56 protein-coding genes (2 of these 56 running past the window's edge) are annotated in these 54,858 nt (G+C 71.8%); 38 read left to right on the forward strand and 18 right to left on the reverse strand.

From position 1 onward, the window contains the following. From ACGFZQ_RS37340 to sigJ (ACGFZQ_RS37395), 12 genes are all read left to right on the forward strand, one after another. A protein-coding gene (locus tag ACGFZQ_RS37340; RefSeq protein ID WP_393844122.1) for a sugar ABC transporter ATP-binding protein crosses the window boundary here: on the forward strand, nucleotides 1-1,452 show its 3' portion. Its footprint begins 66 nt before the window's first position; the window shows 1,452 of its 1,518 coding nt (coding positions 67-1,518); its start codon lies off the left edge, out of view; it ends in the stop codon at nucleotides 1,450-1,452. A 28-nt stretch (nucleotides 1,453-1,480) separates the two neighbouring features. Then, complete coding sequence (locus tag ACGFZQ_RS37345; protein ID WP_393844123.1) at nucleotides 1,481-2,554, forward strand: ABC transporter permease; 1,074 nt, start codon at nucleotides 1,481-1,483, stop codon at nucleotides 2,552-2,554. Then, the gene (locus ACGFZQ_RS37350; RefSeq protein ID WP_393844124.1) at nucleotides 2,547-3,524 is read left to right on the forward strand and encodes an ABC transporter permease; all 978 of its coding nucleotides are present in this window, start codon (nucleotides 2,547-2,549) and stop codon (nucleotides 3,522-3,524) included. The genes ACGFZQ_RS37345 and ACGFZQ_RS37350 overlap by 8 nt, the downstream gene beginning before the upstream one ends. 114 nt (nucleotides 3,525-3,638) lie before the next feature. Next, the gene (gene rhaS / locus ACGFZQ_RS37355) at nucleotides 3,639-4,721 is read left to right on the forward strand and encodes a rhamnose ABC transporter substrate-binding protein (protein ID WP_393844125.1); all 1,083 of its coding nucleotides are present in this window, start codon (nucleotides 3,639-3,641) and stop codon (nucleotides 4,719-4,721) included. A gap of 17 nt (nucleotides 4,722-4,738) precedes the next feature. Further along, a complete protein-coding gene (locus ACGFZQ_RS37360; protein ID WP_393844126.1) occupies nucleotides 4,739-5,059 on the forward strand; it encodes an L-rhamnose mutarotase in 321 nt (106 codons plus the stop codon). Nucleotides 5,060-5,088: 29 nt separating this feature from the next. Continuing rightward, entirely contained in the window at nucleotides 5,089-6,501 is a 1,413-nt protein-coding gene (locus ACGFZQ_RS37365) for a BNR repeat-containing protein (protein WP_393844127.1), read from the forward strand. Nucleotides 6,502-6,602: 101 nt separating this feature from the next. Continuing rightward, a complete protein-coding gene (locus ACGFZQ_RS37370) occupies nucleotides 6,603-7,628 on the forward strand; it encodes a LacI family DNA-binding transcriptional regulator (RefSeq protein ID WP_393844128.1) in 1,026 nt (341 codons plus the stop codon). Nucleotides 7,629-7,725: 97 nt separating this feature from the next. Beyond that, a complete protein-coding gene (locus ACGFZQ_RS37375; RefSeq protein ID WP_393844129.1) occupies nucleotides 7,726-9,027 on the forward strand; it encodes an alpha/beta fold hydrolase in 1,302 nt (433 codons plus the stop codon). Between the two features lie 112 nt (nucleotides 9,028-9,139). Next, nucleotides 9,140-10,033, forward strand: a complete 894-nt coding sequence (gene sigJ / locus ACGFZQ_RS37380; protein ID WP_393844130.1) for an RNA polymerase sigma factor SigJ — start codon at nucleotides 9,140-9,142, stop codon at nucleotides 10,031-10,033. 88 nt (nucleotides 10,034-10,121) lie between these two features. Continuing rightward, nucleotides 10,122-10,820 (forward strand): NAD(P)-dependent oxidoreductase, encoded by a 699-nt coding sequence (locus ACGFZQ_RS37385; RefSeq protein ID WP_393844131.1) that lies wholly within the window; start codon nucleotides 10,122-10,124, stop codon nucleotides 10,818-10,820. 38 nt (nucleotides 10,821-10,858) lie between these two features. Further along, entirely contained in the window at nucleotides 10,859-11,323 is a 465-nt protein-coding gene (locus ACGFZQ_RS37390; protein WP_393844132.1) for a cupin domain-containing protein, read from the forward strand. Nucleotides 11,324-11,363: 40 nt separating this feature from the next. Continuing rightward, nucleotides 11,364-12,374, forward strand: coding sequence for an RNA polymerase sigma factor SigJ (sigJ, locus tag ACGFZQ_RS37395; protein ID WP_393844133.1), 1,011 nt, complete (start codon nucleotides 11,364-11,366; stop codon nucleotides 12,372-12,374). Here sigJ (ACGFZQ_RS37395) and ACGFZQ_RS37400 read toward each other — a convergent pair. Beyond that, nucleotides 12,368-13,450 carry an aldo/keto reductase gene (locus tag ACGFZQ_RS37400; RefSeq protein ID WP_393844134.1) on the reverse strand — a complete coding sequence of 361 codons (1,083 nt, stop codon included), beginning with the start codon at nucleotides 13,448-13,450 and terminating at the stop codon, nucleotides 12,368-12,370. The genes sigJ (ACGFZQ_RS37395) and ACGFZQ_RS37400 overlap by 7 nt on opposite strands. A gap of 210 nt (nucleotides 13,451-13,660) precedes the next feature. Between ACGFZQ_RS37400 and ACGFZQ_RS37405 the strand changes: the two genes are divergently transcribed. Further along, on the forward strand, nucleotides 13,661-14,494 hold the full coding sequence (locus tag ACGFZQ_RS37405; RefSeq protein ID WP_393844135.1) for a pentapeptide repeat-containing protein: 834 nt from the start codon (nucleotides 13,661-13,663) through the stop codon (nucleotides 14,492-14,494). On the opposite strand, the gene ACGFZQ_RS37410 is transcribed toward ACGFZQ_RS37405, so the two are convergent. Further along, nucleotides 14,453-15,994: a cytochrome P450 gene (locus tag ACGFZQ_RS37410; protein WP_393844136.1), complete on the reverse strand. Its 1,542-nt coding sequence runs from the start codon at nucleotides 15,992-15,994 to the stop codon at nucleotides 14,453-14,455. The genes ACGFZQ_RS37405 and ACGFZQ_RS37410 overlap by 42 nt on opposite strands. Before the next feature lie 108 nt (nucleotides 15,995-16,102). Here ACGFZQ_RS37410 and ACGFZQ_RS37415 point away from each other — a divergent pair, with 108 nt between their 5' ends. After that, nucleotides 16,103-16,708 carry a TetR/AcrR family transcriptional regulator gene (locus tag ACGFZQ_RS37415; RefSeq protein ID WP_382532624.1) on the forward strand — a complete coding sequence of 202 codons (606 nt, stop codon included), beginning with the start codon at nucleotides 16,103-16,105 and terminating at the stop codon, nucleotides 16,706-16,708. Between the two features lie 147 nt (nucleotides 16,709-16,855). Continuing rightward, entirely contained in the window at nucleotides 16,856-17,587 is a 732-nt protein-coding gene (locus ACGFZQ_RS37420; protein WP_393844137.1) for a DUF2470 domain-containing protein, read from the forward strand. Here ACGFZQ_RS37420 and ACGFZQ_RS37425 read toward each other — a convergent pair. The 3 genes from ACGFZQ_RS37425 to ACGFZQ_RS37435 form a co-directional block, all read right to left on the reverse strand. Beyond that, complete coding sequence (locus ACGFZQ_RS37425; RefSeq protein ID WP_393844138.1) at nucleotides 17,555-18,754, reverse strand: lactonase family protein; 1,200 nt, start codon at nucleotides 18,752-18,754, stop codon at nucleotides 17,555-17,557. The two genes, ACGFZQ_RS37420 and ACGFZQ_RS37425, sit on opposite strands and share 33 nt — an antisense overlap. 107 nt (nucleotides 18,755-18,861) lie before the next feature. After that, a complete protein-coding gene (locus ACGFZQ_RS37430) occupies nucleotides 18,862-19,896 on the reverse strand; it encodes a hypothetical protein (RefSeq protein WP_393844139.1) in 1,035 nt (344 codons plus the stop codon). Beyond that, the gene (locus ACGFZQ_RS37435; RefSeq protein WP_393844140.1) at nucleotides 19,893-21,173 is read right to left on the reverse strand and encodes an aromatic acid exporter family protein; all 1,281 of its coding nucleotides are present in this window, start codon (nucleotides 21,171-21,173) and stop codon (nucleotides 19,893-19,895) included. The genes ACGFZQ_RS37430 and ACGFZQ_RS37435 overlap by 4 nt, the downstream gene beginning before the upstream one ends. 198 nt (nucleotides 21,174-21,371) lie before the next feature. Between ACGFZQ_RS37435 and ACGFZQ_RS37440 the strand changes: the two genes are divergently transcribed. Beyond that, on the forward strand, nucleotides 21,372-21,770 hold the full coding sequence (locus tag ACGFZQ_RS37440) for a DUF3592 domain-containing protein (protein ID WP_393844141.1): 399 nt from the start codon (nucleotides 21,372-21,374) through the stop codon (nucleotides 21,768-21,770). Here ACGFZQ_RS37440 and ACGFZQ_RS37445 read toward each other — a convergent pair. After that, nucleotides 21,751-22,443, reverse strand: a complete 693-nt coding sequence (locus ACGFZQ_RS37445) for a PAS domain S-box protein (protein ID WP_393844257.1) — start codon at nucleotides 22,441-22,443, stop codon at nucleotides 21,751-21,753. The genes ACGFZQ_RS37440 and ACGFZQ_RS37445 overlap by 20 nt on opposite strands. A 189-nt stretch (nucleotides 22,444-22,632) precedes the next feature. On the opposite strand from ACGFZQ_RS37445, the gene ACGFZQ_RS37450 reads away from it, so the two are divergent. The 3 genes from ACGFZQ_RS37450 (at nucleotide 22,633) to ACGFZQ_RS37460 (ending at nucleotide 27,540) form a co-directional block, all read left to right on the forward strand. Next, nucleotides 22,633-25,785, forward strand: a complete 3,153-nt coding sequence (locus ACGFZQ_RS37450; protein WP_393844142.1) for a bifunctional cytochrome P450/NADPH--P450 reductase — start codon at nucleotides 22,633-22,635, stop codon at nucleotides 25,783-25,785. Nucleotides 25,786-25,947: 162 nt separating this feature from the next. Beyond that, complete coding sequence (locus tag ACGFZQ_RS37455) at nucleotides 25,948-27,237, forward strand: ROK family protein (protein WP_393844143.1); 1,290 nt, start codon at nucleotides 25,948-25,950, stop codon at nucleotides 27,235-27,237. A gap of 78 nt (nucleotides 27,238-27,315) precedes the next feature. Then, nucleotides 27,316-27,540: a hypothetical protein gene (locus ACGFZQ_RS37460; protein ID WP_393844144.1), complete on the forward strand. Its 225-nt coding sequence runs from the start codon at nucleotides 27,316-27,318 to the stop codon at nucleotides 27,538-27,540. Between the two features lie 12 nt (nucleotides 27,541-27,552). Here ACGFZQ_RS37460 and ACGFZQ_RS37465 read toward each other — a convergent pair whose 3' ends face one another. Next, a complete protein-coding gene (locus ACGFZQ_RS37465; RefSeq protein WP_393844145.1) occupies nucleotides 27,553-28,515 on the reverse strand; it encodes an SDR family NAD(P)-dependent oxidoreductase in 963 nt (320 codons plus the stop codon). A 929-nt stretch (nucleotides 28,516-29,444) separates the two neighbouring features. Here ACGFZQ_RS37465 and ACGFZQ_RS37470 point away from each other — a divergent pair. Next, nucleotides 29,445-29,693 carry a hypothetical protein gene (locus ACGFZQ_RS37470; RefSeq protein WP_351703860.1) on the forward strand — a complete coding sequence of 83 codons (249 nt, stop codon included), beginning with the start codon at nucleotides 29,445-29,447 and terminating at the stop codon, nucleotides 29,691-29,693. Between the two features lie 15 nt (nucleotides 29,694-29,708). Here ACGFZQ_RS37470 and ACGFZQ_RS37475 read toward each other — a convergent pair whose 3' ends face one another. Beyond that, entirely contained in the window at nucleotides 29,709-30,950 is a 1,242-nt protein-coding gene (locus ACGFZQ_RS37475; RefSeq protein ID WP_393844146.1) for a ricin-type beta-trefoil lectin domain protein, read from the reverse strand. A 182-nt stretch (nucleotides 30,951-31,132) separates the two neighbouring features. Continuing rightward, nucleotides 31,133-31,894 carry a VanZ family protein gene (locus ACGFZQ_RS37480; protein ID WP_393844147.1) on the reverse strand — a complete coding sequence of 254 codons (762 nt, stop codon included), beginning with the start codon at nucleotides 31,892-31,894 and terminating at the stop codon, nucleotides 31,133-31,135. Nucleotides 31,895-32,126: 232 nt separating this feature from the next. On the opposite strand from ACGFZQ_RS37480, the gene ACGFZQ_RS37485 reads away from it, so the two are divergent. The 6 genes from ACGFZQ_RS37485 to ACGFZQ_RS37510 are packed head-to-tail and all read left to right on the forward strand — an operon-like array spanning nucleotide 32,127 to nucleotide 35,851. After that, nucleotides 32,127-32,309: a hypothetical protein gene (locus ACGFZQ_RS37485; RefSeq protein WP_351747725.1), complete on the forward strand. Its 183-nt coding sequence runs from the start codon at nucleotides 32,127-32,129 to the stop codon at nucleotides 32,307-32,309. After that, nucleotides 32,306-32,758, forward strand: coding sequence for a monovalent cation/H+ antiporter complex subunit F (locus ACGFZQ_RS37490; RefSeq protein ID WP_351747723.1), 453 nt, complete (start codon nucleotides 32,306-32,308; stop codon nucleotides 32,756-32,758). The genes ACGFZQ_RS37485 and ACGFZQ_RS37490 overlap by 4 nt, the downstream gene beginning before the upstream one ends. Then, entirely contained in the window at nucleotides 32,751-33,005 is a 255-nt protein-coding gene (locus tag ACGFZQ_RS37495) for a Na(+)/H(+) antiporter subunit B (RefSeq protein ID WP_393844148.1), read from the forward strand. The genes ACGFZQ_RS37490 and ACGFZQ_RS37495 overlap by 8 nt, the downstream gene beginning before the upstream one ends. Next, entirely contained in the window at nucleotides 33,002-33,742 is a 741-nt protein-coding gene (locus ACGFZQ_RS37500) for an MnhB domain-containing protein (protein WP_393844149.1), read from the forward strand. Before ACGFZQ_RS37495 ends, ACGFZQ_RS37500 begins: the two co-directional genes overlap by 4 nt. A gap of 7 nt (nucleotides 33,743-33,749) precedes the next feature. Beyond that, a complete protein-coding gene (locus ACGFZQ_RS37505) occupies nucleotides 33,750-34,100 on the forward strand; it encodes a sodium:proton antiporter (protein ID WP_351747717.1) in 351 nt (116 codons plus the stop codon). After that, nucleotides 34,100-35,851 carry a complex I subunit 5 family protein gene (locus tag ACGFZQ_RS37510; protein WP_393844150.1) on the forward strand — a complete coding sequence of 584 codons (1,752 nt, stop codon included), beginning with the start codon at nucleotides 34,100-34,102 and terminating at the stop codon, nucleotides 35,849-35,851. The genes ACGFZQ_RS37505 and ACGFZQ_RS37510 overlap by 1 nt, the downstream gene beginning before the upstream one ends. Nucleotides 35,852-35,865: 14 nt before the next feature. On the opposite strand, the gene ACGFZQ_RS37515 is transcribed toward ACGFZQ_RS37510, so the two are convergent. Next, on the reverse strand, nucleotides 35,866-36,498 hold the full coding sequence (locus tag ACGFZQ_RS37515; protein ID WP_351745035.1) for a DUF4230 domain-containing protein: 633 nt from the start codon (nucleotides 36,496-36,498) through the stop codon (nucleotides 35,866-35,868). A 214-nt stretch (nucleotides 36,499-36,712) separates the two neighbouring features. On the opposite strand from ACGFZQ_RS37515, the gene ACGFZQ_RS37520 reads away from it, so the two are divergent. Continuing rightward, complete coding sequence (locus tag ACGFZQ_RS37520) at nucleotides 36,713-37,903, forward strand: cytochrome P450 (protein WP_393844151.1); 1,191 nt, start codon at nucleotides 36,713-36,715, stop codon at nucleotides 37,901-37,903. Between the two features lie 33 nt (nucleotides 37,904-37,936). On the opposite strand, the gene ACGFZQ_RS37525 is transcribed toward ACGFZQ_RS37520, so the two are convergent. Then, on the reverse strand, nucleotides 37,937-38,212 hold the full coding sequence (locus tag ACGFZQ_RS37525) for a response regulator transcription factor (RefSeq protein WP_393844152.1): 276 nt from the start codon (nucleotides 38,210-38,212) through the stop codon (nucleotides 37,937-37,939). Between the two features lie 90 nt (nucleotides 38,213-38,302). Here ACGFZQ_RS37525 and ACGFZQ_RS37530 point away from each other — a divergent pair, with 90 nt between their 5' ends. Next, nucleotides 38,303-39,133, forward strand: coding sequence for an alpha/beta fold hydrolase (locus tag ACGFZQ_RS37530; RefSeq protein ID WP_393844153.1), 831 nt, complete (start codon nucleotides 38,303-38,305; stop codon nucleotides 39,131-39,133). On the opposite strand, the gene ACGFZQ_RS37535 is transcribed toward ACGFZQ_RS37530, so the two are convergent. Next, a complete protein-coding gene (locus ACGFZQ_RS37535; protein WP_393844154.1) occupies nucleotides 39,130-39,945 on the reverse strand; it encodes a helix-turn-helix transcriptional regulator in 816 nt (271 codons plus the stop codon). The genes ACGFZQ_RS37530 and ACGFZQ_RS37535 overlap by 4 nt on opposite strands. A gap of 74 nt (nucleotides 39,946-40,019) precedes the next feature. Between ACGFZQ_RS37535 and ACGFZQ_RS37540 the strand changes: the two genes are divergently transcribed. The 3 genes from ACGFZQ_RS37540 to tuf all read left to right on the forward strand — a co-directional run bounded on the left by ACGFZQ_RS37540 (nucleotide 40,020) and on the right by tuf (nucleotide 43,011). Continuing rightward, entirely contained in the window at nucleotides 40,020-40,736 is a 717-nt protein-coding gene (locus ACGFZQ_RS37540) for an SDR family oxidoreductase (RefSeq protein ID WP_393844155.1), read from the forward strand. Between the two features lie 59 nt (nucleotides 40,737-40,795). Next, the gene (locus ACGFZQ_RS37545; protein WP_393844156.1) at nucleotides 40,796-41,752 is read left to right on the forward strand and encodes a ribose-phosphate diphosphokinase; all 957 of its coding nucleotides are present in this window, start codon (nucleotides 40,796-40,798) and stop codon (nucleotides 41,750-41,752) included. Between the two features lie 65 nt (nucleotides 41,753-41,817). Next, entirely contained in the window at nucleotides 41,818-43,011 is a 1,194-nt protein-coding gene (tuf, locus tag ACGFZQ_RS37550) for an elongation factor Tu (protein WP_393844157.1), read from the forward strand. A 27-nt stretch (nucleotides 43,012-43,038) separates the two neighbouring features. On the opposite strand, the gene ACGFZQ_RS37555 is transcribed toward tuf, so the two are convergent. Continuing rightward, nucleotides 43,039-43,431: an anti-sigma factor antagonist gene (locus ACGFZQ_RS37555; protein ID WP_393844158.1), complete on the reverse strand. Its 393-nt coding sequence runs from the start codon at nucleotides 43,429-43,431 to the stop codon at nucleotides 43,039-43,041. Between the two features lie 175 nt (nucleotides 43,432-43,606). Continuing rightward, nucleotides 43,607-44,035 (reverse strand): MarR family winged helix-turn-helix transcriptional regulator, encoded by a 429-nt coding sequence (locus tag ACGFZQ_RS37560; RefSeq protein WP_393844159.1) that lies wholly within the window; start codon nucleotides 44,033-44,035, stop codon nucleotides 43,607-43,609. Nucleotides 44,036-44,179: 144 nt separating this feature from the next. On the opposite strand from ACGFZQ_RS37560, the gene ACGFZQ_RS37565 reads away from it, so the two are divergent. Beyond that, on the forward strand, nucleotides 44,180-45,637 hold the full coding sequence (locus ACGFZQ_RS37565; RefSeq protein ID WP_393844160.1) for an aldehyde dehydrogenase family protein: 1,458 nt from the start codon (nucleotides 44,180-44,182) through the stop codon (nucleotides 45,635-45,637). Nucleotides 45,638-45,663: 26 nt separating this feature from the next. Beyond that, nucleotides 45,664-46,770, forward strand: coding sequence for an NAD(P)-dependent alcohol dehydrogenase (locus ACGFZQ_RS37570; RefSeq protein WP_393844161.1), 1,107 nt, complete (start codon nucleotides 45,664-45,666; stop codon nucleotides 46,768-46,770). A 28-nt stretch (nucleotides 46,771-46,798) separates the two neighbouring features. Here ACGFZQ_RS37570 and ACGFZQ_RS37575 read toward each other — a convergent pair whose 3' ends face one another. The 3 genes from ACGFZQ_RS37575 to ACGFZQ_RS37585 all read right to left on the reverse strand — a co-directional run bounded on the left by ACGFZQ_RS37575 (nucleotide 46,799) and on the right by ACGFZQ_RS37585 (nucleotide 48,794). Then, nucleotides 46,799-47,749 carry an NADP-dependent oxidoreductase gene (locus ACGFZQ_RS37575; RefSeq protein ID WP_393844162.1) on the reverse strand — a complete coding sequence of 317 codons (951 nt, stop codon included), beginning with the start codon at nucleotides 47,747-47,749 and terminating at the stop codon, nucleotides 46,799-46,801. Between the two features lie 110 nt (nucleotides 47,750-47,859). After that, entirely contained in the window at nucleotides 47,860-48,423 is a 564-nt protein-coding gene (locus tag ACGFZQ_RS37580; protein WP_393844163.1) for a TetR/AcrR family transcriptional regulator, read from the reverse strand. Nucleotides 48,424-48,431: 8 nt separating this feature from the next. After that, nucleotides 48,432-48,794: a DUF1304 domain-containing protein gene (locus ACGFZQ_RS37585; protein WP_393844164.1), complete on the reverse strand. Its 363-nt coding sequence runs from the start codon at nucleotides 48,792-48,794 to the stop codon at nucleotides 48,432-48,434. Between the two features lie 347 nt (nucleotides 48,795-49,141). On the opposite strand from ACGFZQ_RS37585, the gene ACGFZQ_RS37590 reads away from it, so the two are divergent. From ACGFZQ_RS37590 to ACGFZQ_RS37610, 5 genes are read left to right on the forward strand one after another with little or no spacing between them, the layout of a single operon-like run. Next, on the forward strand, nucleotides 49,142-50,962 hold the full coding sequence (locus ACGFZQ_RS37590; protein WP_393844165.1) for an ATP-binding protein: 1,821 nt from the start codon (nucleotides 49,142-49,144) through the stop codon (nucleotides 50,960-50,962). 5 nt (nucleotides 50,963-50,967) lie between these two features. Continuing rightward, nucleotides 50,968-51,378 carry a roadblock/LC7 domain-containing protein gene (locus ACGFZQ_RS37595; protein ID WP_046733906.1) on the forward strand — a complete coding sequence of 137 codons (411 nt, stop codon included), beginning with the start codon at nucleotides 50,968-50,970 and terminating at the stop codon, nucleotides 51,376-51,378. Then, nucleotides 51,375-51,746, forward strand: a complete 372-nt coding sequence (locus ACGFZQ_RS37600; RefSeq protein WP_393844166.1) for a DUF742 domain-containing protein — start codon at nucleotides 51,375-51,377, stop codon at nucleotides 51,744-51,746. Before ACGFZQ_RS37595 ends, ACGFZQ_RS37600 begins: the two co-directional genes overlap by 4 nt. Then, nucleotides 51,727-52,332, forward strand: a complete 606-nt coding sequence (locus ACGFZQ_RS37605; RefSeq protein WP_351697096.1) for an ATP/GTP-binding protein — start codon at nucleotides 51,727-51,729, stop codon at nucleotides 52,330-52,332. Before ACGFZQ_RS37600 ends, ACGFZQ_RS37605 begins: the two co-directional genes overlap by 20 nt. After that, entirely contained in the window at nucleotides 52,329-53,576 is a 1,248-nt protein-coding gene (locus tag ACGFZQ_RS37610) for a cytochrome P450 (RefSeq protein WP_393844167.1), read from the forward strand. Before ACGFZQ_RS37605 ends, ACGFZQ_RS37610 begins: the two co-directional genes overlap by 4 nt. 70 nt (nucleotides 53,577-53,646) lie before the next feature. Here ACGFZQ_RS37610 and ACGFZQ_RS37615 read toward each other — a convergent pair whose 3' ends face one another. Next, on the reverse strand, nucleotides 53,647-54,858 hold the 3' portion of the coding sequence (locus tag ACGFZQ_RS37615) for a hypothetical protein (RefSeq protein WP_393844168.1). It continues 519 nt past the right edge of the window; the window shows 1,212 of its 1,731 coding nt (coding positions 520-1,731); its start codon lies beyond the right edge, outside the window; the stop codon is at nucleotides 53,647-53,649.

The raw sequence follows: 54,858 nt of genomic DNA on the forward strand, positions 1-54,858 counted from the left end.
GGTGCCGTCCGCGCCCTGCGGGACGTCTCCCTGGTGCTGTTCCCCGGCGAGGTGCACGCCCTCGCCGGGGAGAACGGCGCGGGCAAGTCGACGCTGATCAAGACCCTCGCCGGGGTGCACCGACCGGACGCCGGTCAGGTGCTGCTCGACGGCGAGCCCGTCGTCTTCCACGGCCCCGGCGACGCCCGCGACGCCGGAATCGCCGTGATCTACCAGGAACCCACGCTCTTCCCCGACCTGTCGATCGCCGAGAACATCTTCATGGGCCGTCAGCCCCGGCGGGCGCTGGGCCGGATCGACCACAAGGCCACCCGCGCGGCCACGGCCGCCCTGATGAAACGGCTCGGCGTCGCCCTCGACCCCGACCGACCGGCCCGCGGCCTGTCCATCGCGGACCAGCAGATCGTGGAGATCGCCAAGGCGCTCTCCTTCGATGCCCGGGTCCTGATCATGGACGAGCCGACGGCGGCCCTGACCGGCAGTGAGGTCGCCCGCCTCTTCGGTGTCGTCCGCACCCTGCGCGACCAGGGCGCCGCCGTGCTGTTCATCTCGCACCGCCTGGAGGAGATCTTCCGGATCTGCCGCCGGGTCACCACCCTCCGGGACGGAGCCTGGATCGCCAGCGAGCCCGTCGACGGCATGACCGAGGACGACCTGGTCCGCCGGATGGTCGGCCGCGACCTGGACGAGCTGTACCCCAAACAGGACCTGCCGACGGGTGAAGTCGCCCTCTCCGTAAGGCGGTTGACCCGGGAGGGCGTCTTCACCGACGTCTCCTTCGAGGTGCGCTCCGGCGAGATCGTCGGCCTCGCCGGACTGGTCGGCGCCGGCCGGACCGAGGTCGCGCGGGCCGTGTTCGGCGTCGACCGCTGGGACGCGGGGGAGGTGGAGGTGCGGGGTCGCAAGCTCACCAACGGCGCGCCCTCCACGGCGATGGCTGCCGGACTCGCCCTCGTCCCCGAGGACCGGCGCGCCCAGGGCCTGGTGATGGACATGTCCATCGAGCGCAACATCGGCCTGACCGGACTGTGGACGACCGTCAGGGCCGGCCTGATGGACCGGGGCGCCGAGCGCAGCCGCTCCCTCGACTGGGCGGTGAAGCTCCAGGTGAAGTACGCCCGGATCGCCGACGCGGTCTCGACCCTGTCCGGCGGTAACCAGCAGAAGGTGGTCCTCGCCAAATGGCTGGCGACCGGACCGAAGGTGCTGATCGTCGACGAGCCGACCCGGGGCATCGACGTCGGCACCAAGGCGGAAGTCCACCGCCTCCTCGGCGAGTTGGCCGCCGACGGGGTCGCCGTCCTGATGATCTCCTCCGACCTGCCCGAGATCCTCGGCATGGCCGACCGCGTGCTGGTGATGCACGAGGGCCGGATCACCGCCGAGATCCCGCGCTCCGACGCGACCGAGGAAACCGTGATGGCCGCAGCGACCGGGAGGGCCGCCGCATGACGACCACCGCCGTGGGGAGGGCCGCCGCATGACGGTGACCACCTCCGAACAGACCTCCGTCGCCGAGGCGCCCGAGTCCAGCGGGACCCGGCTCGTCGACCGGGTCTTCAAGATGCGCGAACTCGCCATCCTGGTCGTCTTCCTGGTGATGATCGCCGTCACCCAGGCAGGCAACAGCGAGTTCCTCTCCGAGCAGGGCATAAAGGACCTGCTGCTCAACGCCACCATCCTGGTGCTGGTCGCCACCGGCCAGTCCCTGGTGGTGATCACGAGGAACGTCGACCTGTCCGTCGGCTCCACGCTCGGCATCACCGCCTTCGCCGCCGGCGACTATCTGCACGGCGGTGGCAGCACGGTCGTCGCCATCGTGCTGGCCGTGCTGCTCGGCATCGGCTGCGGACTGCTCAACGGCCTTCTCGTCAGCCTCGGCCAGGTGCCCGCGCTGGTCGTCACCCTCGGCACGCTGTACATCATCCGGGGCGTCGACTCCATCTGGGTCGGCTCCCGGCAGATCACGGCCGCCGATCTCCCCGGCGGGTTCAACGACTTCGGCTCGGGCGGGCTGTCGGCCCTCCCCTGGCTCGCGCTCATCGCCCTCGCGGTCCTGGTCGCCACCGCCTACTACCTCAGACACTTCGGCAGCGGACGGGAGTTGTACGCCCTCGGGTCCAACCCGGAGGCCGCCCGGCTGGCCGGTATCCCGGTGCGCAAGCGGATCCTCACCGCGTACACCTTCTGCGGCGGACTCGCCGGGCTGGCCGGGGCCATGTACCTGGCACGCTTCGGCAACGTCGACTCCGGCACCGGCAACGGCTTCGAACTCACCGTCGTGAGCGCCGTGGTGGTGGGCGGGGTGGTCTTCACGGGCGGCTCCGGGAGCGTGTACGGCGCCGCGCTCGGCGCGCTGCTGCTGACCTCCGTGAACAGCGTGCTGCCGGCCCTCGGGGTCAGCTCGGTGTGGGTCCTCGCCATCAACGGCTTCCTGTTGCTGCTCGCCATCGCCGTCGACCGGGTCGTGGCGCTGCGGGTGGCGGCCGCGCTGAAGAAGAAGTCGGCCCTCAAGAGGACCGCGACCAGCAAGGAGAGCACCAGCCATGCCTGAGTCCTTGACGCGTGCGATTCGCTGGGACACCGTCGTCGGCGCCCTGCTGGTCGTGCTGCTGCTGTTCTCCTTCGGCTTCGTGGACGGCTTCGGCAACTCGCTCAACCTGTCGTTCCTGATCGGCAACACCCTTCCGATCGCCCTGGTCGCGCTGCCGATGACCCTGCTGGTCGTCGCCGGGGAGATCGACCTGTCGGTCGCCTCGACCGCCGGGCTCTCGGGCGCGGTCATGGGCAGGCTCTGGAACGAGGGCATGGCGATCGAGACGATCATCCCGCTGTGCCTGCTGCTGGGGGTCGTCTGCGGGCTGGTCAACGGGTTGTTGGTGACCCGGCTGGGCCTGCCGTCGCTGGCCGTCACCATCGGCACGCTCGCGGCCTACCGGGGCATCGCGCAGATCGTGCTCGGCTCGGACGCGGTCACCGACTTCCCCACGCAGTACCTCGACTTCGCGGCCGGGCGGCTCGGCAGCACGTTCCTGCCGCGGGCCTTCCTGCCGTTCCTGGTGCTGCTCCTGATCGCGGTGGTGGTGCTGCACGCCACGCCGTTCGGGCGGTCGCTGTTCGCGGTCGGGGCGAGCGAGGAGGCGGCGCGGTTCGCCGGGATCCGGGTGAAGCGGAACAAACTGATCCTGTTCGTCGCCACCGGGTTGATGGCGTCCCTGACCGGGATCTTCTGGGCGTTGCACTACGCGAGCGCGCGGTACGACAACGCGACGGGGCTCGAACTGAGCGTCGTTGCCGCGGTGTTGCTCGGCGGTATCGACTTCGACGGGGGCCGGGGCACGCTGGGCGGTGCGATCGCCGGGGTGTTCCTGCTCGGGGCGTTGCAGAACGTGATGAGCCTGCTGAATGTGTCCGCGCAGTCTCAGATTGTTGTGACCGGTGTGCTGCTGGTCGTCTCGGTGCTTGGGCCTCGGGTTGCCCGGCAGATCTCGTTGGCTCGGCACAGAGCGGCGAAGACCGTCTGATCACTGCGGGCCGTGTGTGGCTGGTCGCGCCCACGCGGCGAAGCCGCAAATGAAATACAGTCCCGCGCCCCCAGGAGGGGGCGCCTCACGAACCCTCCGTCCAAAGGAACCCTCATGCGTAAGTCATCCCTTCGGCGTGCCTGCGTCGCGCTCGCCGCTGTCTCCTGCCTCGCTCTCGCCGCCACCGCCTGTGGTGGCACCACCAAGGACAACTCCGGCAGTGACAATTCGGCGGCGGCCACCTCCACCGCCAAGGCCGACCCGAACGCCGCTCTCAAGAAGGGCCTCACCGTCGGCTTCCTGCCCAAGCAGGTCAACAACCCCTACTTCACCTCCGCCGACAAGGGCGGCGAGAAGGCGCTCACCGAGCTGGGCTCCAAGTACAAGGAGGTCGGGCCCTCCAGCGCCACCGACACCTCCGGGCAGGTCTCCTACGTCAACACCCTCACCCAGCAGCAGGTGAACGCCATGGCCGTGTCCGCCCAGGACCCCGGCGCCCTGTGCACCGCACTCAAGCAGGCCATGAGCAACGGGATCAAGGTCGTCACCTACGACTCCGACACCAACGCCGGCTGCCGCAACGCCTTCGTCTCGCAGGCCAGCGCCGAGGACCTCGGCCGTACCGAGGTGCAGCTGCTCGCCGAGCAGATCGGGTACAAGGGCGAGATCGCGATCCTGTCCGCCGCGCAGACCGCGACCAACCAGAACACCTGGATCGGGTTCATGAAGGAGGAGCTGAAGGACCCGAAGTACAAGAACGTCAAGCTGGTCAAGGTCGCCTACGGCAACGACGACGCCCAGCAGTCCTTCCAGCAGACCCAGGGCCTGCTCCAGCAGTACCCGAATCTCAAGGGGATCATCTCCCCGACCACCGTCGGCATCAAGGCGGCCGCCCAGTACCTGTCCGGCTCCAAGTACAAGGGCAAGGTCAAGCTGACCGGCCTCGGCACGCCCAACGACATGCGTCAGTACGTCAAGAACGGCACCGTCGACGCCTTCGAGCTGTGGGACCCGGCCAGGCTCGGCGACCTCGCCGCCCGCACCGCCGTCGCGCTGGCCTCCGGGCAGATCACCGGCAAGGAGGGCGAGACCTTCAAGGCCGGCTCCACCACGTACACCATCGGCAAGGACGGCGTGATCAACCTCGGCAAGCCGACCGTGTTCGACGCGAAGAACGTCGACCAGTTCAACTTCTAGGACCTCAGGGGGCGTTGATGCAGCGGGTCTGTTTCCTCCTCAAGGTCCGGCAGGACCGCATCGCCGAGTACCGCGAACGCCATGCCGTCGTGTGGCCGGAGATGCGCGCGGCGCTCTCCGCCACCGGCTGGCACAACTACTCGCTCTTCCTGCGCGACGACGGCCTGCTGGTCGGCTATCTGGAGACCGAGGACTTCGAGGCCGCCCGGGCCGGCATGGCGGCCACCGAGGTCAACGCCCGCTGGCAGGCCGAGATGGGGCCGTTCTTCGAGTCGCCGGCCGGCACCCGGCCCGACGAGGCGATGAAGCCGCTCACCGAAGTGTTCCACCTCGCCTGACGACCCGTCCCCTCGACCAGGAGCCGCTCATGAGACGCCGTACCGTGCTCACCACCGCCATACTGGCCGGCGTGGCAACGCCGGGCATCGCACGGGCCGCCGACCCCGGCCCGTCCGTCACCAAGAAGAGCACCAGCCGACTCGACGCCCAGGCCGTCTACTTCGTCTCCTACGACGGCCTGGTCAACAACAACTCCTTCCAGAAGAGCGGCCTGTTCACCTACAAGTGCTACCAGTACGCCGGCTGGTACACCTCGACCGGCGCCGCGGTGATCGGGCGGCGGGTGCTGGGCGGGTCGTCATGGGCGACCGTGACCCTCGACCATCAGCTCAAGGCCGCCGACTCCCACAACGTCATCTCCCTGGGCGTCTCCAAGGCCGACGGCCGCCTCCACATCAACATGGACTCCCACAGCGACGGCTTCTTCTACGTCAGGTCGGTGGCCGGGCTGCTGGACAACCTCGGTTCCACGGCGTGGACCTCGGCCGTCTTCGGCACCGTACAGACATCGCTGGACGGGGTGACGCCGACCTCGCAGTTCACCTACCCGCAGTTCATCTCCACGCCCGAGGGGAGGCTTCAGCTGAGCTATCGGGTGGGGATCTCCGGGAACGGCCGCAACGCGCTGGCCGAATACGACGGTTCGCGCTGGACCGTGCTGGGGGAGTGGACCGGGGCCGGCGGGACATATACGAGCGAGCACGGCTCGTCGACCGCCCGGAACATGTATCTGCACGGCATCGACTACGACGTGAAGGGGCGGCTGCACGCCTTCTTCACCTGGAGGGAGCAGAGCAGCGCCGTGATGTGCAACAGCGGCGGCATCACCAACCACGACACCGGCTACGTCTACTCCACCGACCGCGGCCGCACCTGGCGCAACGACGGCGGCGCCCTGGTCGCCACCACCGGCACCTCGGACACGGTCACCGTCACCGACCCGGGCCTCGTCGTCGACCCGCTCGACCCGGACCACTCCCTGATGAACCAGGAGAGCCAGTGGACCGACTCCGCCGGCCTCCCGCACGCGATCATCAGCTACGTGCCCGGCCGCTTCGGCCAGTGCACCACGAACTACGTCGGCGACCGCACGGCGAACGGGCGCGCCTTCCACGTCCGCAAGAACTCCGCCGGCACCTGGCAGAAGACCGAGATCCCGGTCGCCCTGAACTCCAGCCAGCGCACCAAGCTGGTCCTGGACAGGTACGACAACGCCTACGCGGTGTTCCCCTACGGCCGGATCGCCGGTGCGTCCAAGGCCTCCGGGTACACCGACTGGGCCCTGCTCCACGACGGCAGCGGGCTGAACGCCTTCGGCGAGGTCGTGATCGACGAGTTGCGGGTCGGGGCGGACAACGTGCTGTCGTTCATGTACCAGGAGAAGTCGAGCGGTACGAACCCCTCGGCACTCCATGTCGTCGACTTCGCCCTGCCCGCCTGACCCGGGCCGGTGTCCGAGGCATGTCGTAATGTGAAGCCCTTCCGGATGTGCCCTTCCGTGCTGTGAAGGTGCCGTCCACGGTTCCCTGGAGGTCTCGCCCGATGGCCCAGTCGGTGGGTATCAAGGACGTCGCCCGCGCCGCCGGAGTCTCGGTGGGCACGGTCTCCAACGTCATCAACCGCCCGGACACCGTCGCCGGCGAGACCCGGGCGCGGGTGCAGTCGGCGATCGACCGGCTCGGTTACGTCCGCAGCGAGTCCGCGCGGCAGCTGCGCGCGGGCCGCAGCCGGATCATGGGCCTGCTCGTCCTCGACATGGGCAACCCCTTCTTCGTGGACGTGGCCCGGGGCGCCGAGCGGGCGGCGCGGCAGGCCGGGGTCGGTGTGATGGTCTGCAACAGTGCCCAGAACGCCGGTGAGGAGGCCGACTACCTCGCGCTCTTCGCCGAACAGCGGGTGCGCGGCGTCCTGCTCACCCCGGCGGACGCCACCGGCCGCAACATCGAGACCTTCCGCCGGCACGGCATCCCCTTCGTGCTGGTCGACCGGGTCGCGGAGGGCACCACCGAGTGCTCCGTCAGCGTCGACGACGTGGCGGGCGGGGCCCTCGCGGTCCGCCATCTCGTCGACGCCGGGCACCGGTCCATCGCCTACGTCAGCGGACCGCCCGGGCTCAACCAGGTCCGCGACCGGCGCACCGGCGCCCTGAACGCCCTCGCCGAGGCGGGCCTCGGACCCGACGCGCTGCGCGAGCTGCCCACGGAGCGTCTCGACGTCGCCGCCGGACGGGACGCCGGGGCCCGGCTGCTCGGCCTCGCCGACCGGCCCACCGCCGTGTTCTGCGCCAACGACCTGCTCGCCCTCGGTGTCCTCCAGGCCATGTACGCGGCCGGGGTGGTCGTCCCGGACGACCTGGCGATCGTCGGCTACGACGACATCGAGTTCGCCGCCGCGGCCGCCGTACCGCTGACCTCCGTCCGCCAGCCGGCCGTCACCATGGGGGCCATGGCGGCGGACCTGCTCCTGGACGAGACCGAGGACCGCGAGGGGCAGCCGGCGCACGAGCACCGCCGGGTGGTGCTCCAGCCGGAACTGGTGGTGCGCCGCTCCAGCCTCGCCGCCCGCTGATCGGTTATTCAGTAACGATTTCATGATCCCGGGGGCGAACGGGCCCCGGACGTGTGCTGAACTGGGTCGCGACCGTCCGTCCGTCCCGGGAGAAACGTTGAGCCTCAGCTACCGCCAGCCCGGCGTCGTCCTCACCGACCGCCACTTCACCGTCCCGCTGGACCACGCGGCCCCGGACGGCGAGACCGTCGAGCTGTACGCCCGGGAGGCGGTCGCGAGCGACAAGGCGGACGAGGAACTGCCCTGGCTGCTCTATCTGCAGGGCGGCCCGGGATTCGGGGCGAATCGTTTCGTCGGACGGCAGGCCTGGCTCGACCGGGCCCTGCGGGAGTACCGCGTGCTGCTTCTCGACCAGCGCGGCACCGGCCGCTCCACCCCGGTCAACCGGCAGACGCTGCCGCTGCGCGGCGGCCCGGCCGCCCAGGCCGACCACCTGGCCCGCTTCCGCGCCGACTCGATCGTCCGGGACTGCGAGGTGATCCGCCCGCAGCTCACCGGCGGCGCCCCCTGGACCACCCTCGGCCAGAGCTACGGCGGCTTCTGCACGGTGACGTACCTGTCGTTCTTCCCGGAAGGCCTAAAGACCTCCCTCATCACCGGCGGCCTGCCGTCCCTGGACGCGCACGCCGACGACGTCTACCGGGCCGCCTACCCGCGCATCGAACGCAAGGTCACCGCCCACTACGACCGCTACCCGATGGATGTCGAGCGGGTCCGGCGGATCGCCGAGCACCTCCTCGACCACCAGGTGGTCCTGCCGAACGGCTACCGGCTCACCGTCGAGGCCTTCCAGTCCCTCGGCCTGATGCTGGGCATGAGCGACGGCAGCCACCGCCTCCACTTCCTCCTGGAGGACGCCTTCGTCCGCACCCCGGCCGGCTCCGAACTCTCCGACGCCTTCCAGGAACAGGTCCAGGCCCTCCTGTCGTACGCGGGCAACCCGCTGTACGCCCTCGTCCACGAGCCGACCTACGGCCAGGACACCCGCCCCACCGCCTGGGCGGCCGAGCGGGTGCGCGCCGAGTTCCCGCAGTTCGACGCGGCCAAGGCGCTCGCCGACGACGCCCCGGTGCTGTTCACCGGCGAGACGGTCCACCCCTGGGTGTTCGAGACAGACCCGTCCCTGCGCCCGCTGCGCGAGACCGCCGAACTGCTCGCCGCCCGCACCGACTGGCAGCCGCTGTACGACCCGGCCCGGCTCGCCGCCAACGAGGTCCCGGTCGCCGCCGCCGTCTACCACGACGACATGTACGTCGACGCCGGGCACTCGCTGCGGACCGCCCGGGCCGTGCGGGGGCTGCGCACCTGGGTCACCGACGAGTTCGAGCACGACGGACTGCGCACCGGCGCCCCGCGGGTCCTGGACCGGCTCCTCGCACTCGCCCGCGACGAGGTCTGACACCCAGCGACGGAGACAGCGGACAGGAGGTGTCCGCACCTCCTGGTAAGACAGTGCGCGGGGAGGACGCCCGGCCGCGGCCGGGCGCCCCGGCCGACGAACGGGGAGAAGGATGAACGACACGGAACTGCTGGCCCGCCGCTTCGAGGAGCACCGCGACCGGCTGCGCGCGGTGGCCTACCGGATGCTCGGCTCGCTCGCCGAGGCCGAGGACGCGGTCCAGGAGGCCTGGCTCAAGCTCGGACGCACCGACGCGGACGAGATCCGCAACCTCGGCGGCTGGCTGACCACGGTGGTCGGCCGGGTCTGCCTGGACATGCTGCGCTCCCGTACGGCCCGGCGCGAGCAGTCGATGGACGAGACGTTCGTCCCGGACCCGGTGGTCAGGCCGTTGTCGGAGGTGGACCCCGAGAAGGAGGCGGTGGAGGCCGACTCCGTGGGGATCGCCCTGCTGATCGTCCTGGAGACGCTGGAGCCCGCCGAGCGGCTGACGTTCGTGCTGCACGACATGTTCGCGGTGCCCTTCGACGACATTGCGCCGATCGTGGAACGCGGTGCGGCGGCGACCCGTCAGCTGGCCAGCCGGGCCCGCCGCCGAGTGCAGGGGGCCACCCCGTCGGCCGACCCCGACCTCGGCCGGCAGCGCCGGGCACTGGAAGCCTTCCTCGCCGCCTCCCGGGGCGGTGACTTCGAGGCGCTGGTCGCGGTGCTCCACCCCGATGTGGTGCTGCGCGTGGACTCGGGCGCGCTGGTGCGGGGCGCGGCTGCCTCCAAGGTGCTGCGCGGGGCCCGGTCGGTGGCCGAAGGGGCCTTCACCTTCCGGCAGTTCTCGGTCTGGTCGCGGCTCGTGCTCGTCAACGGCACGGTCGGCGTGGTCACCATGCCCGAGGGACGCCCGTTGTCGGTCTCGGCGGTCACCGTCGTGGACGGCCGTATCACCGAGATGTACATCCTCGCCGACCCCGACCGGCTCGAACGCCTGGACCTGCCCGCCCTGGAGATGTGATCCACGTCGCACCCGGCGGCGGGATGTCACACTCGTCGCCGCCGGGCCCCTCCCAGATGGCAGAAGACCGCAGGAGAGGGGAAGACACGTGAATCTCGTCGTATTCGGGGCGAACGGACCGACCGGGCGGCAGGTCACCGCGCAGGCGATCGCCGAAGGCCACACGGTCACCGCCGTCACCCGCCACCCCGAGGAGTTCCCGCTCAAGGACCCGCTGCTGCGGGTGGCCGGCGCGGATGTGCTCGACCCCGGCGCGGTGGAACGCGCCGTGGCCGGGCAGGACGCGGTGATCTCGACGCTCGGGGTGCCCTACAGCCGGAAGCCGGTCACCCTGTATTCCGAGGGCATCACCCGCATCGCACAGGCCATGACGAAGCACGACGTCCGGCGCCTGGTCTGTGTGAGTTCGACCGTGCTCTTCGGCGTGGCGGCACCCGGTGAGACCTTCCTCTTCCGGAAGGTGCTCGAACCCACCATCGCGCGCACGGTCGGGCGCACCGTGTACGAGGACATGCGGCGCATGGAGGAGATCGTGCGGGACGGCGATCACCGGTGGACCGTCGTCCGGCCCGCCGGTCTCTTCGACACGGACGCGGTCAGCCCCTACCGGGTCGCCACTTCGCGCCTGCCCGGCCGGTTCACCGCGCGCGCGGATCTGGGAAACGCGCTGCTGCGTGAGGCGGTCGACGACCGTCATGTGCACGCCTTCGTCGACGTCCGTACCTCGGAAGGTGTTCCGGGCATCCTCGACGTCATCCGCAAAGAGGCGCTCGGGGGCAAGAAGTGAATCCGGATCCGACCGAGCCGCGCGAGGGGGCCACGCCCATGTCCCAGGACCGTTTCGTCCTGCTGGAGCCTGGTGCCGTCCGGCCGGGGCGGATCCCGCTGCCGCCCGCGTTCGCCGTCAAGGCGACGACCGACGACACCGAGGGGCGTTTCTCCGTGCTGGAGGTGACCCTCGTCCAGGACATCCCGCGCCATGTCCACCGGCACGCGGACGAATGCGTGTACGTGCTGGACGGCGTCCTGGAGATCGAGTTCGACGACCGCCGGCACCGGGCGCCCAGGGGAACCTTCGCGCTGCTCCCGCGTGGTGTCCCGCACGCCCTCCGCGGCGCCTCCGACCCGCCGCCCCGGGTCCTGCAGATCTCCTCGCCCGGCGGCTGGGAGAGGTATCTGGAGGACCTGATCGAGGCGGGGCCCGCCGTCTTCACCGAGGGGCGGCTGGACCCCGTCAAGGTCAACCCCATCGTGGCCAAGTACCACATCGGCTACGAGGAACAGAGCTGAACCCGACGGACCGGAGGCCGGAAAGACAGGAGGGCGATCCATGACAGCCGAATCCGGCGAGAGCCCGGCGACGGGCGGACCGGGACCGACCCAGGACGTGCCGCCGAGCGCGGGAGACCGGCGGGAGGTCGCTGCGGACGCCCCGACACGGGTCTTCGTCGACCACCGCGAGCTGCTGTTCTCCGTCGTCTACAACATGCTCGGCAGTGTCGCCGACACCGAGGACGTACTCCAGGAGACCTGGCTGTCCTGGTCCGGCAAGAACGGCCGGACGCCGCTGGGGGAGATCGGCAATCCGCGCGCCTATCTGGTCCGCATCGCGGCGAACCACGCGCTCGCCCGGCGGGCGGCCATCGCCTCCCGACGGGAGACGTACGTCGGTCCCTGGCTGCCCGAGCCCCTGGTCACCGACGCCACCGCCGCCCTCGCCCCGGACAGCGCCGACCACACGGTCCGCTCCGACACGGTGTCCATGGCGTTGCTGGTGGTCCTGGAGACCCTCACCCCGCTGGAACGGGCGGTGTTCGTCCTCCACGAGGTGTTCGGCTATCCCCACACCGAGATCGCCGGCATGCTCGACCGCACCCCCGCCTCGGTACGCCAGCTCGCCCACCGGGCCCGCGCCCATGTCCACGCCCGCCGCCCCCGCTACCGCGCCCACCCCCGCGTCCGGCGGGAGGCGACCGAGCGGTTCGTCGCGGCCGCCCTCGGCGGCGACATCCACGCACTCATGGAGATCCTCGCCCCGGACGTGACGGTCTGGATCGACGGCGGAGGCGTACGGCAGGCGGCCGGACTGCGGCCGGTCCACGGCCGGGAGAAGGCCGCCCGCATGCTGGCCGGCTACGCCACCCGGCGCGCCGGGGACCTGGACGTGCACTACCGTCGGGTCAACGGCGACGACGCGGCGGTGCTGTTCACGGGTGACTCCCCGTACGCCGTGATGGTCATGGATCTCACCCCGGACGGCGACCAGGTCTCCGGTGTCTACGTCGTCACCAACCCGGCCAAGCTCACCCACGTACGAGCGGACGAGGACCCGGATCAGTAGCGCGCGGTGCTCTCCAGCAAGGGCGGATAGACCGGACTCGGCACCCCGTCGACCGTGGCGCCCGCGTACTTGAGCATCGCGCCGACCTGGCGGTTGAGGTCGTAGGGGAAGCCGAGGGCGGGGGCCGAGGCCTCGTCCAGGCGTGCCGTCTGCTCCGGCGTCAGGTGTACGTCGAGGGCGGCGACGTTCGCCTCCAGGTGGCCGAGCGTGCGCGGGCCGATCAGCGTGGAGGTGACACCGGGGCGGTTCTGGACCCAGGACAGGGCCACGGCGGCGGGGCTCGCCCCGACCTCCTCGGCGACGGCGGCGAGGGCCTCGATCACGGTGAACTGGGCCTCGCCGGGCTGCCCGACGACCGCGGCCCGCCTGGCGTCGGCGGGTGCGGCCTGCCCCCTGCGGTACTTGCCGGACAGATAGCCGTTCTTGAGCGGGCTCCAGGGCAGCAGACCCATCCCCGCGTCCTGGGCGAGCGGGATCAGCTCGCCCTCGATGGTGCGCTCCAGCAGCGAGTACTCCATCTGGAGCGCGGTGACCGGCGTCCAGCCGCGCAGCAGCGCCGTGGTGTGGGCCTTGGCCGTGAACCACGCCGGGGTGTCGGAGAAGCCGACGTACCGGATCTTGCCGGCCGTCACCAGGTCGTCGAGGGTGCGCAGGGTCTCCTCGACCGGGGTGGCCCAGTCGTGGTTGTGCAGCCAGTACAGGTCGATGTAGTCGGTGCGCAGCCGGCGCAGCGAGTCCTCCAGCTGGCCGATGACCGCCTTGCGACCCGCGCCGCCGCCGTTGGGATCGCCGAGGTGGAGGTTGCCGAAGAACTTGGTGGCGAGGACCAGGCGGTGGCGCCGGCCGGGGCGGGCGGCGAGGAAGTCGCCGAGGATCGCCTCCGAGTGGCCGTTGGTGTAGAAGTTGGCGGTGTCGACGAAGTTGCCGCCGAGGTCGAGATAGGTCCCGAGGATCTTCTCCGACTCCTCGACCGAGCAGCCGAAGCCGCCGTCCTCGCCGAAGTTCATCGCGCCGAGGCAGAAGGGGCTCACCTTGAGCCCGGAACGGCCGAGACCGACGTACGAGTCGAGTGCCATGAAATGCTCCGTGGAAGCTGGGTGGGGATTCCGACTCTTCGAGCAAACCAGCCTGAGCTGCGGGAACGTTAGAGCGATCGCACCGATGGCTTGCACGATCCTGTCGGGTTTCGGGGTCGGACACGGTCCGGCCGCGCGGGGCCGGCGAGGGTGTCCGCCAGCGCCCGGAGCGCGTCCGAGCCGTGGTCCCCAGGTCAGTACGCTGGGCGGATGTCAGAACAGATATCCGAACGGTCCCGGCTGCGCGGGGACTGCGCCCGCTGCTTCGGCCTGTGCTGTGTCGCTCTGCCGTTCACCGCCTCGGCCGACTTCGCGGTCAGCAAGCCCGCAGGGAAGCCCTGCCGGAACCTCGGCGGCGACCACCGCTGCGGCATCCACACCGAGCTGCGGCAGCGGGGGTTCACCGGCTGCACGGTCTACGACTGCTTCGGCGCCGGTCAGCGGGTCTCACAGGGCACCTTCGGCGGGCAGGACTGGCGGACCGGGACAGCGGAGGACGCCCGCCGGATGTTCGACGTGTTCCCGGTCGTACGGCAGCTGCACGAGCTGCTCTGGTATCTCACCGAGGCGCTGGGCCTGCCCGCCGCCCGCCCGGTCCACGGCGAGTTGAGGCAGCTGCTGGACGCCACCGAGCAACTCGCCCTCGGCACGCCCGGGGAACTCGCCGCCCTGGACGTGGCCGCCCACCGGCAGCAGGTCAACGTGCTGCTGCTGCGCACCAGCGAGCTGGCTCGCGCGGGTGTGCGGGGCCGGGCGAAGGACCGGCGGGGCGCGGACCTGATGGGCGCCCGGCTCAGGGGCGCCGGCCTGCGCGGCGCGAGTCTGCGCGGGGCCTACCTGATCGCCGCCGACCTCACCGGCGCCGACCTGCGGGACACCGACCTGATCGGCGCCGACCTGCGCGACGCCGATCTCACCGGCGCGGACCTCACGGGCGCGTTCTTCCTGACCCAGCCGCAGGTCGACGCGGCCCGGGGGAGTGCCGGTACCCGGCTGCCGGCGTCAGCCACCCGCCCCGTGCACTGGACAGCCGCCGCCCTGTGAGGCGGGCGCGTCGTCCGGCACGGTCACCGGCGCCGGGGCGGGACGGCGCCGCTCCAGCCGCAGCCGCAGCCCGTCCGGCATCAGCGTCAGCCGTTCGGTCACCCCCAGCCGGTAGCCGGGGTCGGCCGTCAGGTCGTAGCGGCGCAGCAGCAGACCGAGGACCAGGGTCGCCTCGTGCAGGGCGAACTGGCGGCCGATGCAGGCCCGGGCACCCGTGCCGAACGGCTTGAAGGTGTGCGGGGCCCGGCCGCGTGCCGCCTTCGCCTCGAAGCGGTCCGGGTCGAAGCTCTCGGCGTCCGGGCCCCACACCTCGGGGTCCCGGTGCAGCATCGGGGTCAGCACCAGGGCCCAGGCGCCCCGGCGCACCGGATGGTCCCCGGCGAGCACGGTGTCCTTGCGGGCCTCGCGGGCGAAGGCGGGGGCCGTGGGCCACAGCCGCAGCGACTCGTCGAGGACCCGGCGGACGTAACGGAGCTTGGCGACCTGGTCGTAGTCCGGTGCGGGCGTGTCGCCCCAGACGCGGTCGACCTCGGCGGCGGCCCGGGCGGCGATCTCCGGGTGCAGGGCGAGGTAGTGCAGGGCGAAGGAGAGCGCGCCCGAGGTGGTCTCGTGGCCGGCCACCAGGAAGGTGATCACCTGCCGCCGTACGTTCTCGGCGGAAAGCCGCTCCCCGGTCTCCGGGTGGGCCGACTCCAGCATCCGGTCAAGCAGGTCGCCGTCCCCGCGGCCGGTCCTGCGGCGCTCGGCGACCAGGTCGTCGACCGTGCGGTTGAGGTGGTCGATGTCGGCCGCGTTGCGCCGTGCGGCCTGCCGCAGCAGCAGCGGGGCCAGCGGCGAGGGCACGCTGTTGAGGCGCTGGGCGTAGGTGAGGGTGCCGATCATCGCGGTCACGAAGGGGTGCGGCCGGTCCCGCTCGAACGAGCCGAAGTCGTGCCCGAACCCGGTGCGGGCGATCGTCTCCAGGGTCAGCTTGGTCATGTCCCCGGGCACGTCGACCCAGCGGCCGGCCGCCAGCTCCCGGTCCCAGTGGCCGGTCAGCCGGGCGGCCACCGACAGCATCATCGCGTGGTAGCCCTCCATGGCCTCCCGGCTGAACCCCGGGGCCAGGACGTCGTGCGCCAGCTGCCAGTTCGGCTCGTGGTTGTACGCCGTGAACAGGCCGTCGCCGGCGATCGGGCGCAGATTGGCCACCCCCAGGCCCACGTGCTTGGCGAACCGCGACTCGTCGGCCATGTCGGCGGCCAGTTCGGCGCCCCACACGAACACGAACTCGTTGCCGAACGCCCGGCGCCGGAAGATCGGGCCCAGCTGCCCGGCGAAGCGCATCGAGTCCTGGAGCGGCTTGCGCCGGTCGACCCCGAGGACGTCGCCGAGGAAGGGCAGCCGGCGCGGGGGGTGCGGTATTCGGTGCAGCTCGGGCCAGCCCTGCTCGGCGCCCCGGAACCCCTTGGGCAGCGGGCCGTCCGCCCCCGTCGCCGTCTGCGTGGCCGTCTCCGCCATGGCGCGATCTCCCTCGATGCTGCGGCAGGTTGAGCTAGTTGTACGTGGGTTCAATAGGCGGTTTCAGTCTCATCCTGTTGTTGAACCCACGTCAAGTAAAGTGCGGGCATGGTCGCGAACCAGGGTGAGCGCAGCCGCCGCAGACTCAGCACCGCGGAACGACGTGAGCAGCTCCTCTCGGTCGGCGCCAGGCTCTTCTCCGAGAGCCCGTACGACGACGTGTGGATCGAGCAGGTCGCCGAGATCGCGGGCGTCTCCCGGGGCCTGCTGTACCACTATTTTCCGACCAAACGTGATTTCTTCGCTGCCGTGGTGGAGCGGGAGAGTGAGCGGATGCTGCGGATGACGGCGGCCGAGCCCGGCGTGCCGGCCCGGGAGCAGCTCACCGCGGGCCTCGACGTCTACCTCGACTACGTCCACACCCACGCACACGGCTTCCGCGCCTTCCATCGCGCCGAGGCCTCCGGCGACCAGGCCGTGCGCCGTGTCTACCGGCAGGCCCAGGCCGCCCAGGAGCGCCAGATCCTGGCCGCCCTCGCCGCCGACCCCGAGTTCGGTCCCGCCCTGGAACTGCGCCCCGACACCCGGCTGGCGGTGCGCGGCTGGCTCGCCTTCACCACGCACGTCTGCCTGGAGTGGCTGCGCACCGAGGAGTTGACCCGGGAGCAGGTGCGGGACCTGTGTGCGCGGGCGCTGCTGGGCGTCATCTCCTGAGCGTCACGGCCCTTTGCGCGACCTGTTCCTCACGCTGTCCTTCACCTTGTTCTTCGCCTTGTTCTTCACCCGTGCCACGCACTCTGTGCTTGGCGTACCCCCCGATCTTCGATAAGTTAGGCGAGGCTTACCTAAGGAGGTTTCGGGATGGGTGACGAACAGGCAGCCTGGGCGGCCGGCCCCGGCGCGGCCGAACAGGCCCGGTCACTGCTGGCCACGGCATGGTCGTGCAGGGTGACCGCGGACGGCGGACCCGAGGAGTTCGTCGGCGCGCACGCCGTCGCCGACGACGGCCGGGTGCTGCTGCACGTGCCGGAGGGCAGCGCCCTGCTCGCGGCCGCGATCTGCGCCCCGCGCGGCGAGCCGTCCGCGGTACTGGAGTTCGCCGACGTCGCGCCGGTCCCGGTGCGCAACCGGATCCGGGCCCGGCTGTGGATGGCCGGCTGGTTCGTGCCCTCCGACGAACACCTCGTCTTCCAGCCCACCCGTGTGGTGCTGCGCCGGCCCTCCGGCGCGGTCGTCGTCGACCTCGACGAGTTCGCCGCCGCGCACCCCGACCCGCTGGCCGGCGCCGAGGCCCACCTGCTCACCCACCTCGCCGACGCCCACCCGGACGCCGTCGAACGGCTCACCAGGCTCGTAGAGCCCGAGAGCCTGCACGCCGCGACCCGTGTCCAGCCCCTCGCCGTGGACCGGCACGGACTGACCCTGCGCATCGAACGCACCCGCGCCCACGGCGACGTACGACTGGCCTTCCACGCGCCCGCCGACGACGTCTCCCAGCTCACCGAGCGCATGCACGTCCTGCTGACCCAGGCCAGTGCCGCCGCCTCCTGCCCGCGGACGCTACAGCGGCAGCGCGCAGACGGCGACGGGTGACGCGAACGGCTTGCCCGCGGGCCGGAGTTCCCCGCTTCGCGCGTCGACGGTGAAGACACTCACGGTGCCGGACCGCTGGTCGGCCGCGAACAGTAGCCGGCCGTCCGGCGAGAACGCGATCTGCCGGGGGAAGTCCCCCTCCACCGGCACCGTGTCCAGCAGCCGAAGCCGGGCCCCGTCGGCCTCGACCGCGTACCGCGCGAGCGTGTTGCCGCCCCGGTTGGCCAGGTAGGCGTAGCCGCCGTCGGCGGTGACCAGGATCTGGGCCGGGTAGTTGGTGGTGCCCGCCTTGCTGCCGGTGGATTGCGGTGCGCCGATCGAGAGCCGGCCGGCGGCCGGGTCGTAACCGCACACCGCGATCGTGTCGTCCACCTCGTTGGCCAGGTACGCGTACCGCCCGCCCGGATGGAAGGTCAGATGGCGCGGGCCGGCCCCTGGCCGGGTGTGCGCCTGGGCGGCCTCGGTGAGCCTGCCCTTCGCGAGGTCCAGGCGGTAGCTGTAGACCGTGTCGGTGCCCAGGTCGACGGCGAGGACATGGCCGCCGTCCGGGCTGGTGATGAACTGGTGGGCGTGCGGGCCCTGTTGACCGGGGCCGGGCGCCGGGCTGGAGTGCGTGACCAGGTCCGTGCGCTCGCCGAGGGCGCCCGTGGCGTCGATCGGATGGACGGCGACGCTGCCCGAGGTGTAGTTGGCGCTCAGCAGCCAGCGGCCGCTCGGGTGCACCGAGAGATGGCAGGGCCCCGCCCCGCCCGTGCTCCGGCTGCCGAGGATCTTCCGGTCCGCCAGGCGGACGGCGGTCACCCCGCCGTCCGCGCGCTCGTTCACCGCGTACAGCGTGTGGCCGTCCGGATGGGCGGCCAGATACGACGGGTCGGGGACGCCGGCGATCGTGCCGGTGCCGGTGATCCGGCCGGTGTCGGGGGCGTAGGTGGCGAGGCCGATGCCGGTGCCACCGCCGTCGACGGAGGTGTAGGTGCCGAGGTAGAGCGGGCGCGGACCGGCGGGCGACTTCGTCGGGGACTGGGCCGCCGGGCGCGGTGCCGGGCGGCTCTCCTCGGGCGGTGCCGCCGGTGCCGGGACCGCCACCACCGCCGCCGCGCCCGCCAGCGCACCGACGAACCGGCGCCTGCTCCAGCCGCCGCGCGTCGCTTCCGTACCACTGCCCATGCCCGCACCTCAGGTCGTCGGTCGCCTCGGTCGTCACAGCAACCTTGGCGCGGGCCTCCGGACAAAGGCAAGACGGGCAACGGTCGTTGCAGATGTCGCAACGGCTGTCACCAGTCGCCGTCCTCCACCGGCGTGCCCGGTGTGTCCTTCAGGGGGATCACCTGCCCCTGGGAGGGCTGCTGCCAGGGCTCCAGGTCGTCGCCGAGCCAGTCGCCGACCGGCTTGACCGCCGCCAGGGCGTCCGTGGGGGCGAGATCCTCGGCGTCCTGGTCGTAGTAGTCGTACCAGGGCAGCCCGGCGCGGGTGTACGCCGCCCGGTCCACCGGCGACGGCGGGGGCGCCTCGCCCGTGATGCGGCGCCACTCCGGGGGCGTGACCAGGTGCACGAAGACCCGCCCGGCAGGGCTGTCGGCCCAGTCCCGCGGTGGCCGGTCGTCCTGGTAGACCTCCTGGTGCATCGAGCCGCCGACCCCGAGGCCCATCCCGGCCGAGCGGGAGCGCGGGGCGGCCGCGGGCGCGGCGGGTGCCGAGGCCATCATGGGCAGTGCCGCGCCGTAGCCGCCGAGCGGCCCCGGCGCGGGCGTCCGCTCCCGCCGCAGCCGCTCCTCGTGCCGCCACCGGGCGAGCGGCTCCTCCTTGAGCGCGAAGGACTGGAGCTGCACCCCGCCCCACACCTCCTCGCCGGTGACCTGCCCCTCCACCGTGGCGCCGAGACCGAGCGGCACCGCCACGAACTGGCGGACGGTGCCCTTCCCGGAATTGATGCCGTCCAGCCAGGGCTGGCGGGGCAGTACCAGGTAGTTCTGCGGATCCCGGGACAGCCGGTCGCGCCACGGCTCGCCGGAGACCGCGCACACCTTGCCGACGCCGACCTGGAGGGCGGCCGGCTCCACCGTGCCCGCGAAGCTCAGCCACATCGCCTCGCGCAGATACACCGGCAGCATCACCCCGCCACGCGCCCGCCAGCCGGCCGGAACCGTGTCCGGAAAGTCGCTCACCCGCCGGACCGGGAACTCGCCGAGCCCCGGCGGCAGCGGATGCGTCCCCGTCTCCGGCAGCCGCAGCGTACGCACGAAGCGCACCGCCACCCCGCCCGGCAGCCGCAGCGTGTTCCCGTCGATCCGTACCGCCGTGTCCGTCACCGGTGTGCCCCCTTCTCCGTCCTGGACTGAGAACGACCCGCACCATCCGTCCGGTTCCGCTGCAGCCGCTCCGGTACGCCGATCCGCTCCCGCAGCCAGGTCAGCCGGGGGCGCCGGGCGCGCTGCTCGCGGGAGACGCGGTCCAGCTCCTCCAGCAGCCGGCGGGTGCGGTGCTCGGTGTCCAGCTCGTCGAGGAGCCGGTTGACCTCGGTCAGGACGGCACCCAGCAGCTGCCAGTTCCGGTCGTCGTGGCGGATCTCGTCCCGGAGCAGCTCGGCGAGCTTGTCGCGGGTGCCGGTCGCGGTGTGCAGCTCGGCGGAGAGCCGGGCCTCGGCCGACTCGGCGCTCTCGCTGATGCTGGTCGTCACCAGCACCGCGAAGCTCACCACGGCGTCGGCGATCTGGGACAGCAGCTGCTCCACGGCCGCCCCCGCGTCCGAGGCGAACAGCGCCTCGGGCTCGCGGGCCTTGGCCAGGTCGGTGAAGGTGCGGGCCAGCACGCGCAGCACGACCGTGCAGATCTCCAGGGTGTCCAGACCGGTGCGCAGCACCACCCGGTGCAGCAGGCCCTCCTTCACCCGCGGATTGAGCCGCAGGCTGTCCTCGGCCTGCCGCAGCGCCGCGTCCACCTCGACGATGGCGTGGTCGAGCCGGCGGGCCTCGTGCAGTCGCTCGGCCGCCTGCCGCCAGGGCGTCAGCCCCGACGCCTCCTCACCCATGCGGAGCATCAACTGCCGCAGCCGGCGGGCCAGGCCCTCGATCGACTCCCCGGCCTCGTCCACCCAGACCGGGGGAGGCAGCAGCAGGTTGCAGGCCATCCCGACGACCGCGCCGATCAGCGTCTCCACGATCCGCGCCCACGCCGTACTGCTGATGGTGGTGACCCCGAGCACCAGCATGGCGCTGATCGCCACCTCGGGGATGTACTCGTCGACCCGGACCAGGTGCCCCACCGCCAGCGAGGCCACGATCAGCAGCGCCAGGCTCCACCAGGTCAGGCCCACCAGCTGGCTGAAGGCGATGGCGACCAGCACGCCGGCCACCACCGCGTTGACCCGGCGGAAACCGTTGGTGAGGGTCGCGTACAGGGTCACCTGCACGACCAGGAGCGCGGTCAGCGGAGCGGTGAGCGGTGCCGGTTCCGGGCTCAGCCGGAGCGCGACGACGTAGGCGATCGTGGCCGCGGCGGCCGACCGCAGCGTCTGGACGACCACCGGGTCCCGATGGCGTCGCAGCAGCCGCGGCAGACCCCTGGCCCACTCCCGTACGTCTTGCATCCCTTGGCCTGTTCCCGCTCGCGGGTCACGTCGAACGTGTTTTCCGCGGATCACTCGCGCACGGGTGGCTGGATGACCAGGGTGGACTACGGAGGGTTTCCGGACGCCGTGCCCCGGCACCCGCAACCGAACACCAGGCCGACGCGTCTCCTGTTCCCGAGGTGTCGAACGGACTGGTGGGACGGAAGGGTTGGGACGTTGAACTTCGGCGCGGTGCTGTGCACGATGGTGGGCCTCGGGCTCCTCGGGTTCGCGGTGCGGGAGAGCGCGGTGGTAGGGCGCTTGTGCCGGCACGGGGTACGCACCTGGGGAGTCGTCGTGGACAACGTGCGCACCAACGACCGCGAGGGGCCGAAGTGGATCCCCGTCATCGCCTTCACGGACCGCTCCGGCCACCGGGTGGAGTTCTCGCCACGCCTCCAGGGCTCCGGCATGGGCCTGGCGACGGGACGCGAGGTGGAGGTGGTCTACCTGGCGGCGAACCCAGGGACCGCCCGCGTCCGCATGTGGCGCCACGTCGTGGGCCCACTGGTGTTCCTGATCTTCGGCGGGGCCGTCTTCCTGGGCGTGGGGGTGTTCATCGCCCTGACGAGCTGACGCCGCGCGCCCGCTTCGGCGCCCCGGAAGGCGCGGGTACGGCCTGCTCCGCCGGCTCGGGTGGCCAGGCGCCGGGGGTCAGTACGCCCAAGGCGTAGGCGCGGGCGACCAGTTCGGTGCGGTTGGCCGCGGACCAGCGGGCCGACAGGCGGCGCAGGTGGTAGGTGACGCCGTCCTTGGTGAGGCCCAGCTCGCGGGCGGCCTGGGCAGTGCCGGCGCCCCTGGCCAGCAGGGCGAGCACCCGCCCCTCGACCGGGGTGACCTTGGCCGGCTCCGCCGCGGGCGTCCCGCGCTCGCCGTCCACCCGCAACATCACCAGCAGCGACGGCGTCTCGCCCACGGCCTCGCTGACCGGGTCCGCCGTCAGCTCCCCGTACCGCTCGGCCCCGCCGGGCGCCCGCCACCGTACCGACACCTGGTAGCGCGAGCGGTGCCGCAGCCGCAGCGCCTCGGCGATCCGCTCCACCTGCGCCTCCTCCTGCGGGCGGAACAGCTCCAGCACCTCGCGGCCGCGCAGCCGTCCCGGGGTCGTACCGCACTCGGCGGCCATCGCCGGATTGGCCACCAGTACCAGCCCGTACACATCGCACACCGCGACCGGCACCGCCACCCGGTCGAAGAGCGTCAGCGCACGGTTGCGCCACACCACACCGTCGAGCCGGCCCGCCTCCATGCCCACCTCCGCTCCTCCGTCCTCCATCCAAGGCGACCACGCAGGTCAGAGGCAACCTGACGGCACGGCGCAAGGGCCGGCGGGCACTTTCGACTGCACGATCGTGTAGTGCGGCGGTGCCGTGCCGCACCCCCGGAGGACCACGCTTGATCGCAGGACTTCCTTTCCGCGAAAGGCAGTTGTCGCGCCATGCCCCCCACCGCGCCGCACCCCCTCACCGCAGACACCCTGCACGGCGTCCCCGTCGTCGACATCACCGCCACCGGACCCGGCCGCACCCCGATCCAGCAGGTCATGAACCTGATGCGGGAGCACGGGCCGGTCCTCGTACGGCGCCTGCACGGGCGGGACACCCTGTTCGTCTCCGACGCCGACCTGGTGGCCGACCTCGCCGACGAGCAGCGGTTCGCCAAGCACATCGGGCCCGCCCTGGAGAACGTCCGGGCCTTCGCCGCCGACGGACTGTTCACCGCGTACAACGACGAGCCCAACTGGGCCAAGGCCCACGACATCCTCATGCCCGCCTTCGCCCTCGGCTCGATGCACACCTACCACCCGGTGATGCTCAAGGTCGCCCGCCGGCTCATCGAGTCCTGGGACCGGGCCGCACGGGACGGCAGGCCGGTCGACGTCCCGGACGACATGACCCGGATGACCCTAGACACCATCGGCCTGGCCGGCTTCGGCTACGACTTCGGCTCCTTCGAGCGCACCGACCCCCACCCCTTCGTCGAGTCCATGGTCCGCTGCCTGGAGTGGAGCATGACCCGCCTGGCCCGCACGCCCGGCACCGACCACTCGGCGGCCGACGCGGCCTTCCGCGACGACGCCGACCACCTCGCCCAGGTGGTCGACGACGTCATCGCCTCCCGCACCGGCACCGACCAGAGCGGAGCCGAGGACCTGCTCGGCCTGATGCTCTCCGCCCGGCACCCGGACGACGGCACCACCCTGGACCCGGCCAACATCCGCAACCAGGTCATCACCTTCCTCATCGCGGGCCACGAGACCACCTCCGGCGCGATGTCCTTCGCCCTGTACTACCTGGCCAAGCACCCGACCGCGCTCCAGCTGGTACAGCGCGAGGCGGACGCCCTGTGGGGCGACACACCCGACCCGGAGCCGACGTACGACGAGGTCGGCCGTCTGACGTACACCCGGCAGGTGCTCAACGAGGCACTGCGGCTGTGGCCCACCGCGGCCGCGTTCAGCCGGCACGCCCTCGACGACACCCTGCTCGGCGGGCGGGTCCCGCTGCGGGCCGGCCAGTCCGGCACCGTGCTCGCCCCGATGCTGCACCGCCAGCCGGTCTGGGGCGACAACCCCGAGCTGTTCGACCCCTCCCGGTTCACCCCGCAGGCCGAGGCGGCCCGCCCGGTGCACGCCTTCAAGCCCTTCGGGACCGGTGAACGCGCCTGCATCGGACGGCAGTTCGCCCTCCACGAGGCGACCATGCTGCTGGCCATGCTGGTCCACCGCTACCGGCCGCACGACCACGCGGACTACCCGCTCACCGTCAAGGAGACCCTCACCCTCAAGCCCGAGGGCTTCACCCTGACCCTCACCCCGCGCACCCCCGCCGACCGCGTCCACCAGCCGCTCCCGGGGGCAGCGCCGACGGTCGTCCACGACACGCACGACACGGCCGCCCTCCCGGCCCGGGTCCGCACCGGCACCGGCGCCCTCCTCCTGCACGGCAGCAACTACGGCACCTGCCGCGGCTTCGCCGCCCAGCTCGCCGACGAGGCGACCGGCCTCGGCTGCGACACCGAGGTGGCCGCCCTGGACGCCTACGCCGGCGGACTGCCCACCGACCGGCCCGTCGTCATCACCGCCGCCTCCTACAACGGCCGCCCCACCGACGACGCCACCGCCTTCGCCGCCTGGCTCGACGGCGATCCCGACCTCACCGGGGTGACCTACGCCGTACTCGGCGTCGGCGACCGCAACTGGGCCGCCACCTACCAGCACTTCCCGACCCGGATCGACGCCCGCCTCGCCGAACTCGGCGCCACCCGCCTCACCGGCCGGGCCGCCGCCGACGCCTCCGGCGACCTGACCGGCACCGTCCGCGAGTTCACCGCCCGGCTGCGCACCGCCCTCCTCGACCACTACGGCGACCCGGACGCAACCCCGGCCGGACCGGAACCCACCGCCGCCTACGAGGTCCGCGCTCTGACCGGCGGCCCCCTCGACGCCCTCGCCGAGCGCCACGGACTCGTCCCCATGACGGTCACCGAGGCCCACGACCTCACCGCCCCCGGCCACCCCCGCACCAAGCGGTTCCTGCGCGTCGCCCTGCCGGACGGCGTCACCTACCGCACCGCCGACCACCTGACCGTGCTCCCCGCCAACGCCCCGGAGCTCGTCACCCGCGCGGCCACCGCCCTCGGCGTCGACCTCGACACCGTCCTCGACATCCGCGCCACCCGCCCGCGCCGCGACGGCCTGGCGGTCGACCGCCCGCTGACGGCACGTCAACTTCTCACTCATCACGTCGAGTTGCAGGAGCGCCCGAACGCCCACCAGCTGTCCCTCCTCTCCGAGGCCAACCCCTGCCCGCCGGAGAAGGCCGCGCTCGCCGCGCTGGAGGACGACCCGCGCACCCTCGTCGAGATCGTCGAGGACCACCCGGCGCTGCGCGGCGCCCTCGACTGGCCCCGGCTGCTCGACCTCCTGACCCCGCTGAAGCCGCGCCACTACTCGATCTCCTCGTCGCCCGCCACCGACCCCCGCCACGCCGACCTGATGATCTCCCTCCTTGAGGCCCCCGCCCGGTCCGGCAAGGGCACCTACCGGGGCACCGGCTCCGGCCACCTCGCCACCCTCCGCCCCGGCGACACGCTGTACGCCCGCGTCCAGCCCTGCCGTGAGGCCTTCCGGGTCGACACCGGCGCACCGGTCGTCATGATCGCCGCGGGCACGGGCCTGGCCCCCTTCCGGGGCGCCGTCGCCGACCGCACGGCCGCGCTCGCGGCGGGCGCCGAACTTCCGCCGGCCCTCTGCTACTTCGGCTGCGACGCCGCCGACGCCGACTTCCTGCACGCCGAGGAGCTCCGCGGCGCCGAGACCGCCGGAGCCGTGTCGCTGCGCCCGGCCTTCAGCACGGCGGGCACCTTCGTCCAGCACCGCATCGCAGCCGAGGCCGACGAGATCTGGGCACTGCTGGCCGCGGGTGCCAGGGTGTACGTCTGCGGAGACGGCGGCAGGATGGCGCCGGGCGTCCGGGAGGCGTTCCGCACCCTGTACCGGGAACGGACGACCGGCGGGAACGCCGAGGAATGGCTGGACTCCCTGGTGTCGGAAGGCCGTTATGTGGAGGATGTATACGCGGCCAACTGATCGACGCCCTCGCCCGTAGCGCCCCGTGAGGGGCGCTCTCGGTCCTCGCGGCTTCTCACGGTACCCTTCACTCACAGCGTGAACTAAGGGTTGGGAAAATATCGCTTCCCGCTGCCCGAAGGAGTATGTTGCAGGTCGGGCAGGGTTCGTGAAGGGAGCCACATGGCGGGGCGGAACGGGCGCACGGTACGCGACCTCAGGAGGGCCAACCGCACGGCCGTGCTCCAGCGGCTCTATTTCGACGGCCCCCTCAGCCGCTTCGAGCTGGGCCCGGCCACCGGCCTGAGCTCCGGCTCGGTGAGCAACGTGGTCGCCGACCTGGTCGCCGACGGCCTGGTCGAGGAGGCCGGCAGCGTCGACTCCGACGGCGGCCGCCCCCGCACCCTGCTGCGCGTCGCCCCGCACAGCGGTCACATGATCGGCGTGGACGTCGGCGAGACCCGGGTCCGGGTCGAGCTGTTCGACCTCACGCTCACCGAACTCGCCCGCGTCGAGCGTCCGCTGGAGCAGCAGGGCTACGACGTCGAAGTGATCGTCGGCCACATCCGGGACGGCATCGCGGAGGTCCTCGCGACCGAGGGGGCCTCGCCCGAGCTGCTGCTCGGCGTCGGTGTCGGTGTCCCCGGCATCGTCGAGCACACCGCCGACCGCGGTGCCCTGGTGCACGGCCAGACCATCGGCTGGGACGCTGTCCCGCTGGAGGAGCTGCTCCGCACCGGCTGCCAACTCCCCGAATCCGTGCGGTACTTCATCGACAACGGCGCCAAGACCCTGGGTCAGGCCGAGATGTGGTTCGGCGCCGGGCGCGGCGCGGACAACGCGGTCGTGGTGCTGTTCGGCTCCGGCGTCGGCGCCTGCCTGGTCACCGCCGAGGTGGAGCACGGCCGGGCCGTCGAGTGGGGCCATCTGACGGTACGGGTGCGGGGCCGCCGCTGCCGCTGCGGTGCGCTCGGCTGCCTGGAGGCGTACGCCGGCGCCGAGTCGCTGCTGGCCCGCTGGCGGGAGGAGGGCGGCCGGCCGGCCGAGGGTACCGACGAGGAGACCGCGCTCACCGCGATGCTCGCCGCCGCCTACCCGCCCGAGGGCACCGAGCCCGACCCGGTGGCGCTCGCCGTCCTGGAGGAGACCGCCGAGTACCTGGGCGCCGGGCTCTCCGACCTGATCAACCTCTTCCAGCCCGAGCGGATCCTGATCGGGGGCTGGGCCGGCCTCCAGCTCGGCGCCCGCTTCCTGCCCGCCGTACGCCGGTACGCCACCACGTACGCGCTGCGCCACCCCGCCGAGCAGGTCACCATCGACCTCGGCCGGCTCGGGCCGGACGCGGTCACCGTCGGGGCCGCGATCCTGCCCCTAGCCGACTTCTTCAGCCGTGGCGGACGCCGCGCGGAACCGGCGCCCGAGGACCGCCTTCCCGCCTGGCGGGCGGCACTGGAGGAGCGGAGCCCGCGCTGAGCCATCCCCGGTTTCACGGCTCCCGGGCGAGGTACCCGCATAGTGCCCGGACCGATGTGACGTGTGAGGGGAGCAGCCGTGGGTGACCAGCAGGACAGGGGGCCCGTACCCCGGGACATGCCGGACCAGCAGGCCCGGCCCGAAGGCCGAGACCCGTGGGACGCGGCCGAAGGCAGTGACCCGGACGCCCACGACGACGCCGACCTCCCCGACACCGACGAGGCCGGCACAGGACTCCGGGGTGCACCGCGCCCGGGGGTGGTGAACCCCGAGGAGCCGCTGCCGGAGGAACCGTCGGCCTGAGCGCGGCCGTGCTCAGGCGAACGCGTTGACGCCCGTCAGCTCCGCCGAGAGGTCCCAGAGGCGGGCGGCCTGGTCCGGGTCGATCGCCCAGTCCTTGACGCCGGTCGGCTCGCCCTCCACGGCGGGCTCGGCGATGTCGCAGTCCTCCAGGTAGACCCCGCCCATGTCCGCGAGCTGCGGAGAGGTGGCGGCCCAGGTCTGGGTGGCCGCACCCTGCGGGGGCGTCTTGAAGCCCTGCGGGTTCAGTGGGGTGCCCTGCTCGTCGATCCAGCCGCGCTCGATCATCTCCTCGCGGGGGATGTGCCGCTGGAGCGGGGTCATGATGCCGCCGGGGTGCAGCGCGAAGGCGCGCACGCCGGAGTCCTGGCCGAGCCGGTCCAGGTGCACGGCGAACAGCACGTTCGCGGTCTTGGCCTGGCCGTACGCCTGCCACTTGTCGTAGTCGTGCCGCCACTGGACGTCGTCCCAGCGCATCCCGGCGAAGTGGTGGGCGCGCGAGGAGACCGACACGACCCGCGCGCCGCCCGGTTCGAGGGCCGGCCAGAGCCGGTTGACCAGCGCGAAGTGCCCGAGGTGGTTGGTGGCGAACTGGGCCTCCCAGCCGGGCCCGACCCGGGTCTCGGGACAGGCCATGACGCCCGCGTTGTCGATCACGAAGTCGACGGTCCGGCCGGAGGCCAGGAACCGTTCGGCGAAGCCGCGCACGCTGTCCAGGTCGCCGAGGTCCAGCTCGTCCACCTCGACCCGGTCCAGGCCGGCCAGCGCCTCCCGGGCGGCCTCGGCGCGCCGCGCGGGGACGACGACGCGGGCGCCCGCCTTGGTCAGCGCCCTGGTGGTCTCCAGGCCGAGCCCGGAGTAGCCGCCGGTGACGATCGCGAGCCGGCCGTCGAGGTCGAGGCCCGCCAGGACGTCGTCGGCCGTGCTGTCCGCGCCGAATCCGGAACCGATCTTGTGCTGAGGAGTCGTAGTGCTCATGACCCGAACGCTACGAATTGGAGTGCGCTCGAAGTCAAGCCGAGGTCCGGGGGGCCGTGAACCGTCCCCGAACAGCGGAAAGCCCCGGCCGCGACGGGGGATTCGCGGCCGGGGCGGCCAGGTGGTGGGCACGGATGGCGGTCGCCTCTCGGCGAAAGGCTCCACAGGGCTTCAGCCGAACGATCGTCCCTGTGGGCAAAAGGTGAGGCCCGGGGACACTGTCCCATCCGCACCCACGATTGCTTCAACGGACAACAAACGCGGACTGTTCCGACCCCGTAAGTGATACGCGTCACCCGCCCCCGGTCCAGGTCGGCGGCCTGCACGCATCCAGGACTCGGCGCGCGAGCTCGATATCGGGAACTGGTCGCGTAGGCGAGGGTCGAAGAAGGCGCACGAGTGGGCGCGCTCGGCGGTGACGGCCCGGTCGGCGTTGATCGTTCCGACGGCGGCGGTCAGGGCCGCGACCACCGCCGGCGGTGTCGGGAGCGCCGCGGCCGTGTCACCGCCGAGCGGATGTGGTCCGTGAGTGCCGTCCGCTCCTGGCCGAGCGCGGCCGCGCTGCGGTCCGCCTCCTCGATCCGGGGCCGTCATCCGTCGTGGATTGGCCCGTATGTTTATCAAACGTGCGCAAATCTCCGGCCAAATCTCCGGCGCGTGATTCCCGGGCCACGTGGGCCGTCATCGGGCCCGCGCCCCGCGGTGATGCGAGGGCGCGGGCCCGGGCCCTGGTGGCGATCTCACCGGCGGGCAGGGCGGCCAGGACCCGTGCGGTGCCGCGGAAGGCCCGCGCCCGATAGACCGGTGCCAGGGCCTGTTTCCGCAGGCAGGCGATCCGTTCCGGCGCCCGGACGGGTTCCGTGGCCACCTCCGCCGTCAGGGTGACTCAGGCAAGTCACTTCCGCCCGGGGAGATCTACCCTCGATTGCATGACCGAGATAGCGAGCCCGTTCATCTCCCAGCCGCGGATCCTGGTGCTCGGGGTCATGACCGGCAAGCCGGGCACCCCGCCCTTCCGCATCGTGGAGATCGACGGTGAGGTGGTCGGTGAGGCGAGGGACATCACCGAGGTGCTGGCGGTCGCCGCGACCCACGGGATCACGGTCCACGACCTGGACGACCCGGCCGTGGTCTGCTGGGTGGGCGGGGACAAGTTCACCTGGATACCCCGCCACTAGCAGCGAGCCCCACTCTCAGCCGACGGTCCACTTCTGGTTGGCGCCGCCCGAGCAGGTCCAGATCTGCAGCCGGGTGCCGTTGGCCGAGTTGTTGCCGGTCACGTCCAGGCACTTGTTCGCCTGCGGGTTCACGATGTCGTTCGCCGCGGAGACGGCCCACTTCTGGGCGGCGCTGCCGTTGCAGTCGTAGAGCTGGACCGTCGTGCCGTCCGCCGTGCCGCCGCTGGTGACGTCCAGGCACTTGCCGAGCGCCCGGATGGTGCCGTCGCTGCCGACCGTCCACTGCTGGGCGGCGCTGCCGTTGCAGTCGTAGAGCTGGACGGGGGTGCCGTTCGCGGAGTTCGCCCCGGCCACGTCCACGCACTTGCCGGCCAGGCCCTTGATCGCGACGCCGGCCGCGGTGTCACTCGTCGTCACCGACACCGAGTCCACGACCAGCTGCGCCGGGAACGCCGTGGAGCTGTTGGGGTCGCCCGGCCAGTAGCCGCCGACGGCCAGGTTCAGGATCAGGAAGAACGGCTTGTTGAACGCCCAGGTGTTGCCGCCCACGTCGGCGGGGGTGCGGGTCTGGTAGGCGATCCCGTCGACCGACCAGGTGATCGAGTTGGGCGCCCAGTCGACCGCGAAGGTGTGGAAGGCGTCCGCGAAAGCCTGGCCGTTCGGCAGGGTGTAGCCGGCGCCTATCCCGGCCGAGCCCGAGTACCCGGGGCCGTGGATGGTGCCGTGCACCGTCGATGGCTCGAAACCGACGTTCTCCATGACGTCGATCTCACCGGAGTTCGGCCAGCCGACCGACCCGATGTCGGTGCCGAGCATCCAGAACGCCGGCCACATGCCCTGCCCGCGCGGGATCTTCATCCGGGCCTCGACATGCCCGTACTGGGCGCTGAACTTGCCGGAGGTGTTCATCCGGGCCGAGGTGTACTGACAGGTGCCGTACCAGCACTGGTAGTTGGCTGGGTTCTCCTTCTTGGCCGTGATGACCAGGTGGCCCTGGCCGTCGAGGGCCGCGTTGTTGGTGCCGGAGGTGTAGTACTCCCGTTCGTGGTTGTTGACGTTGTCGCCGGTCTCCAGGGTCCACTTCGAGGAGTTGACCGCCGAACCGGCGGCACCGTCGAAGGTGTCGGAGAAGGTCACGGCGGCCGCGCCGGCGTCGGCGGCGTCGGCCCGGTGCGCGGGACCGACCGCGACGGATCCGACCAGCGCGGCGGACAGGGAGGCGAACAGGCATCTGCGGATAAGGCGTGGGGAGGCCACGGCTCGTCCTTCCGTACGGCGGCCGGGTGCGGGGAGGCAGCCGGCCGGGGTGGGGGGGTGAAGGCGTCGCCTCTTGATTTAAGAGATGAGATAAGTGGTGCGTCAATACTTTGGTACGGACCAGTGTCGGACGATCGGGCGACGGCCCTCCCGGGCTCCCGAGCGGTGCGCTCGCGGGCGGGTCACGCCTTCGCCTTCTTCGGCTTGCGCGCGTGGACCGCCCGGCCGAGCCGCCGGCCCAGCAGCACCCAGCCGATCAGCGCCCCCGAGGTGTTGAGGATGACGTCGTCCACGTCGAAGGCGCGTCCTTCGACCAGCAGGCCCTGAGCCGTCTCGACCATCAGCATCACGAACGCGGTGAGCAGCAGCACCCCGAAGAAGCCCCGGGCGCGCGGAACGAGGACCGGCACGATGATCCCGAACGGAATGCCGAGCACGATGTTCCCGCCGATCTGCTTGACCGCGTCCCGCAGGGCGGGCTGGTCCAGATAGATCTTGAGGGAGCGGCCGGGATGCAGATTGGTGTGCGCGATCGACACGGACGCCGGAGACGGATCCAGCGTCAGCCGGGCCAGCACGACGGCGAACGCCACCATCACCGCGAACGCGCACAGCATGGCCAGCACCCGCAACGGCAGCGGGAGCGGACGGCGTTCGGTTCCAGTGGCCCTGGCGGTGCGGCTCGCCCTGCCGGTGCCGCCGGTCTTCCCCGCGCCGCTCGTCCTGTCGGTACGGCCCGCCTTGCCGACGCGGCCCTTCTTCCCGGTGCCGCCCGCCTTTCCGGTGCCGGCCTTCGTGGGGGCGTCCGGCTCGGCGCGGCGAACGCCGACGGCGCGGGCGACCTTGGTCAGTACCCCGGTCTGTTTGCCGGTTTCCTCACCCGTGTTCGTCCCCTCGTTCTTCTCGGCCTTGGTCGTGCGCAGGCGCGAGGCGGCACTGGCCATTTGGTCCTCCCCTGGTGAACGGTCCCGCGTGCTAGCCCAGTTACCCAGGAACCGCCCGGAGATGCCGCCGCCCACGGCGGCGGCCGGAGCGGACCCGAGGTTTCCGTCCACGTTCCCCGGGCACTCCGGACCCGTTCCCGCGTGCCGTCGCTCCCCGAGACGGACGCGGTGCTTGGATGCCGGAGGCGGCGAAACGGGCATAGCGCCGCAAGGCGACCCAAGGAGGCGGCGTATGACCGGACGTACGGCGCTCGTCGCCGCGGCCGAGTTCCTGGCCTGGTGGACCGGACTGGCCCTGCTCTGGCTGGTGTTCATCGGCACCGTCGACACCCTGGAGCGGATCGTCGGCGCGAGCGCGGCGGCGGTCGGCGCCCTCGTGGCCCGGGTCGGCCGACGGGCGGTGACCTGGCGATGAACGGCTGGATCCTGGCCGCGACCGTGCTGCTGGCCGGGGGCGCGGGCACCGCCCTGTGGGCGGTCGCCACCGGCCCGCTCGGCCGCCGGATGGTCGCCCAGAACCTCGCCACCTCGGCGGTCTGCCCCAGCCTGCTGCTGCTCGCCCAGGGCTACGGCCGTACGTCCTACGTCGATCTCGCGCTGCTCCTCGCGCTGCTGGGCCCGGTCGGCACCCTGGTCTTCGCCCGGCTGCTCTCCGACGACCTGGCGGACGAACGGCCCGCCGCCTGGGGCCTGACCTGGACGGCGGCCGGGGTCGGCGCCGTGGTCGTGCTGGTGCTCTGCGCGGTGACCGGACCAGGGCGGGCGATGGCGAAACTGCTGGTGATCGGGGCGCTCCTGGTCGGCGGGAACGTGGTCGCCTCAAGGGCGCTGTCCGGCGGGTTCCGGGGGGTGCGCGGTGGCTGACGCCGTGATCGTCGTCGCGCTGCTGCTGACGGCCGCCTCGGCGACCGCGGCCGTGGCGACCCGTGAACCGGCCCGTCAGGCCCTGGTCCTGTCCCTGCTCGGTCTGGTCCTCGGTGCCCTGTTCACCGTGCTCCAGGCCCCCGACGTCGGCCTCTCCCAGCTCGCCGTCAGCTCCGCGCTCACCCCGCTGCTGATCATGCTGTCGGTCCGCAAGGTGAAACGGCGCGGCAAGGAGGGCGACAGGTGACCCGGTGCCTGCGGCTGTGGCTGCTGGCCGTCGGCGGCGCGGGCCTCGCCGCCCTGCTGGTCGCCGCCTGCCTCGACCTGCCGTCCTTCGGCGGCGGCAGCCACCCCTACGGCGACCGGGCCGTCCGGGCCGCCCTGGCCCGGCACACCGCCAACGTCATCTCCTCCGTCAACTTCGACCAGCGCGCCTACGACACCCTCGGCGAGATGAGCATCCTCTTCGCCGCCGTCCTCGGCTGCGTGGTCCTGCTGCGCCAGACCCGCGACGAACACCGGGCCCGCCCGCGGCCCGCCGAAGTCGACCCGCCCGTCCGCCGGTACGCCCTGCTGGTGCTCCCCGTCGCCCTGGTCACCGGCCTGTACGTCATCGCGCACGGCCAGCTCAGCCCCGGCGGCGGCTTCCAGGGCGGGGTCGTCGCCGCGACCGCCCTGCACCTGCTGTACCTCGGTGCCGACTACCACGCTCTGGAACGGGTGCGCCCGATCGGCGTCTTCGAGGTCGCCGACTCCCTGGCCGCCTGCGCCTACCTGGTGCTGGGCCTCTCCGGGCTGCTGGCCGGCACCGCGTTCCTCGCCAACACACTGCTGCCGTACGGGACGTTCAACACGCTGTCCTCCGGCGGTCTGGTCCCCCTGCTGAACGCGGCCATCGGCATGGAGGTGGCGAGCGCGGTCGTCGTCCTGCTCGCCGGCTTCCTCGACCAGGCCGTGGAGATCGAGGAGGAGAACGGGAGTTGAGCCGCCGATGATGCACGTATTCCCCTATCTGGTCGCCGTCTGGATCTTCCTGACGGGCTGTTACGGTCTCGCCACCAGCCGTAACCTGATCCACGCGGTCGGCTGTCTGGCCGTCGTCCAGTCGTCGACGTACGTCCTGCTGCTCGCGGTCGGCTACCGCGACGGCGGCACCGCACCCGTATTCTCCGATCTCAGGCCCGGCACCCGTCCGCTGGTCGACCCGGTGGTGCAGGCCCTCGCCCTGACCGACGTGGTCGTCGGCGCGACCGTCACCGCGCTGCTGCTCGCGCTGGTCCTGCAGATCGCCAAGCGGCACGGCACGGTCGATCCCGACGAACTGACGGAGCTGCGCGGCTGATGCACCACCTGCTGCCGCTGCTCGTGGCCGTCCCGCTGCTCGGCGCCACCCTGCTGGTGGCCGGCGGCCGCCGCCTGCACCGGCTCCTCGCCGAGAGCTTCGCCTGCGCGGTCTGCGCGGGCACCTGCGCCCTCGCGCTGGTCCTGCTGCTCAACTCCGCGCCCCCGCTCGTCGAGTGGGCGGGCGGCTGGCGGCCGGCCGGCGGGGAGAGCGTCGGGATCGTCCTGGTCGGGGACGGCCCGGCGCTCGGCATGGCCGCCCTCGCCTCGCTGCTGACCCTGGCCGCGCTGGTCTATTCCTGGCACTACTTCGCGGAGCCGCCGCGCCGGCACGCGGGCTCCTTCCCGGCGCTGATGCTGGTCTTCCAGGCCGGGATGTGCGGCTTCGCGCTCGCGGGCGACCTGTTCAACGCGTTCGTCTTCTTCGAGCTGATGAGCGTCGTCGCCTACGCGCTGACCGGCTACCGCATCGACGAGGCGAAGGCGGTGCAGGGGGCGCTGACCTTCGGCGTGGTCAACTCCCTCGGCGCGTACGCCATGCTGACGGGCATCGCCCTGCTGTACGCCCGCACCGGCGAACTGGGCATGGCGAAGATCGGCCACGGCCTGGACGCGCACGGCCGCCCGGACGCGCTGGTCCTGGCCACCTTCGTGCTGGTGCTCACCGCACTGCTGGTCAAGGCGGCCGCCGTGCCCTTCCACTTCTGGCTGCCGGACGCCCACGCCGTCGCCCCCACCCCGGTCTGCATGCTGCTCTCCGGAGTCATGGTCGAACTCGGCGCCTACGGTGTGTGGCGGGTGTATGGCACGGTCTTCGCCGGACCCGGCGGCATCCCGGCCGCCGACCTGGAACGGGCACTGGTCGTCCTCGGCACGCTCACGGCCATGCTGGGCGCGTTCATGTGCTGGCACCAGCGGCACATCAAGCGGCTGCTGGCCAACTCCACGATCGCCCACACCGGGCTGTTCCTCGTCGGCCTCGGCGTCCTGACCCCGGCGGGCGACTCGGGGATCGCGCTGTACCTGCTCGGGCACGCCGGGGTGAAGGCCGCCCTGTTCGCCTGCGCGGGGATCCTGCTGGACCGCTACGGCAACGTGGACGAACGCGCGCTGCACGGCCGGGCCCGGGAACTGCGCACGGTGGGCGTCCTGTTCACCCTCGGGGCGCTGGCCCTCGCGGGGCTGCCGCCGTTCGGTACCGCGCTCGGCAAGTCGGTCGCCGAGGAGGCGGTGGGCACTCCGCTGACCGTGCTGTACGTCATCGTGTCCGCGGTGACGGCGGGGGCGGTGCTGCGGGTCGCCGCCCGAGTCTTCCTCGGCCTCGGGGACCGGCCGCCCCGGGGCGACGCGTACGAGACCACCGGGGACGGTGAGGAGCCCGAGACCGAGGGCCGGCTCGGGCGGATCCCGGTCACGATGACCGCCGTCCCCGCCGTACTGCTGGCCGGCGCCCTCGCCTTGGGCCTCGCCCCCCGTTTCCCGGAGGCACTGGCCCGGGCCGTGGACAAGGGCAGGACCCCGGTCGACGTCCACTGGACGTCGACCGGGGTCCTGCTGGGCTGCCTCTCCACCCTCCTGGCCGTCGGCCTGGCCGCCCTCGCGGTCACCCGCCCCGGCCAGCTGGTGGCCCGGGGCCGGGCGCTGCCGCTGCGCCGCCTGCAGTCCGGGCACGTCGGGGACTACGTGGCCTGGCTGCTGGTCGGCGCCGCGGCACTCGGGGCGCTGGCCCTGCCGGGTGTGCTGGGCGGCTGATCACACGGTCCTGATCAGACCGTGCCGTAGGACACGTGCACCTCCGTGAAGCCGAGGGAGTGCAGCAGGCCCTCCAGCATGTCGGTGGTGTTGGTCTCGGCCCGGGTGGTCAGACCGCTGGTCTTGGCCGCGTCCGAGATGTGCTTCACGGCCAGCTTCTGCACCGCCTGCTCACTGTTGGGGTTGTCCGAGAACAGGTCGCCCAGCCGGTCCAGCAGACCGCGCTCCTTGGAGACGGCGTAGGAGTGGTCGGCGTCCAGGGTGGCCTTGCCCAGCTGCGCGTGCGGCAGCCGGATGGTGGCCTCGGTGCGGTCGTCGTTGACCGTCACGTCCTTCTGGCCGATCTTCCCGAGGTCGACATAGGAATCGACGTTGCCGGCTCCGACATACAGGGTGCGGGTGCCGCGGATCGCGCTCGGCAGGTACTTGGCGTCCTTCTCCAGGTCCACGACGACCTGGAAGTTGCCGGACGCGGCGTCGTAACGGCTCATGTCCTGGATGGACTTGAGCAGCGCGGGGCCCGTGTTGTCACGGGTCTCCGTGCCGAACAGGTCCTTGATGCCCGGTAGCACCGCCAGCTTGATCCCGGCGAACAGCACCACGAGCACCAGCACGAACGCGGTGAGCAGTTTCGCCCAACCGGGCATGCGCCGGGGCCGGGCCTTGACCGGAGTCTCCTTCTCGGAGGTCTCCTTGCTCTCCTTGGTGGAACTCGCCATGTGACGGTCCTCCTTTCCAACGAGACGAATGCCCGCCGAACGCCTTGCCAGACCGTGTTGTTGGCCGATTGAGACAGCTGACGCAGGACTGGTACACGCTTTAGCGTGGAGTGACCTCCCGTCGGCGTGCCAGGAGCCCCGGATGACCGCAGAAAGCACTTCCCGGCCCCTTTGTCCGATGCACCGTGTGACGTATCCCGAGTCCGGGCCGCCCCGGCTCACCACGCTGGCGACCGGCACCCCGGTATGGCTCGTGACCCGGTACCACGACGTCCGCCAGGTGCTCATGGACCAGCGTTTCGACCGCAGTTCCCTGCACGCCGAGGACGCCCCGCCGCTGCTCGTCGTACCGAACCTGCTCAGCGACCCCGACGGGCTGGTGAACCAGGACGGTCCGGGCCATCAGCGGCTGCGCGGCACGGTGCAGCGGGCGTTCACCCCGCGATCCGTCGCCCGCTGGCGGCCCTGGGTGGCGTCGGTGGTCGAGTCCCTCCTCGACGATCTCGCCGCCACCCCTCGCCCCGCCGACATCGTCGAGGGGTTCACCCGGCGGCTGCCCGTGTCGGTGATCTGCCGGCTGATGGGGCTCGACCACATCGACCGCGAGCGCATCCGGCACTGGGCCGACCACGCCCTGTCCGGAGGTGCGCACAGCGCCGAGGAAGTCGCGAGCGCCATGCGGGAGTTCGGGGCCTTCGGGGCCGAACTGGTGGCGCAGCGGCGGGCCCGGCCCGGCGACGACCTGGTCAGCGGACTGGTCGTGGCGGGTGACGCGCTCGGCATCGGGGAACGCCAACTCGTCCGGCTGGTCTGCGGTCTGGTGGTGGCCGGACACGAGACCACGATGTCCGCGCTCGGCAACATCGTCGTCTACCTCCTCACCGACGGGCATGCCGACTGGCCGTCTCTCGCGGTGGACGAGGAGGCCGCGGCGACGGCGGCCGAGCAGCTGCTGCGGACCGTGCCGCTCAGTGAGGGCCGGGTGCTGCCCGGGCTGCTGCGCAGGGCCGTCGAGGACGCCGTGGTCGGCGGCGTCCCCATCCCGGCGGGCAGCGTCGTCGCCGTCCAGACCAACGCGGCGGGCCGCGACCCGGACGTCCATCCGCCCGGCCCGCCCGATCTCACCGCACCCCTGCCCGTGCCGAGCGTCGTCTTCGGCGCCGGTCCCCACCACTGCCTGGGCGCCTGGCTGGCCCGCCTGGAGATCACCCTCGCGCTGCACCGGCTCGCCGTCCGCTTCCCGGGCCTGCGCGCCGAGTTCACTGCCACGACGATCGACTGGCGCGAGGGCCAGATGACCCGCAGCCCGAGGCATCTGCCCGTCTCCTGGTGACTCCCGGAGGCCAACGGCTCGGAGATCGACGGCTCACCGTCCTCCGGGCCGGACCCGGCCGTGGTCGAAGGCGAACACCACCGCGTGCACGCGGTCCCGCAGCGCGAGGTTGTCGAGCACCCGGCCGACGTGCGTCTTCACCGTGGCCTCGCCGACATGCAGCCGGCCGGCGATCTCCGCGTTGGACAGCCCGCGCCCCAGCAGAAGCAGCACCTCGCGCTCCCGGCCGGTCAGCCGGGCCAGCCGCCGCGCGGTCTCCGGGTCCGGCTCCACCGGGGTGGCGCGGGCGAGACACCTCCGACGCCTCACTCCTGTCCCACCGGCTACTGGGACCTGGCCACCGGATCCCGCCTCGCCTACACCCACCAGCCCGCCCGGGGCCGGGCCCGCCCCACCCCGGTGATCGTCCTGCACGGCGGCCCGGGTACGCCCGGCGACGGCCCGGACCCGCTGGAACAGCTCCTCACCCGGCAGAGGTACGACGTCTGGTCGTACGACCAGCTCGGCTCGGGCCGCTCCGGGCGGCTCGCCGATCCCACCGGCTACACCGTCGCCCGCCAGGTCGCCGACCTCGAAGCCGTCCGTGAGCGGATCGGCGCCGACCGGGTGGTGCTGCTCGGCGCCTCCTGGGGCGCGACGCTCGCCGCCGAGTACCTCGCCGAGCACCCGGAGCATGTGTCCCGGATGGTGCTCACCTCGCCGGGCGTGCTCTGGGCGCCGGCCTGGCAGGACCGTCAGAAGGGCGACATCTGGGACCGGCTCACCGACGAGCAGCAACGGCGGCTCGACGAACTGGAGGCCAGCCCGCGGCTGCTGGCCTGGTCGCTGCTGATGGAGGCCAACCCGCGGGCCGCCCACGTCCTGGTCCCGGACGCCGAACTCGACCCGGTCTTCGCCAAGTTGCTCGACATCGCCCCGCCGCCGGCCACCTGCCACCCCGGCCGCCCGCTGGGCGACCTGCCGGGCTCGCTCCCCGGCTTCTACTCCAACCAGCTCATCACCGCCGACCAGTCGAAGGTCTCCGACCCGCGTCCCGCACTGTGCCGCGTCCATGTCCCCGTCCTGGTGCTGCGCGGCGGCTGCGACTACAAGAACCCCGGCATCGCCCGCGAGTACGCCGACGTCCTGCCCGGGGCGCGGCTGGTCACCGTCCCCGGCGCCGGCCACCTGATCGACGTCGAGCAGCCCACCGTGTACCGGCGTACGGTGACCCGTTTCCTGGCCGACTAGACCCGCGCCGACAGCTCCGCGATCCGGCGTGCCGACACCGAGCCCGGATCCGCTGTCACGAGGACGACCTCCTGGTCGTCCTCCGGTACCAGCAGCACATCGCAGTTCAGCCGCAGCCGCCCCAGCTCCGGATGGTCGAGGACCTTCGCGCGATGCCCCGGGGCGTGCACCGGATGGGTCGCCCAGATGCGCCGGAACTCCGCGCTTCCCGCGTGCAACTCGCCCAGCAGATCGGCGAGTTGCACGTCGTGCGGATACCTCTCGGCCGCCCTCCGCAGCCGGGCCACCACGATGTGTCCGAATTCCCCGGTGCCGGAGCTCGGGTACATCCGGCCCTGGCCCAGGAAGCGCCGCCGCGCCAGGTTGGTCGTGCCGCGTCCCAGGTCCCCGCCGAACAGCAGTTGGGCCAGGGGGTTCCAGGCCACCAGGCCGTAGGAGGCGTCGGTGACGATCGCCGCGGTGTCGGGCAGCCGCTCCAGCATCCCGGCCACGTGCGGGCGCACCCGCCGGACCGCCGTGGGGGCGGGCGGCGCCGCGGCCGAGCCGGCCAGCCGGAAGAGATGGCTGCGCTCGGCAGGCGCCAGCCGCAGCGCCCCGGCCAGGGCGTCCAGGACGCGCGGGGAGGGCCGGGGACCGCGGGCCTGCTCCAGCCGGGTGTAGTAGTCGACGGACATGTGAGCCAGCTCCGCGACCTCCTCGCGGCGCAGGCCGGGCGTACGGCGCGGGACGGTGCCCGGCGCGAGCCCCACCGTCTGCGGGCGCAGTCCCGCCCGGCGCTCCCGCAGGAAGCGGGCCAGTTCCTGCCTCGCCATACCGCCGCCTCCCCGGTCCGCCTGGTACAGGTGGTCCCTGGCAGGACGGACGCGGCCGGGGAACCGTGACTGTCATGAACGATCGCACAGCACTCGTCACCGGTGCCAACAAGGGCATCGGCTTCCATGTCGCCCGGCTCCTCGTCGAGGCGGGCTTCAGCGTCCACGTGGGTTCCCGGGACATCGAGCACGGCGAGCGGGCCGCGGCGGAGATCGGCGGCGACGCGCGGCTCCTGGTCCTCGACGTCACCGATCCCGGCAGCATCGAGCGCGCCGCCGCCCGCGTCGACCGCCTGGACGTCCTGGTCAACAACGCAGGCGTCCAGCCGGTCACCGGCCCGCCCGCCGAGACCGGCGTCGACGACCTCCGGCGGACCTATGAGACAAACGTCTTCGGTGTCGTCGCGGTCACCAACGCCTTCCTGCCCGTCCTGCGCCGCTCCGCCCACCCCCGCGTCGTGAACGTCTCCAGCGGCACCGCGTCCCTCACCTGGAGCACTCACCCCAATCCGCAGTTCGCCCACGGCAGGCCCCGGTCCGCCGCCTACCGCTCCTCGAAGGCCGCGCTCAACGCGCTGACCGTCTTCTACGCCCAGGAGCTGGCCGCGGACGGCATCAAGGTGAACGCCCTCGCCCCGGGGCGCCGGGCCACCGACCTGGTCCCCGGGGCGGCCGAGGGGGGCGGCGATCCGGCCGAGGGGGCACGAGGGGCCGTACGGCTGGCGCTGCTGCCCGACGACGGGCCGACCGGCGGGTTCTTCTCCTGGGACGGCACACCCGTGCCGTGGTGAGAGCGCGGCGGTCCGTAGCATGAGCGCGTAGCCCGTATTGATCATGCGAGGAGCGGATCGTGCGAGACATCGCGGTCTTCAGCGGCAGCGCCCATTCCGAGCTGGCCGAGGAGGTCTGCGCGCACCTCGGGGTGCCGCTCAGCCCGACGCGGGTCAGCCGGTTCGCCAACGACTGTCTGGAGGTACAGCTCCAGGCGAACTGCCGCGAGCGGGACGTCTTCCTGATCCAGCCCCTGGTCCGGCCGGTGCAGGAGCACCTGGTGGAACTGCTGCTGATGTGCGACGCGGCACGCGGTGCCTCCGCGGGCCGGATCACCGTCGTCATGCCGCACTACTCCTACGCCCGCTCCGACAAGAAGGACGCCCCGCGCATCTCGCTCGGCGGGCGCCTCGTCGCCGACCTGCTGGTGGCCGCCGGCGCGAGCCGGGTCCTCGCCATGTCCCTGCACGCCCCGCAGGTGCACGGCTTCTTCTCGGTGCCGGTCGACCATCTGCACGCACTGCGGGAGCTGGCCGCGCACTTCCGGCGGTACGACCTGACGCGCACCACCGTCGTCTCGCCCGACCTCGGCAACGCCAAGGAGGCCGCCGCCTTCGCCCGGCTGATAGGCGCCCAGGTGGCGGCCGGCGCCAAGCAGCGGTTCGCCGACGACCGGGTCGTCATCAGCTCCGTCATCGGCGACGTGGCCGACCGGGACGTCATCGTGCTCGACGACGAGATCGCCAAGGGCAGCACGGTGATCGAACTGCTTGAACGGCTGCGGGAGTTGGGGCCGCCCCGCTCGATCCGGATCGCGTGCACGCACGGGCTGTTCGCGGCCGGGGCGCTCAAGCGGCTGAGCGAGCAGCCCGACGTGCTGGAGATCGTGTGCACCAACACCGTGCCGGTACCCGTCGAGGAGTACACGGACAAGCTGCGGATCCTGTCCATCGCCCCGGCACTGGCCGAGGCCGTACGCCGTATTCACAACGGTGAGTCCGTGAGCGCCCTGTTCGACGAGCCGCGCAACGTCTAGACAGGAAGGAGGAGTTGTAGCGCTGACCCGCGCTCGGCCCCACCGAGGCGGACGGGAGGCCCCCAGTGGCGAAGGCCAGGTTCGAGCGGACGAAACCCCATGTGAACATCGGCACCATCGGGCACATCGACCACGGCAAGACGACACTCACCGCGGCCATCACCAAGGTGCTGCACGACAAGTTCCCCGAGCTCAACCCGTTCACCCCGTTCGACCAGATCGACAAGGCGCCCGAGGAGCGGCAGCGCGGCATCACCATCTCCATCGCGCATGTCGAGTACCAGACCGAACGCCGGCACTACGCGCACGTCGACTGCCCGGGCCACGCGGACTACATCAAGAACATGATCACCGGCGCCGCCCAGATGGACGGGGCGATCCTGGTGGTCGCGGCCACCGACGGGCCGATGCCGCAGACCAAGGAACACGTCCTGCTGGCCCGGCAGGTGGGCGTGCCCTACATCGTCGTCGCGCTCAACAAGACCGACATGGTCGACGACGAGGAGATCCTGGAACTGGTGGAGCTGGAGGTGCGCGAGCTGCTCACCGAGTACGAGTTCCCCGGCGACGACGTCCCGGTCGTCCGGGTCTCCGCGCTCAAGGCCCTGGCGGGCGAACCCGAGTGGACCGCGGCCCTGCTCGAACTCCTCGACGCCGTGGACGAGTTCGTGCCCGAGCCGGTGCGGGACGTGGACCGGCCGTTCCTGATGCCGATCGAGGACGTCTTCACCATCACCGGCCGGGGCACGGTCGTCACCGGCCGGATCGAGCGCGGCGTGCTGCGGGTCAACAGCGAGGTCGAGATCATCGGCATCCACCAGCAGAAGACCAGGTCCACCGTCACCGGCGTCGAGATGTTCCGCAAGCTGCTCGACGAGGGCCGGGCCGGCGAGAACGTCGGCCTGCTGCTGCGCGGGGTGAAACGCGACGACGTCGAGCGCGGCCAGGTCGTCATCAGGCCCGGATCGGTCACCCCGCACACGGAGTTCGAGGCCCGGGCGTACATCCTCTCCAAGGACGAGGGCGGCCGGCACACCCCGTTCTTCCAGAACTACCGGCCCCAGTTCTACTTCCGCACCACCGACGTGACCGGAGTCGTCACCCTGCCGCCGGGCACCGAGATGGTGATGCCGGGCGACAACACCACCGTGCACGTCCAGCTGATCCAGCCGATCGCGATGGAGGAGGGGCTGAAGTTCGCGATCCGCGAGGGCGGCCGGACGGTCGGCGCCGGTCAGGTGACCAGAATCCTCAAGTAGCCGCCACGGCATCCGTCCGATGTGACGTCATAACGACCCGGACGTGGCCTCCGGCTGGCCGAGGGCCGCGTCCAGCGTCGCCAGCGGCGGCAGCAGCTGCGACAGTCCCGTCACCTTCAGCACGCGCACGGTCAGCGGGTGTGTGCACACCAGCTGGAGCTGTCCGCCGCGTTCCAGCACCCGGCCGCGCGCCCGGTACAGCAGCCGCAGCCCGGAGCAGTCGAAGAAGTCGACGTGCAGCAGGTCGATCACCACCCGGGCGCCCTCCCGCGCGGTCACCCGGTCCAGATAGGGCGCGATCTCGGTCGCCGCCGCGATGTCGATCTCGCCCCGGAACTCCAGCACCGTGCACCCGCGGTCCTGGTGGATGCGCAGGTGCCGGGTGAGCGGAGCGGGGTCCTGTCGGGGTTCCTGGCGCACGACGGCATCACCTCCCACCCCAGCCGGTCCAATTCCGTTCCCCGCCTTGCAAGTTACCCTCGGTGGAGGGAATTTGAGCATGTTCGATTGACATATGTCTGCTGCTTCGGTGCGCCATTTTCTGTGGCGTGCGCGACAGTCGGGGAACGGGCACGTCGGAGCGTTGCCGCTCCGGCTACGAAAGCGCGTGCCAGGCCTTGCCCAGCGCCTGGCGGAACTGCTCCTCCTGGTGCCCGGTGAGCTCGCGGACCATCCGCTCCTCCAGCTCCCGCACCGGCCCGGCGACCCCGGCGAGCAGCTCGCGCCCGGCGTCCGTGAGCAGGATCAGCAGCTCGCGCCGGTTGCGTGGATTGCGCTCCCGCCGGATCAGCCCACGGCTCTCCAGTGACCGTACGAGGTCGGCCATCGACTGGGCGGTGACGAACGAGTCGCGCGCCAACTGGGCGGCCGAAAGCCCGTCATGGCGCTCCAGGACGGTCAGGGCCGTGTACTGCAGCGCGGTGATCCCGGCGGGCCTGACCAGCTCGTCGAGGTGTGAGCGCACCACGAGCTCCAGCTGCTTGACCATGTACAGCAGCGAGGGACGTGTCTGTGTACCGACCATGCGTGCACCCTAGACCATTGACAGGAAACCTGTCTGTAATCAGACTGCGGACCAGATGCTGAACCAACAGGAATCCTGTTTGTTGAAAACTTGGCGATCAAGACGGCCAACGCCGGCCGCGCCATCGACGCTGGGGAGTGGGCAATGACGACCACCTTCGAGACCGGACCGGGGCAGCTGTTCATCGGCGGACAGTGGCGGGAAGCCGCCGACGGCGCCCGCAGGGAGGTGACCGACCCGGCCACCGGCCAGGTGATCACCACCGTCGCGGAGGCGGCCGCCGAGGACGTCGACGCCGCCGTGCGCGCCGCCCGGGAGGCCTTCGACGCGGGGGAGTGGTCGGGGCTCAGCGGCCGGGAGCGCGGCCGCGTGCTGCACCGGATCGCCGAGCTGATACGGGAGAACGCCGAGGACATCGCCGCCCTGGAGAGCCTGGACGTCGGCAAGCCGATCACGCTGGCCGGGGCCGTCGACGTCACCAACGCGGCCAACGACTACGAGCACTTCGCGGCCCTCGCCCACTCCCTGGACGGCGCCGTCCGCGACACCCCGCTGCACGCCCTCGCCTACACCCGGCGCGAACCGATCGGCGTCGTCGCCGCCATCACCCCGTTCAACTTCCCCCTCATCCTGGCCGGTTCGAAGATCGGCCCGGCCCTCGCGGCCGGCAACACGGTCGTCCACAAGCCCGCCGACGAGACCCCGCTCAGCGCCCTCTACATGGCCCGGCTGTTCCGGCAGGCGGGCGTCCCCGACGGCGTCGTCAACGTCGTCACCGGCGCCGGACCGGTCGCCGGCGAGGCCCTGCTGCGCCACCCGGGCGTCGACAAGGTCGCCTTCACCGGGTCCACCGCCATCGGCCGGCATGTGGCGAGCACCGCCGGGGAGGCGCTCAAGCCGGTCACCATGGAGCTCGGCGGCAACGCGGCCCACCTCGTCTTCGAGGACGCCGACCTGGAGAGAGCGGTCGGCGCGGTCATCAAGGCGTTCGTCTTCAACACCGGCCAGTTCTGCATGGGCGGCCCCCGGCTGCTTGTCGCCCGCCCCGTCCACGCCACCTTGCTCGGCATCCTCGCCGAGGCCGTCCCGGGCGTCCCGGTCGGCGACCCGCGCGACCCGGCCACCGTGGTCGGCCCGATGGCGGGGGAGAAGCATCTGCGCAAGGTCGAGGAGTACGTCGAGACAGCCCGCAAGGAGGGCGGCCGCATCGTGTGCGGCGGCGAACGCCTCGACCTGAACGGCGGCTTCTACTACCAGCCGACCGTCGTCGCCGACCTGCCGAACGACTCCCGGGTGATCCAGGACGAGATCTTCGGCCCGGTCCTCACCGTGCAGCCCTTCGACTCCGAGGACGAGGCCGTCGCTCTCGCCAACTCCACGCCGTACGGTCTGGCTTCGGGCATCCAGACCGGCAACCTCACCCGCGCCCACCGGGTCGCCGCCCGCCTCCGGGCCGGGATCGTCTGGATCAACGACTGGGCGATGCTCGACCCCGCCGTCCCCTTCGGCGGCGTCAAGGCCTCCGGCTTCGGCCGTGAGTACGGCCCCGAGTCCCTCGCCGCCTACACCCAGGTCAAGTCCGTCGTCGTCTCGCTCGACTGAGCCCGCGCCCATCAGGAGTCCGTACGATGCCCATCACCACCCGAGCCGCCGTGGTCGAGTCCGGCGGCGCGCCCTTCACCCTCAGCGAGGTCGAACTCGACGAGCCGGGGCCGTACGAGGCGGTCGTCCGCATGGTGGCCACCGGCCTGTGCCACACCGACCTCAGCGTGGCGAGCGGCGCCCTGCCCTTCCCACTGCCGGGGGTCCTGGGCCACGAGGGCGCCGGAGTCGTCGAGGCCGTCGGCTCCGCCGTCACCGCCGTGGTCCCCGGCGACCATGTCGTGCTGTCCTTCACCTCCTGCGGCAACTGCCGCAACTGCCACGGCGGACACCCCGCCTACTGCGCCACCTGGCTGCCGCTGAACCTGGTCGGCGGCCGCCGCGCCGACGGCACCGGCACCGTCGTCCGCGACGGCGAACCGCTCGGCGGCCACTTCTTCGGCCAGTCCTCCTTCGCCGAACGGGCGTTGGTGGACGAGCGCAGCCTGGTCAAGGTCGACCCCGAGGTCCCGCTGGAGACGATCGCCCCGCTCGGCTGCGGGGTGCAGACCGGGGTCGGCGCCGTGTGGAACGTACTGGAGCCGGCCACCGGCAGCACGATCGTCGTCCTCGGCGCCGGCGCGGTGGGACTGTCGGCGGTCATGGCGGCCGCGCTCACCCCGGCCACCACGGTCGTCGCCGTCGACCGGGTCGCCGAACGCCTCGAACTGGCACGGGAGGTGGGCGCCACCCACACCGTCGACGCGACCCGGGAGAGCGTGCCGGAAGCCGTCCAGCGCCTCTCCGGGGGCCAGGGCGCCGACGGCATCGTGGAGACGACCGGCAGTGTCGCCGTGCTCCGCCAGGGCGTCGACGCACTGGCCGCCCGGGGCACCCTGGTCGTCGTCGGCGCCCCGCCCTTCGGTACCGAAGTCCCGCTGGACGTCAACGGGTTGCTGGCCGGCAAGCGGATCGTCGGCCTGACCCTCGGCGACAGCGAGACCCAGGCCTTCATCCCGGCCCTGGTCCGGCTGGTCAGGGAGGGACGCCTCCCGCTGCACCGGCTGATCAGCACCTACCCGTTCGCCGAGATCGACCGGGCGGTGCGGGACATGAGCACGGGCAAGGCGATCAAGCCCGTGCTCACCTTCTGACCTCCGGGGCCGCTGCGGCCCCTGGGGGTCAGTCCACCACCAGGACCAGCTTCCCCGTGGTCCGGCCAGTGCCGCCCAGCTCATGCGCCTTGGCGGCATCGGCCAGCGGGAAGGTCCCGGCCACGGTGGCCCGCAGCTTCCCCTCCGCCACCAGGTCGGCGACCGCCCGCATCCCGGCCCGGTCGGCGTCCACCAGCATCCGCACCGCCCGCACGCCCAGCCGCTCGGCCTCCTCGTACAGCTCCGCGGAGCCCACCGGCAGGATCGACACCAGGACCCCGCCCGGCCGCAGCACCCGCAGCGAGTCGACGGAGGTGTCACCACCGATCGTGTCGAGTACGACGTCGACGTCCCGTACCACCTCCGTGACCTCCACGGACCGGTAGTCCACCGGCTCGTCCACGCCGATCTCGCGCAGGAAGTCGTGCTTGGCGGCGCTCGCCGTGCCGATCACGTACGCGCCGCGCGCCTTGGCGATCTGCACCGCCACATGCCCGACCCCGCCGGCCGCCGCGTGCACCAGCACCCGCTGACCGGGCCGGACGTCGGCGTTCTCCACCAGGGCCTGCCAGGCGGTCAGCGACACCAGCGGCAGCGCGCCCGCCTGGACGTGGTCGATCCCGGCCGGCTTCGGCACCAGGGCGCGGGCGGGGACGATCGCGTACTCGGCGTGGGTGCCGTGGCCGAACGGGTAGGACACCATGCCGAAGACCTCGTCGCCGGGCTTGAAGGCGGCGACACCGATCCCGGTCTCCTCGACCGTGCCGGAGACGTCCCAGCCGAGGACGAAGGGCGGCTTGCCCAGGAAGCCACCGTTCTCCCGGTGCTTCCAGTCGGTCGGGTTGAGACCGGCGGCCCGCACCCGGACCAGTACCTCGTTGGCGCGCGGCTGCGGCCGCGCCACCTCGATCACCTTGAGTACCTCGGGGCCGCCGAGGACGTCCTGACTGACCACACGCATCGTGTTCACATTGCTCATGGTCACCCAGCCTGCCGGGATGCGCCCGCCCGGGAAATGGCACGATGGCCAACCTTCGATGGAATCATGCCAGACCTGGCGGTGGCCCACACTCGCCCGCGCCGGAAGCCTCAGCGGCTCATGTGCAGGGCGACCAGCAGTTGCCAGACCTGGTCGGCCACTTCGTCGGGGCCGGCGTCCAGCAGGCCGTGCAGCCAGTCCGCCAGTACCCCGGCGAAGGTGGCGGCCACCGCCGAGGCCACCAGCGGGGCGTCCGCCGCGCCGGCCAGCTCGCGCTCGGACAGGCTGCGGGCCCGCAGGTCCCGGTGCAGCACCTGGCCCAGCGGGCCCCCGCCGCCCGGCGCGAGCAGCTCCCGGTACAGGGCCGTGTGCGGAACCAGCCCGGCGAAGAACTCCAGCAGCGCCGGCGGCGCATGCACCGGATCGGGCCGGCCCCGCCAGGCGTGCAGCGCGTCCACGGCGTCCCGTACGACGTCCGCACAGGTGTCGACCGCCAGCGCCTCCAGGCCGTCGTAGTGGACGTAGAACGTGGCCCGGCCCACCCCCGCGCGGCGCACCAGCGCGGCCACCCCCACCTCCGCCAGCGGCCGCTCGGCGCACTCCGCCAGCAGGGCCGCCCGCAGCCGCGCCCGGGTACGGGCGGCGCGCGGGTCCTCGACCGCGGGGCGGGGCACCGGGCCGGTCACCGGGCGGCGAGGACGGCGGCCAGGGCGAGAGCACCGGGCAGCGCCTGCGCGAACAGGATCCGCCGGTTGGCGGTGATCGCGCCGTACACCCCCGCGACCACCACGCACGAGAGGAAGAACACCTGGGCCCGGAAGCCCGTCGGGTCGGCCGCCACCAGCCCCCACACCAGGCCGGCCGCCAGGAAACCGTTGTACAGGCCCTGGTTGGCGGCCAACGGCGCGGTCCGCCGGGCCAGTTCCGCGTCGAAGCCGTGGAAGCGCATGCCCGGCCCCTTCTGCCACAGGAACATCTCCAGCACCAGGATGTACACGTGCAGCGCGGCTATCAGGCCGACCAGCACGTTCGCCAGGATTTCCATGATCGACTGACCCTTCCACTCACTTGGACAGGTGTCCACTATAGCTGGACAGGTGTCCAGGAGGCGATCCGGCCGCCCAGGGCCTGGCCTGGGGGCACATGTCGGCAAGTCGCAGGCAGGAATGGGTATTTGTTGATTTGCCACTAACTGGCGGAGCGTGACGGAACCCTCACTTCCTCTGACCGTCGAGGTTGATCCTTTCGGGTTCAAACCCGATAAGCTCCAGTCCGTCACAGCGAGTTGACGCACCCCACGCTGGATCCGTCCTGCCGTGCGCAGTATGGCTGCGGCCCTCGCACACTGCCCTTGTTCACTGTTGTTCGATTGTGTTGCTTCGAAGGATGCAGATGGAACTCGCCACTCCGCCGCCGGCGGCGCGGGCCCCTGTCGCCTGGTACAGCTGGTGGCTGATGCCGCTGGCCTTAGGGGGAGGGACTGTCGCCGCCACGTTCATGAGCTCCGAGCGAATAACCGCGGCCGTCGCAGGTGCCGCGGCCACCGTGGCGAGCACCGTGTGCGTGCGGCTGCTGATCCGCTCGCAGCGCCAACTGCGCAGCGCCGAGGGGTCGTTCCGCACCTCGCAGGCCGAGCACTCCCAGCACTGGCAGCAGCATGTCTCGGGCCTGGAGCGCAAGTTCTCCACCGAGCGCGCCACGCTGGAGAGCCAGCTCAACGAGCAGTCGGCCGCGTTCGACGCGCGGTTCGTCGAGCAGACGTCCGCCTTCGAGGCCCGGCTCGCCGACCGGACCGCGCACTACGACGCCCAACTGGCCGAGCAGGCACGGGCGTACGAGGAGCGGCTCGCCGACCAGCTGAAGTCCTCCGAGGCGCAGCTCGCCGACCAGGCAGAGGTCTGGCAGGAGGAGCTCACGCACCAGCGGGCCGCGATCTCCCGGCTCGCCGACGAGCAGCTGCCCGACGCGCTGAAGCGGCTGCGCGACGGCGATGCCATCGACGACCTGCTGCCCGTCACCGAGCAGTGCGCCAAGGTCGACAAGGACGTCCGGGCCGACCTGCGCCGCATCCTGCGCACGTCGCTGATCGGTGTGGAGGAGGAGTTCAACCGCTCCACCTCCGCCGAGCAGGCCGTGATCAGCATCGGCAACCGCATCCACGTCCTGACCAGCAAGCTGCGCGGCCGGCTGCACGAGATGCAGGGCGAGCACGGCCGGCTGCCCGCCGTGGCCCGCGGTCTCATGGAGCTCGACCAGGAGCTCGGCCCCGCCGACTCGCTCGCCGGCAGCATCGGCGTGCTGGGCGGCTCGGACCGCCCCGGCCGCCAGTGGCAGGAGCCGCAGCGCCTGCTCAGTGTGGTGCGCGGCGGCATCGGCCGGATCAAGGACTTCCACCGCGTCGAGGTCCGGCATCTGCCCGAACTCGGCGTCGACGGCGGTCTGGTGGACCACCTCACGCTGATCTTCGCCCACCTGCTGGACAACGCGGCCCGCTACTCGCCGCCCACCGAGCCGGTGGTCGTCTCCGGCAAGGAGGTACCGAACGGCGTCGGCATCGAGATCCAGGACTCCGGCAAGGGCCTGAGCGAGGAGAAGAAGCGCGAGGCCGAGCACTCCCTGGCGGGCACCGAGGCCGGACCCGGTATCGGGGGCATCTCCGAGGACGCCAACATCGGCCTGCGGGTCGTCGGCATCCTCGCCCGCCGCTACGGGATCCGGGTCACCTTCGCGGACTCGCCCTGGCTCGGTACCTCGGTGGTCGTCGTGGTCCCGCACAAGTTCTTCAGCCCGCTGCCCGCGGCCGGTCCGGCCCCGGTGTCCGCGTCGGCCGCTCCGGCCGCCGCGTCCCCGGTGCAGGCGCACGGCCCGGTCGCCGTCGAAACCGTCACTCAGCCGGAGTCCGGCGAGGCCCCGGACACCACCCCGGGCGGACTGCCCCGGCGGCGCAGCCGGCGCCGCGAGGAGGAGCAGCCCGAGGAGCGCACCGCCCGCACGGAGGGCGCCGCGTTCCCCGCGGTCCCGCCCGAGGAGTCCTTCGCGGGCCTGGCCGCCTTCGCCACCGCGGGCCGCGCGCCCGTGGCGGACGAAGCCGCGGACAGCGAGGCCGAGTTGACCGGAGACGTAGACGACGCGGCACCCGCGACCCCGGCCGGCGCCGATGACGCCGCCGCCGGACGCGAGTCCGCCGAGCACCGCACTGAAGAGAGCGACTAGTCCACATGACGCAACAGGGAACCGACGTGAGCTGGGCGCTCCGTGATCTGGTGGAGAGCATCCCGGAGATCCGCTTCGCCCTCGTGGCCTCCAGCGACGGCAAGGCCATCACCTCCTTCGGCGCCGAAGACCCGGACGACGTGGACCGCTTCGCGGCCGTGGTGGCGGGACTGCAGGCCCTCGCCCAGCCGGTCGCCGAGCAGTTCCCCAAGTACGCGGGGCAGCTGCGGCTGGCGATGATCGAGGTCGACGGCGGCCACCTCTTCGTCGTACGGGCCGGTGTGGAGACGTATCTCGGGGTCCTGGCCCGCGAAGGACTCGACCAGGGCCTGCTCGGGCACCAGATGAGGGACCTGTCGCGGCGGATGGGCGAGCTGCTCGGCACCTCTCCGCGTCTGGAGGAGCACTCTGGATGAGTGCTCCCCGTCGGCCCACGGACCCGGCCGGTCTAGAGCGTTATTACGTCCTCACCGGGGGGCGCAGCGGACCGGGCGGGTCGGCGTCGAGCCTCGACGTGGCGACCCTCGTCGTCTCCCGCACCGCCCCGGTCCCGGGGATGCAGCACGAGTACGAGGAGATAGTCCGGCGTTGCCGCGATCCGCTGTCGGTGGCCGAACTCACCGCCCATCTCGGATTGCCCTTCAACATTCTCGCGGTGCTGTTGGCGGATCTGCTGGACGCAGGCCGTATTGAAGCCCGTGATCCCATTCCGGCCCACCACGCCGGACGCGGGCCCGACCTCGCGCTCCTCCAGGAGGTACTCAGTGGACTTGAAAGGCTTTGACCATCCCGGCGACCCCGGTGCCGGGGGGACCCGCTCGGTCAAGGTGATGATCGCCGGGGGATTCGGCACCGGTAAGACCACCATGGTCCGCTCCGTCAGCGACATCAAGCCGCTCACCACCGAGGAGACCCTGACCCAGGCGACCGTCGGCGTCGACAACCTCATCGGCGTCGCGGACAAGGCCGAGACCACGGTCAGCCTCGACTTCGGCAAGATCAGCCTCAACGAGGGCCTGATGCTGTACCTGTTCGGCACCCCCGGACAGGAACGGTTCTGGTTCCTGTGGAACGGCCTGTTCAAGGGCGCGCTCGGTGCGATCGTCCTGGTGGACACGCGCCGGCTGGCCTCCAGCTTCCGGGCGATCGAGGAGATGGAGCGGCAGAACGTGCCCTTCGTCATCGCCCTGAACGTCTTCCCGGACTGCAAGGAACACCCCATCGAGGAGATCCGGGACGCCCTCGACATCTCCCCGCACACCCCGATCGTGGCCTGTGACGCCCGCGACCGGGCCTCCAGCCGTGATGTGCTGATCGCCCTGATACGTCATTTGAAGGAACGCTCCGCCGTCGCACTGGAGCCCCGATGAACGACCAGAGCCTCGACAGTCCCGACGCCCCCCGCGGCTGCCCGGTCGCGCACGGTTCGCCCGAACTGGCCCGGCTGTACGGGCCCGAGGCGGCGACCGACCCGCTCGGCATCTACGAGCGGCTGCGCAAGGAGCACGGCTCCGTCGCGCCGGTGCTGCTGGAGGGCGACATCAACGCCTGGCTGGTGCTGGGCTACCGGGACAGCCGGCGGGTGCTCGACAATCCCAGTCAGTTCCCCCGGGACGCGCGGACCTGGCGGGACTATCGGGAAGGACGGATCGCGGAGACCTCCGCGCTGATTCCGATGCTCGGCTGGCGTCCTGACTGCGTGTCCCAGGACGGCGAGCCGCACCGCAGGCTGCGCGGCGCCGTCAACGATGTGCTGCAGGCCGCTGTCAGCCGCGGTATCCGGCGCCACGCCACGCACTTCGCCAACAAGCTGATCGACGGGTTCGCGGACAACGGCCGCGCCGATCTCGTGGCGGACTACGCCGACTATGTGCCGATGCTCGTGATGTCCCGCATTCTGGGGCTCGCCGAGGCGGAGGGGCGCCGGCTGGTCGAGTCCTGCGCCCAGGTGCTCAAGGGCGGCGAGGACGCCGTGGTGCACGACGGCAGGATCAGGGAGATCTTCGGTGAACTCGTCGAGCGCCGGCGGTCCGAACCCGGCTCCGACCTCACCACCGACCTGCTGGCGCATCACGCGGCTCTCGACCACGACGAGGTCGTCCACCACCTGCGCGTGGTGCTGATCGCCGCGGCCGTCACGACCAACCTGCTGGCCCGGGTGCTGCGGCTGGTCCTGACCGACGCCTCCCGGCTCTCCGGGCTGATCAGCGGTCAGCTGAACATCTCGGCGGTGGTGGAGGAGGCCATGTGGAACTCTCCGCCGCTGACCGTCCTGCCGGGGCGCTTCGCCGCCAGCGACGTCGAACTGGGCGGGCACCGCATCGAGGCGGGCGACCTGCTCGTTCTCGGTCTCGCCCCGGGCAACCTCGACCCCGAGGTCCGGCCCGACCCGGGTGTCTCGGTGGAGGGCAACCATGCGCACCTGGCGTTCGGCGCGGGCCCTCACGAGTGCCCCGGGCAGAGCATCGGGCAGTCCATGATCGAGATCGCGGTGGACGTCCTGCTGCACCGGCTGCCGGGCCTGCGGCTGGCCGTGCCGGCGGACGAACTCACCTCGACCGCCTCCACCTGGGAGTCCCGGCTGGACCGGCTGCCGGTCGAGTTCCCGGTGTGAGTACGCTGCTGCCCGGCCGGGTTTCCGGCCGGGCAGCAGCGTTGCCGTCTCACACCACAGGATCGAGGCGTCAGCCGTCGAGCCAGTCGCCTGTCACGCCTGTGGGCCGGTATCCCGTGGCGTTCCAGATGAAATGCGGGTGGGCGCAGCCGAACATGTAGGCGATCAGGGCGGTGTCTTCCCTCCCGGTCTGAGGGTCGTACATGGTGTAGAAGTACTCGGATCCGACTGCGCCGGCGTCCTGCTGGATCTGACGTGCGCGGTCCGGGGACGGTTCGGCCATGGATGCCTCCACGGCGGCGATGTAGGTGCGGCGCAGGATCTCCCATGTCCGGTCGGTGTTGCCGTGCCAGGGGCCGTGCAGCGCTTCGAAGGCATGGAGCTCGGCGTCGAAGAGGGGCCATGCCCGGGGGGACTGGGCTCGGCAGCGTGCGGACAGCTCGGCGGTCCGGGTGCTCAGTGCCGGTGCGGTGGGCCGCGGGCTGATGGTGAGGGTGGTGCCGTGGGTGAGGATGCCGGTGCAGGCGTTGGGCTGCAGGTCGCAGAGCGGGCACTCCTCGGCCGGGGGGAGGCCCTGGGTGATGCCGTCGAACCACAGCGCGTGCCGGCCCGTGAGCCCCATCCAGACGATGGTGCTGGTCATCAGCCAGGTGTTCCACATCGAGGAGTGCGCCTCGGGCAGGCAGCCGTACTTGATGAGGGCGATGGTGCAGGCGGCGTAGAGGGCCTTGGTGTGGGTGGGTATGTCGGCGAGCCAGAAGTTGCTGATCTCGCCGGTGAGGGAGTCGACTCGTACGTCGGCCATGTCGTCGATGACGCGGCACAGCAGCAGGGAGGCGAGGTGTTCTTCCTGCCAGAGTTCGGTGTCGGGCGAGACGTGCCAGAACAGGCAGTCCAGCATCTGCAGGGCTGAGTAGGTGTTCTGGCTGAGCGGGTTGGTCTGGGGGAGAGCGACGTTGCCCGCGTGGTGCTGCTGGAGCCAGTACTCGTCGACGGACCGCTTGTGGGCCGCGTAGAGCCCGCAGACCAGGGCGCGTGCGCTGTTGGTGCTGAAACTCTCGGCCAGGCGGCCTTCGACGAGTTGGGTGACGTGCGTGGTGTCGATGGTCTCGATCACACGCTTGTACTCGTGGAAGACGAGGATGTCGTCCTCGAAGCGGTGGCGGAGGCCGAGGTCCCGTTCAAGGTCGTTCATCTGCCGGACCACGGACCATCCACCGGTGAGGACGCTGTCGAATTCCTCGCGGTACGGCCAGGTCTTGACCGTGAGGGGACGACCGGC

The organism is Streptomyces sp. NPDC048254, from assembly GCF_043201895.1.
Classification (GTDB): domain Bacteria; phylum Actinomycetota; class Actinomycetes; order Streptomycetales; family Streptomycetaceae; genus Streptomyces.

Bases quoted from the DNA above. Each gene is read 5' to 3' on its own strand.
- ACGFZQ_RS37345 (WP_393844123.1), top strand. From the start codon at position 1,481: ATGACGGTGACCACCTCCGAACAGACCTCCGTCGCCGAGGCGCCCGAG.
- ACGFZQ_RS37350 (WP_393844124.1), top strand. From the start codon at position 2,547: ATGCCTGAGTCCTTGACGCGTGCGATTCGCTGGGACACCGTCGTCGGC.
- rhaS (WP_393844125.1), top strand. From the start codon at position 3,639: ATGCGTAAGTCATCCCTTCGGCGTGCCTGCGTCGCGCTCGCCGCTGTC.
- ACGFZQ_RS37360 (WP_393844126.1), top strand. From the start codon at position 4,739: ATGCAGCGGGTCTGTTTCCTCCTCAAGGTCCGGCAGGACCGCATCGCC.
- ACGFZQ_RS37365 (WP_393844127.1), top strand. From the start codon at position 5,089: ATGAGACGCCGTACCGTGCTCACCACCGCCATACTGGCCGGCGTGGCA.
- ACGFZQ_RS37370 (WP_393844128.1), top strand. From the start codon at position 6,603: ATGGCCCAGTCGGTGGGTATCAAGGACGTCGCCCGCGCCGCCGGAGTC.
- sigJ (WP_393844130.1), top strand. From the start codon at position 9,140: ATGAACGACACGGAACTGCTGGCCCGCCGCTTCGAGGAGCACCGCGAC.
- ACGFZQ_RS37390 (WP_393844132.1), top strand. From the start codon at position 10,859: ATGTCCCAGGACCGTTTCGTCCTGCTGGAGCCTGGTGCCGTCCGGCCG.
- sigJ (WP_393844133.1), top strand. From the start codon at position 11,364: ATGACAGCCGAATCCGGCGAGAGCCCGGCGACGGGCGGACCGGGACCG.
- ACGFZQ_RS37400 (WP_393844134.1), bottom strand. From the start codon at position 13,450: ATGGCACTCGACTCGTACGTCGGTCTCGGCCGTTCCGGGCTCAAGGTG.
- ACGFZQ_RS37405 (WP_393844135.1), top strand. From the start codon at position 13,661: ATGTCAGAACAGATATCCGAACGGTCCCGGCTGCGCGGGGACTGCGCC.
- ACGFZQ_RS37410 (WP_393844136.1), bottom strand. From the start codon at position 15,994: ATGGCGGAGACGGCCACGCAGACGGCGACGGGGGCGGACGGCCCGCTG.
- ACGFZQ_RS37415 (WP_382532624.1), top strand. From the start codon at position 16,103: ATGGTCGCGAACCAGGGTGAGCGCAGCCGCCGCAGACTCAGCACCGCG.
- ACGFZQ_RS37420 (WP_393844137.1), top strand. From the start codon at position 16,856: ATGGGTGACGAACAGGCAGCCTGGGCGGCCGGCCCCGGCGCGGCCGAA.
- ACGFZQ_RS37425 (WP_393844138.1), bottom strand. From the start codon at position 18,754: ATGGGCAGTGGTACGGAAGCGACGCGCGGCGGCTGGAGCAGGCGCCGG.
- ACGFZQ_RS37435 (WP_393844140.1), bottom strand. From the start codon at position 21,173: ATGCAAGACGTACGGGAGTGGGCCAGGGGTCTGCCGCGGCTGCTGCGA.
- ACGFZQ_RS37445 (WP_393844257.1), bottom strand. From the start codon at position 22,443: ATGGAGGCGGGCCGGCTCGACGGTGTGGTGTGGCGCAACCGTGCGCTG.
- ACGFZQ_RS37450 (WP_393844142.1), top strand. From the start codon at position 22,633: ATGCCCCCCACCGCGCCGCACCCCCTCACCGCAGACACCCTGCACGGC.
- ACGFZQ_RS37455 (WP_393844143.1), top strand. From the start codon at position 25,948: ATGGCGGGGCGGAACGGGCGCACGGTACGCGACCTCAGGAGGGCCAAC.
- ACGFZQ_RS37465 (WP_393844145.1), bottom strand. From the start codon at position 28,515: ATGAGCACTACGACTCCTCAGCACAAGATCGGTTCCGGATTCGGCGCG.
- ACGFZQ_RS37470 (WP_351703860.1), top strand. From the start codon at position 29,445: ATGACCGAGATAGCGAGCCCGTTCATCTCCCAGCCGCGGATCCTGGTG.
- ACGFZQ_RS37480 (WP_393844147.1), bottom strand. From the start codon at position 31,894: ATGGCCAGTGCCGCCTCGCGCCTGCGCACGACCAAGGCCGAGAAGAAC.
- ACGFZQ_RS37485 (WP_351747725.1), top strand. From the start codon at position 32,127: ATGACCGGACGTACGGCGCTCGTCGCCGCGGCCGAGTTCCTGGCCTGG.
- ACGFZQ_RS37490 (WP_351747723.1), top strand. From the start codon at position 32,306: ATGAACGGCTGGATCCTGGCCGCGACCGTGCTGCTGGCCGGGGGCGCG.
- ACGFZQ_RS37505 (WP_351747717.1), top strand. From the start codon at position 33,750: ATGATGCACGTATTCCCCTATCTGGTCGCCGTCTGGATCTTCCTGACG.
- ACGFZQ_RS37510 (WP_393844150.1), top strand. From the start codon at position 34,100: ATGCACCACCTGCTGCCGCTGCTCGTGGCCGTCCCGCTGCTCGGCGCC.
- ACGFZQ_RS37515 (WP_351745035.1), bottom strand. From the start codon at position 36,498: ATGCCCGGTTGGGCGAAACTGCTCACCGCGTTCGTGCTGGTGCTCGTG.
- ACGFZQ_RS37520 (WP_393844151.1), top strand. From the start codon at position 36,713: ATGACCGCAGAAAGCACTTCCCGGCCCCTTTGTCCGATGCACCGTGTG.
- ACGFZQ_RS37535 (WP_393844154.1), bottom strand. From the start codon at position 39,945: ATGGCGAGGCAGGAACTGGCCCGCTTCCTGCGGGAGCGCCGGGCGGGA.
- ACGFZQ_RS37540 (WP_393844155.1), top strand. From the start codon at position 40,020: ATGAACGATCGCACAGCACTCGTCACCGGTGCCAACAAGGGCATCGGC.
- ACGFZQ_RS37560 (WP_393844159.1), bottom strand. From the start codon at position 44,035: ATGGTCGGTACACAGACACGTCCCTCGCTGCTGTACATGGTCAAGCAG.
- ACGFZQ_RS37565 (WP_393844160.1), top strand. From the start codon at position 44,180: ATGACGACCACCTTCGAGACCGGACCGGGGCAGCTGTTCATCGGCGGA.
- ACGFZQ_RS37570 (WP_393844161.1), top strand. From the start codon at position 45,664: ATGCCCATCACCACCCGAGCCGCCGTGGTCGAGTCCGGCGGCGCGCCC.
- ACGFZQ_RS37575 (WP_393844162.1), bottom strand. From the start codon at position 47,749: ATGAGCAATGTGAACACGATGCGTGTGGTCAGTCAGGACGTCCTCGGC.
- ACGFZQ_RS37585 (WP_393844164.1), bottom strand. From the start codon at position 48,794: ATGGAAATCCTGGCGAACGTGCTGGTCGGCCTGATAGCCGCGCTGCAC.
- ACGFZQ_RS37590 (WP_393844165.1), top strand. From the start codon at position 49,142: ATGGAACTCGCCACTCCGCCGCCGGCGGCGCGGGCCCCTGTCGCCTGG.
- ACGFZQ_RS37595 (WP_046733906.1), top strand. From the start codon at position 50,968: ATGACGCAACAGGGAACCGACGTGAGCTGGGCGCTCCGTGATCTGGTG.
- ACGFZQ_RS37600 (WP_393844166.1), top strand. From the start codon at position 51,375: ATGAGTGCTCCCCGTCGGCCCACGGACCCGGCCGGTCTAGAGCGTTAT.
- ACGFZQ_RS37610 (WP_393844167.1), top strand. From the start codon at position 52,329: ATGAACGACCAGAGCCTCGACAGTCCCGACGCCCCCCGCGGCTGCCCG.